Consider the following 57,671-nt stretch of genomic DNA (forward strand, 5'->3'; position numbering starts at 1 on the left):
TGGCGGTCGAGGCGGAGCGACGATCGGCGTACGTCATCCCGTTCGGCGGCACCTCACCCGCGTCGGTCCAGGGTTATGTGGACTGCGCTCGGGAGCTGCGGGCCCAGCTGCCGGATGCCGACGGGGTCGAGGTGGTGGCGGCGCTCGGCTCCGGCGGGACGATGGCCGGCCTGGTGCGGGAACTGGGCGCGGAGCGGGTGATCGGCGTGGATGTCGGTGCCGTGCCGGACCCTCGGGCGACAGTCGCCGGGTTGCTCGTCGGCGAGGTCGAGCCGGACGCGCTGCGGATCGACGGGTCCCAGGTGGGTGCCGGGTACCGCACGCTTACCGACGCCGTCCGGGCGGCGCTGGAGACCACCGCGCGTACGGAGGGGGTCTTCCTGGACCCGACGTACACCGGTCGGGCCATGGCGGCGCTGCTGGCCGGCAGCTTCCCGCGCGGCGACCGGGTCGTCTTCCTGCACAGCGGCGGGCTGCCGGGGCTCTTCGGCCATCCCGAGCTGTAGGGGTTCATTCCGGCCAGGCGGAGCCCTCGATGACCCGGACGAAGTCGATGTGGCGGTAACCGGGCACCCGGTGCTCCAGTACGTCGCCGTTGACGGTCCCGAAGGTGGTGTCCGGCCGGTGCCGGAAACCGGCTGCGAAGGCGTCGACGATGGCCCGCTTGAAGTTCGGCCGCGGGTGTGCCGTGGTGACCGCCGCGATGTCGGCCGGCGACAGCTCGTGGTAGCCGATCCCGAGCACGTCCGTCTCGACACCCGCGGTGACCAGGGCCACCTCGGGTTCCAGGCGGTACGGAATCTCGGGCGTGGTGTGCAGGGCGATCCCTTCCCAGACGAGTCGGGCCTCGTGTTCGCCGATGCCGTTCGAGCGGAGGAAGCGGCGTGCCTCGTCGGCGCCGTCGAGTTCGAAGCGTTGATCGTCGCGGCGGTAGCGTTCGGTCAGTCCCAGGTCGTGGAACATCGCTCCCACGTAGAGCAGCTCGGGGTCGGCCTTCAGGCCGAGCCGCCGACCCTGGAGCGTGCCGAAGAGGAAGACCCGCCGCGAATGGTGGAACAGCAGGTCGTCGGTGGCCTGGCGGACCAGTTCGGTGGCGTCGGTGGCGAGCTGCGAGTCGGGGATCTCGATGCCGGCGATCGTTGTCTGGCTCATCACGGTCCTGTCGGTTCGGGAGCCCGGCCGGGCTCCGATGCGTCAAGCGTCACCCGCTGGACCCGCCGGATGCGCTGTCCTATCTGCCATGCTTCCCTCAGATCAGGACAACAATCGAGGGGGTTGACGCGGTGGGCAGCCGGACGGCAGGGGTACACCGGGTCACCGCCCTCGTCTTCGACGGGATGACGTTGCTGGACCTCGCCGGACCGTTCGAGGTCTTCGCCGAGGCCGCCAAGTTCGGCGCCCGGTACGAGCTGGGGGTGCGCTCCAGCGACGGTGCCGCCGTTCGTGCCTCGAATGGCCTGCGCGTCCAGGTGGATGGCGCGGTCGACGCGGCCATTGACGTCGGGACCGCCCTCGTGGTCGGCGGCGACGTGCTGGCGGTGCGCCCGATCAGTGCCGAGCTCACCGCCGCCGCCGCGGCGCTGTCGCGCGGCGCCGACCGCACCGCAGCGGTCTGCACCGGCGCGTTCGTCCTGGCCGCCGCCGGCCTGCTGGACGGTCGGCGGGCGACCACGCACTGGCAGCACGCGCGGTTGCTTTCGGCCGCTTTTCCGCAGGTCAGTGTGGAGAGCGACGCGATCTTCGTGCGGGATGGGACGGTCTTCACCTCGGCCGGCGTGTCCGCGGGCATCGACCTCGCGTTGGCCCTGGTGGAGCGCGACCATGGTCCGGAGATCGCCCGGTCGGTGGCCCAGTCGCTCGTCGTCTTCCTGCAGCGGCCGGGCGGCCAGTCACAGTTCTCGCCGTCGCTTGCCCTGCCCCGACCTCGCACTCCGGTGCTGCGGCAGGTGATCGACGCGGTGGCTGCCGACCCGGCCGACGACCACTCGGTGACGGCCCTTGCCGCCCGGGCGCATGTCAGCCCCCGTCACCTCTCCCGGATGTTCCGGCAGGAGCTTGGCAGCAGCCCCAGCAAGTACGTGGAGGGCGTGCGGGTCGACGCTGCCATCCGGCTGCTGCACGCGGGGAAGTCGGTCACCGCCTGCGCTCAACAGGTCGGCATTGGCAGCCCGGAGACGTTGCGTCGGATGTTTCTCGCCCGGGTGGGGGTGCCGCCCCGCGCCTATCAGCAGCGATTTCGAACGACGGAGCGGGACTCGACGGTGGTGCCGGACGACGAGGGCCCGCCGGACTGGTGAACCGCGCGGCGTGCCCCCCGGTGCGATCGCGCCGGAGGGCACGCCGCGCCGTGCTGTGCACGGATCAGACGCTGGCAAAGTGCTCACGGTGATCGTGGGCGAACTCGGCGAAGGTCCGCGGCTTCCGGCCAACGACTCGCTCGACATGGTCGTTGGTGAAGTCGCCCCACCCGGAGCCGTAGGCGACCCGGTACTCGGCGAGGACCTCGGCCGACCACTGGTCGAGGCCGGCCTGGAGCAGGCCGTCGTGCGTCTGTTCCGGACTCTGCGGCACGTAGCGCACCGGCTGGCCGAGCGTGCGGGCGATCTCGTCGGCCGCCTGGTCCAGGGTGATGCTCTCCGGGCCGGTGGGCGTGTAGATCCTGCCTTCGTGCCGCTCGGGTGCGGCGAGGATCGCCGCGCCTGCGGCGGCGATGTCCCGGGCGTCGATCAGGCCGACCCGCGCGTCACCGAAGAGCCCGTAGAGGTGCTCACCGGCCTTGGCGACGAGCAGGTTCTGCATGAAGTAGCTCGGCCGCAGGATCGTCCAGGGGATGCCCGACTCCTGCAGTTCCGCGTCGGAGAGCGCGTGCAGTCGGCCGTTGCGGGTCGGCGCGTCGTGCGCGGCGCCGATCGCGGAGAGTCGGACGATGTGCCGCACCCCGGCCTGCCGGGCCGCCCACACCGCGTTCATGCTCTGGCTCGGTGCGAGCGGACCCATCGGCATCAGCAGCCACAGCGTCGTCACGCCCTCGAATGCCGAGGTCAGTGTGGTGGGGCGGTCCAGGTCGCCGACGACGTACTCGACCCCGTCGAGCCCGGGCGTACGCGACGCGTCCCGCACGAGCGCGCGGACCGGCTGCTGGCCGGCCAACTCCCGCAGCACCTCCCGCGACACGGTGCCGTTTGCCCCGGTTATCAGAATGGTCATGGTCATCCTCTCGGTCAGGCGGACCGAGGTCGGATCATCGGTCGCCGCCAGCGACGATATAGTCCAAAACTTGTACAGTCCAATGATTGGACCAAAATATGAAGCGCAGCACACTGAAGGAACAGGATCCTGACCTTGGGATCCTGGCCGTGCAACTCTCCGCCCGCGTCCAGCGGGAGATCTTTCGACGCGCGGCGGAGCAGGGCTTCGACGACGTCCGGCCCCGCCACGGCGCGGTCCTCGCCTACCTGGACGCCGAGGGCACCCGCCCCGGTGAGCTGGCCCGGCTGGCCGGCCGGAACAAGCAGACGATGGGCGCGATCCTCGACGAGTTGGAGCGGCTCGGCTACGTCCGGCGTACGCCCGACCCGGCCGACCGGCGGGCAAAGTTGATCGTGCCGACGGATCGGGGCCGCAACTTCATCGCGGCCACCGACGGCTTCGTGCACCTGATCGAGCAGAAACTCGCCGACACGCTCGGGCCCGACCGGTACCGCGACTTCCGGGACGCACTGGGCCGTGGCGTGGCGAGCCTCCCGGCGACCGGTCAGGACACCGAGGGCTGAGCTGGCATGTGCCGGCGCCAACCGGGTACGCCGCCGTGGCCCCGGGGGTCGGCGGAACGCCCAGGCTGACCGCATTTCACGCAGCCGAGGAGCACCGACATGCCTATCGCGGGGCGGGGCCGACTCACACCGACGGTCTCCCTGGTGCTGCTGGCGTCGATCCTGGTGTCGTTCCTGGCCGCATCGGCGGCCCCGACCCCGCTCTACGGCGTGTACCAGGAACGCTGGCACTTCTCGCCGGTCACCACGACAGTGGTGTTCGCCGTCTATGCGCTCGCGGTGCTGGGGTCGCTGCTCACGTTCGGCAGGTTGTCCGACCACCTCGGTCGGCGGCCGGTGCTGGCCGTCGCGATCACGGTGCAGATGCTCGCGCTGGTCGTCTTCATCTTCGCCAACGGCGTCGCGGCCCTGTTGGTCGCCCGCCTCGTGCAGGGGCTGGCCGCCGGTGCCGCCACCGGCGCCGTGGGCGCCGCCATGCTCGACATCGACCGGGCTCGGGGCACGCTCGCGAACTCGATCGCCCCCGGTATCGGAACCGGGACCGGTGCCCTGCTCTCGGCGCTGCTCATCCAGTTCCTGCCCGCTCCGACGCGACTGGTGTACGTCGTGCTGCTCGTGATCCTGCTGATCCAGGCCGTCGGGGTCGCGCTGATGCCGGAGACGGTCACCCCGATGGCCGGTGCCCGACGCAGCCTGCGCCCGGATGTCACGCTGCCCCGCTCGGTACGCCAGCCCGTCCTGGTCGTCGTCCCGGTGCTCTTCGCGGTCTGGGCGCTGGCCGGCTTCTTCGGCGCGCTCGGCCCGGCGCTTGTGCGCAGTCTCATGAACACGTCGATCGTGGTCGGCGGTCTGGTCCTCTTCGTCTTCGCCGTCTTCGGATCGGTCGCCGTGCTGGTACAGCGCAACACCGCCGCGCGGACCGTGATCCTGACCGGGATCGTCGCACTCATCCTGGGCATGATCGTCACGTTGGTGGCGATCATGGCGGAGTCCATCCCCGGCTTCTTCGTCGGCCTCGCGCTCGGGGGCGTCGGCTTCGGCAGCGGCTTCCAGGGCAGCCTCAAGACGGTCATGCCGCTGGTCGAGGCGCACCAACGCGCCAGCGTGCTGTCAGTGCTCTACGTCGTCTGCTACGTCGGCTTCGGTCTCCCCACGGTGATCGCCGGCTTCCTCGTGGTCTACGCCGGCGGCCTGCCGCGGACCGCCGACGAATACTCCGTCGCCGTCATCCTCCTCGCTTTGGTCGCCCTGTTGGGGGTACGCAGGGCCACCCGGCTGGCGTCGGGCTGATGCCGGGAAGCCGGCGCCGAGCACTGACGCAAGCAGCAGCGCGATGATCAGAAAGGGAGGGGCGATGAGCCCGAAGGTGGCCCAGGGCGAGGCGAGCGCGACGTCGCGGATCGAGAGCCTCGACGTCAAACTCGAGGTGATCGTCATTCCGGTGTCGGATGTCGACCGGGCGAAGGCGTTCTACGAACGACTCGGATGGCGGCTCGACCAGACCCCGCCCGGCATCGTCCAGTTGACGCCGCACGGCTCAGCGTGCTCCGTACAGTTCGGCCCCGGGCTCACGCCGGCGGCACCCGGCTCGGCCATGGCGTACCTGATCGTGTCCGACATCGAGGCGGCCCACGACGCGCTCGTCGCCGCCGGAGTCGAGGTCGGCGACGTCTTCCACGTCAGCCCGGACGGCCCGGTTGACGGGCCGGACCCGCAGCGGCGCAGCTACGTCTCGCGCGCCACCCTGCGCGACCCGGACGGCAACACCTGGCTGATGCAGGAGATCACGACCAGGCTCCCGGGGCGCATCGAGGGCGGCCTGACGTCGTTCAGCTCCACCAGCGACCTGGCGAGCGCGCTGCGGCGCGCGGCCGCCGCGCACGGGGAGCACGAGAAACGTACCGGCGAGCGGGACGACAACTGGCCCGACTGGTACGCGGCGTACATGGTCAGCGAGCAGTCGGGGGCCAAGCCGCCCGAGTGAGTCCCGCCGACCGCGTCGGGCCCGGCCGGGCTCCGGGGCTCCCTGTGGTCGGCGCGGGGCCGGTGAGTCATTGATGACTCACCGGCACCACCGTGAGGGGCCGTGCTCGACAGCGAGAAGTGAACCCGGCGGCCGGGGTTCAGGAAGCTGCTCGCCAGACCCAGTTGCGGCGTTCGTAGAGCGGCACCAGCCCGGCCCGGCGCATGTTGTTCAGCGACGGGTTCTGCTGACCGGGCGCGGGCTTGCCGGTCTCGGCGAACAGCCACCGGCATCCCGCCTCGGCGGCGGCGCGGGCGCGGGCGCCGATCAGCGCCGACTGCGCCCCGAGACCGCGGTGCCCGGAGGCCGTCGCCGCGGCGTTGAGCGACGCGGCCTCGCCGTGCAGGAACAGATTGCCGCCCGCCACCAGCTCGCCGTCGTCCCAGGCCGCGAACGGTCGCCACGCCGGCTGGCCGACCGTCGCGGCCAGCATGTCGGTGAGCCCACCGGTCGGCATGCCGAACCCGGCGAGCAGCACATCGGCCCAGCGCTGCGCCTCGGCGGCCGGCACCGGGGCGACGCGCAGGCGGGTCTGCGCCGTGGCGACGTCGCCGGGTCGGGCGGCGAGCTTGACCCAGGTGCTTCCCGGCTCAAGCCCCCGCGCGGCGGCGACCTCGTCGAATCCGGCGGGCAGCACCGACGGAACGAGTTGGAGGACAGCCTGCTCGACGCCCTGCACCCGGTAGAAGTCGAGGACCTCATCCAGGGTCTGCGTGGTGAACGGCTCGGTGGTGCCGAAGCCGAGGGCTTTGTTCCAGTAACCGGCGGACGGATCGTTGCGCATGGCGAGGGCGACACCGCCGCCGATGCGGGTGGTCGCGATCCCGAGATCGGTGTACGTGGGCCCGGGCGCCTGTGACTCGTAGGAGTACATGAATTCGCACTCCACGGTTTCGGCGAGCGGGGTCAGGTCGGCTGGCGCGGTCATCGGCTGATTATCGTCTGGTCCGTTCCCAGGCCCGTACCAGCTGCATCCGGTTGTGGATGCCCAGCTTGTGATATATGGAGCGGAGTTGGGTGTCCACGGTGTGGAAGGAGACAAAGAGACTCCGTGCCGCCTCCTTCTTCGTGGCGCCAGCGGCGAGCATCTCGGCCACCCGCTCCTCGGCGGGGGTGAGCGCGTCGATGCCCCAGCTTGGCGGCTCGTCGATCGACGGCCGGTGGCGCCCGGTGGCGGTGAGGTCGGCGCAGCGCCGGTCGGCGATCGCCTGGTCGCCAGGGGCGCCGATCCGCGCGTAGAGGGCAGCTGCCTCGTGCGCGGCATCGCGCGCCTCCCCGGACCGCGCCCGGGGGCTGTTCGCGAGGTCGAGCAACGCGTCGGCAAGCGCCGGCCGGGCGGCGGTGGTGCGTAGCTGGTCGACCGCCGACCGGAGCGCGTCCGGGTCACCGTCGCGCAACCCTCGGGTCTGGTCGGCCAGCGCGTGCCACAGTGGCACCGGCGTACGGGTGGACACCAGCTCGACCAGTTCGGTGACCCGGGAGGCGGCCTGGGTGTCGCCGGTGGCCACCGCCGCGCGTACCAGTCGGGGGCCGAAGTGCGGCACCGGCAGGAGTGACCGCGCCGACCGGTGCAGGTCGGCGACGACCCGGGTGAGCAGACCGGCCGGTGTGCTCAGGGCGGGGTCACGAACCGCCACACAGAACGCGAGAGTCCACATCGTACGGTCGGGCCATCGGTCCTCGTCGAGGCAGGCGCGGAGGATGGCGCGCGCGTCGTCGTGTTCGCCACGGCGACAGCGGACCTCACCGATCACCGCGATCAACAGGGCGCGCACCTCCTCACTGAGGTCCGCCGGGCCGGAGCTGAGCGTCGTGACGGCCAGCGCGGCCGCCTCGGGCAGCTCTCCCACGGCCACCATGCGCAGACAGTCCAGCGCGGTCAGCCCGGTGAGTGGAACGTCGGTCGACGCGGGCGCCTGGCGGATCGCGGCCCGCGCGTCCTGGTGCCGGCCCAGGCCGAGCTGCACGAGGATCCGTTCCGCCCGGATGGACGGTGCGTCGGCGCGTGCCGCCCAGGAGTCCGGGTCCAGGGCCGCCAGCACAGCCTGTGCGCCCGGCAGGTCACCGTGCGCGAGCGAGCGGGCGGCCCGGCCGAGGGCGAGGTGGCGGGCGGACGCCTGATCACCCGAAGCGGCGTGCGCGGTGCCCGCCTCGCGGAGCAGGGCATCGGTGTCCGGATGTCCGGTGCGGGCCGCGATCGTGGCGATCAGGGCGAGCACGGTGCCGCGGCTGCGGGCGTCCAGTCGGAGGTTGAGCGCCTCCCGCAGGCCAGCGAGGGCGATGGTCGGCTGCGCCAGTGCCACGAGCTGTGCCAGGCGCCCGAGCAGATGGGCACGGTGGCGCTCGCCGCTGCGGTTCGTGGCGATCTCCACAGCCAGGACGTGGAGCGCCTCCATCCCGCGTCCGGCGAGCCTGAGCTGGCCTGCCGTGGTGAACAGCCGGTGCCGTCGTTGCTCGGCATCGGCGGCGATGACGTCGGCCGGCAGCGCGCCGGCATTGAAGGATGATTCGGACAATGGCGTTCTCCCCGGTTGTTACCAGGCGCGTCGAAATGCCGTCCTGCGACCGAGCCTAGCCAGGGCGGCAGGTGCGGGCGACCAGATCGACGAACCGGCGGGATCGTGCCGAATGACCCCCGCCGTCCCAGATTTGACCTGCGGTAATGGCGCGATCACGTGATGCGACCGGCGCCGTTCCGCGCCGATCATCGAACCATGGCCCAGCTCACCGAGCTTCCCGGTCTGCATCGGCTCCGGGTCGTACTGCTGATGTTCGTCCTCTATGCCGGCACCGGTGCGGGTGGTCACGCTCCGGCGTGGAGCCGCCTGGTGCTGATGGTGACCGCAGCGGCGATTCCGGTGGCGATCGCGGTCCAGTACGGCTGGCCCGGAGTGCGTGCCCTGCTGGCGATCTCGCCCCGGCTGCGGCTGCGGGGCGGATCCGTTCCCGCACCCGGTCCGATCCAACCCGAGTGAGGAGCAGCGACCATGGCGCACAGCGATCCCCAGCCGCGGCGCGGCGATCAGGGCGCCGCGCCCTTCGCGGGCCGCAACGTCGAACTTGAGCGGCAGAACCCGGACCTCCTGGTTCCGCCCACTACCGACAGCCGGCTGGTGCCCAACCTCAAGTTCTCGTTCTCCCAGGCGCACACCCGGGTGGAGAAGGGTGGCTGGACCAGGGAGGTCACCAGCCGCGACCTGCCGATCGCCAGTCAACTGGCCGGCGTCCAGTTCGGTCTCGAGCCGGGCGCGTACCGGGAGATCCACTGGCACCAGCAGTCCGAGTGGGCGTACATGCTAAGCGGCAGCTGCCGGATCAGCGCCGTCGACCACGAGGGACGCAACTTCATCGAGGACGTGAAGGCGGGCGATCTGTGGTTCTTTCCGCAGGGTGTGCCGCACAACATCCAGGCGTTGCGGGACGGCGCGCAGTTCCTGCTGGTCTTCGACGACGGCGCGTTTTCGGAGAACAACACGTTCCTGCTCAGCGACTTCTTCGCACACACCCCTCGGCACGTGCTGGCCAAGAACTTCGGCTGGACGCTGGAACAGATGGAGAACCTGCCCGAGCGGGAGAAGTACATCTTCCAGGGCGACGTCCCGCCGCCCCTGCAACAGGACCGGGTGGTCAGCCCGACCGGTGACATCCCACGAAGCTTCAAGCACCGGATGCTTGCGCAGACCCCGCAACGTTTCCGCGGCGGAACGGTGCGGATCACCGACTCGACCAACTTCGCCGCCTCCGTGACCACCGCAGCGGCCCTGGTCGAGGTCGAGCCGGGAGGGATGCGCGAGTTGCACTGGCATCCCACCACCGACGAGTGGCAGTACTACATCTCCGGCACCGGGCGGATGGGCGTCTTCGCCTCGCAGGCCGCGGCTCGGACGTTCGACTTCCAGGCCGGCGACGTGGGTTACGTCCCGTTCGCGTACGGCCACTACATCGAGAACACCGGCGACGAGCCACTGGTGTTCCTGGAGATGTTCCGCCATCCCCGGTTCGAGGACATCTCGGTGATGCAGTGGATGGCCAACACGCCCCACGAGGTCATCGCCGACACGATCAACGTGCAGAAGTCGATCGTCGACAGCCTGCCGAACACCAAACAGGTGGTGATCTGAGCGAAGGGTTGCCCTCCGACCGGGCCTCGCCGGCCCGGTCACGACGAACGGCCTTCTCAGGCGCCGGTGCGGTCACCGAGGAAGTCGCCCGGCCGCGAATCCGGTCGGATAGCGTCGACGTGACGTCCTGACCACGGAGAGTGTGGAATGTCATGCGTGCTGCGGTGCTGCGGGAGTTCGACGTTCCGCTGACGGTCGAGGAGATCGATCAACCAACTCCCGGGGCGGGGCAGGTGCTGGTGCGGATCGTCGCCAGCGGGGTCAACCCACTCGACACGAAGATCCAGGCAGGTAAGGCCGCGCACGCGCGTGTCCAGCCGCCCGCGGTGCTCGGCCTGGACCTGGCCGGTGTCGTGGCGGCGGTCGGCACGGACGTGACCGGCTTCGCGCCGGGAGACGAGGTGTACGGGCTGTGCGGGGGAGTGGGCGACCTGCAGGGCTCGCTCGCCGAGTACGCCGCCGTGGACGCCCGGTTGCTGGCCCACAAGCCGAGGAGTCTCTCGATGCGGGAGGCAGCCGCGTTGCCACTGGCGGCAGTCACCTCCTGGGAGGGGCTGGTCGACCGGGCCGGCGTCCACGCCGGGCAGAAGGTGCTGGTGCACGGCGGTGCCGGCGGGGTCGGATACGTGGGTGTGCAACTTGCCCAGGCGCGGGGCGCCGAGGCGTACGCCACGGGCGGTCCGGCGAGCATGCGGGTGATCGAGAGCCTGGGCGCCGTGCCGATCGACTACACCGCGACCGACGTCGAGGAGTACGTCGAGAGGTACACCGGCGGCGAGGGGTTCGACATCGTCGTCGACAACGTCGGTGGCGCGACGCTCGACGCGTCGTTCGCGGCGGTACGCACCTATCACGGGCACGTCGTCAGCGCGCTGGGCTGGGGCTCACACTCGCTCGCCCCGCTGTCGTTCCGTGGCGCGACCTACTCCGGCGTGTTCACCCTGCTGCCGATGCTCACCGGGCGGGGCCGCGAACACCACGGCGTCATCCTCCGCGAGATCGCGTCGCTGGCCGACGCCGGCGCGCTGCGCCCCCGACTGGACGGGCGCCGGTTCACGCTCGACACCGTGATGGACGCTCACCACCTGGTCGGCGGCGGCACCGCCGAGGGCAAGGTCGTCGTGGACATCGCCGACTGAGCAGTCGCCACCCAACGTCCGGTTGGTGCGGGACGGCCCTGCTGACCGGCCCTGCTCGCCGACGCTGCTGGTTCGCCCGGTCATCAGCTGGCTGGGAGAGGATCAGCTGGCACCCCTGAACGCTCCAGCCAAGATCGCATCTGTGGTCGATGGGCAGTGAGCACGACGGGTTGATCGATTCGGCCCCCGACCTGCGGGAAGCCGAGTGGATCAACGTCGTACGCTCCGGCCAGCCGACGAGACTCCCGCGGCTTGCGCTCGCTGTGCCGGCGGACGGCGTCGCCGCGGTGCCGTCGATGCTGACCCGGCCCTGACCGGGTTGGCGCAGCAGGGCCAGGACCCGTCCATCGGTGGTGACGGCCACCGGTGACCGGCTAGGGTTCCGGGATGTTCCGCGCCGTCGTGTTGATCGCTGCTGTGGTGCTCGCCGCGGATCAGCTCACCAAGTACTGGGCCGAGTCCGCGCTCTCCGGCGGGCAGACCATCACCGTTCTCGGTGACCTGCTGCAACTGCGGCTCGTGTACAACCCGGGTGCCGCCTTCTCGATCGGCTCCGCATACACCTGGATCTTCGCGGTGTTCGCGGCGGCGGCGGTGGTCGCGGTGGCGGTCGTGGCGCGGCGGGTCACGACGCGCGCCTGGGCGGTGGCGTTGGGCCTGGTGCTCGGCGGCGCGACGACGCACCTGCTGGACCGCCTCTTCCGGGAGCCGGGGTTCGCTCGCGGGCACGTGGTGGACTTCATCGACTACGCCGGGTTCTTCGTCGGCAACGTCGCCGACATCGCGCTGGTGGTCGGTGTGGGCATCGTCATGCTGCTCAACGTGCGCGGCGTTCCGCTGCGCGCCACGGCGGGCGAGACCCGTGAGCAGGTGCCGTCAGGCTCCTGAGCCGCCCGCCGGGCCGACGGGGACGACGTCGTCGTCTGGGCCGATCAGGACGACCTCCAGCCGGCGCGGGCCGTGCACCCCCTCGACGCGGTTGAGCTCGATGTCGCTGGTCGCGGACGGGCCGGAGATCCAGGTCTGTGGCGCGCGCGGGTCCAGCCGGGTCAGCGCCTCCGGCAGCAGACCGACGACCTGGTCGGTGCGGACGACGCAGATGTGCCGGTCGGGCACCAGGGTGAGCGCGCGCCGACCCTGCGCCGGGCCGGCGTCGAGGATGATGGTGCCGGTGTCGGCGACCGCGACGGCGCAGCCGGTCAGGACCGCGTCCAGCTCGTCGAGCGCGGCCGGTGACAGCGGGGGCGCGTCGCGGTGCAGCTCTCCGGCGTAACCGGCCAGCCATTCGGAGGCGACGTCGGTGGGGACGGCGAGCCGGTCGACACCACTGAGCAGCCGGGGCAGGGCGTCGATGCCACGGTGGACGACCGCCCGGTAGTCCTCCAGGCGGTCGACCAGGGCCGCGATCAGGTCGGCGCGGTCGTCGACCCGGCGGTACCGGCGGGGCACCTGCACCGGCGGCGGGCTGTCGGCCAGGGCCGTCCGGAGTCGCGCCAGGATCTCGTCACGTGCGCTCACTGCTTTCCCCACCATTCCCGGAAGGTCTGCGGCGCGGGCAGCGGCAGGTCTCGCGACCGGGTCCACGCCGAGGCGGGCCAGGGCAGTCGCCGCAGCGTGCGGGCGCCGGTGCGCCGCTCACGGTACGCCCCGAGCGGCCCCGCGCCGGTGCGGGCCAGGCGCAGGGCGGCGGCCCACCGCCGAGGGCTGCGCATCACCCAGGCCAGGACGCGCATGGTGGCCCGTTCCGCCGGCGGGTGCGGTGCCTGCTGGCGCAGGTGGACCAGGATCTCCGGAATGTTGATCTTCACGGGGCACACGTCGTAGCAGGCGCCGCAGAGGGTCGACGCGTACGGCAGCGAGGCGTTGTCGGCCACGCCGGTCAGCTGCGGCGACAGGATCGCACCGATCGGCCCCGGATACACCGAGCCGTACGCGTGCCCGCCGGCCCGCTCGTACACTGGGCAGACGTTGAGGCACGCCGAGCAGCGGATACAGGACAGCGCCGGCCGCCCGACCGGATCGGCGAGCACCGCGGACCGGCCATTGTCGACAAGCACGACGTGCACGTCCTGCGGGCCGTCCCCGGCTGTGACACCCGTCCACATCGAGGTGTACGGGTTCATCCGCTCACCGGTCGAGGATCGCGGCAGCAGTTGCAGGAAGACCTCCAGATCGGTGAAGGTCGGCAGCAGCTTCTCGACGCCGACGACGCTGATCAGCATCTCCGGGAGGGTGAGGCACATGCGCCCGTTGCCCTCGGACTCCACCACCACGAGCGTGCCGGTGTCGGCGACGGCGAAGTTCGCCCCGGAGACGGCGACCCGGGCGGAGAGGAAACGTCGTCGCAGGTGGGCGCGGGCCGCCTCGGCCAGCGCGGCCGGTTCGTCGCTCAGGTCGGCCGGCGCGTCGGGCATGCGACGTTGGAAGATCTCCCGGATCTGGGCCCGGTTGTAGTGGATCGCCGGCACCAGGATGTGCGAGGGGGTGTCCTCACCGAGCTGCACGATCAACTCCGCGAGGTCGGTCTCGTACGCGGCGATCCCGGCGGCCTCCAGCGCCTCGTTGAGCTCGATCTCCTGGGTGGCCATCGACTTGACCTTCACGACCTCGTCGGCCCCGGCCGCCCGGGTCAACGCGACAACGATCCGGCACGCCTCGGCCGCGTCGCGGGCCCAGTGCACTGTGGCGCCGGCGGCGGTGACGGACGCCTCGAACTGCTCCAGCAACTCCGGCAACCGACGTTGCACGTCCGCCTTGATCGCCGAGCCGGCGTCGCGCAGCGCCTCCCAGTCGGGTACCTCGTCGACGACCCGGGCTCGCTTGGCACGGATGGTGCGGGTGGCCCGGTGCAGGTTGGCCCGCAGTTGCGTGTCGGCCACGGCCGGCTTGGCGGCGGTGGGAAACGGCAGCGGCGTGCGGATCCGCCCGCCCCCGGTGGCGGGCGCGACCGGATGGCTCATGAGCTGGCTCCCGTCTCGGCGAGAATCTCGGCGTAGTGCACGGCCCGTACGCCCGACCGGTGGCGGTCGAGGCCGCCGCCGATGTGCGCCAGGCAGGAGTTGTCGGCCGCGGCGAGCACCCGTGCGCCGGTGTCGCGGACCCGGGCGCACTTGTCGGTGAGCATCGCTGTGGAGACGTCCGGGTTCTTCACTGCGAACGTGCCGCCGAAACCACAGCACTCCTCGGCATCGCCCAGCTCGACCAACTTGATCCCGCGCACCTGGCGCAGCAGGGTCAGCGGCCGGTCGCCGAGGCGCAGCATCCGCAGGCCGTGGCAGGTGGGGTGGTAGGTGACGGTCTCCGGGAACTCGGCACCGACGTCGGTGACGCCGAGAACGTCGACGAGCAGCTCGGACAGCTCGTACGTGCGGGCGGCCACAGAGGTGGCGGGAGGGTGCAGGCGCGGGTACTGGTCGCGGATCATCGCGGTGCACGACCCGGACGGCACGACGATGGCGTCGTAGGAGTCGAAGACGTCGACGTAGTTGCGCACCATCGGCAGCGCCTCGGCCCGGTAGCCCGTGTTGGCGTGCATCTGCCCGCAACAGGTCTGGTCGGTGGGGAAGTCGACGGTGTGGCCGAGTCGCCGCAGGATGCGGGTGACCGCGATCCCGGTGGCCGGGAACGCGAGGTCGTTGACGCAGGTGATGAAGAGGGCGATCCGCACGACGGCTCCTCGGGAATGTGGGGGTGGGTCACGCCGATTCGCGCGGTGTTCCGGGGGCGGGGAGCTGGTCGAAGGCGGGCAGGTGGCGCTCCCGGGCGGCGCTGAGGTGGGCCCGCATCGCTTCGGTGGCGGCTGCCGCGTCGCTGGCGACGATGGCGGCGGCGATGCGCTGGTGCTCGGTGTTGGTGTCCGACGCGCCGGCGACCGGGAAGTACAGCCGGTGCAGGTGCAGGTGTGAGTGCAGCCGCGTGATGGTGTCCCGCAGCAGTGGACTGCCGGAGACCTCGGCGATCAGGTCGTGGAACTTCGCGTCCAGCGCGGTGAAGGCGGCGTGTCGGCGATATCCGTCGCCGGCCTCCACATCGATGCTCGCCGCCGCCTCGACGCTGATCCGTTGGCGTGCTTCGGCGGAGGCGTGCGTGGCGGCCCGTCCGGCGGTGGCGCCCTCCAGCAGTTGGCGGACGTCGAACAGGTCGTCGAACTCGGCCCGGCTCAGCAGCGGGGTGGTGCTGTAGCCGGAGAGCGGACGTTTCCGGACCAGACCGTCGGCCTCCAGCCGGGCGAGGGCCTCGCGGACCGGGGTGGGGGAGACGTCCAGCTCCCGGGCGAGCGCGTCGATGTTCACCCGCTCGCCGGGGGGAAGGATGTGGTCCATGACCAGCGTCTTTATCGACTCGTAGACGTCCTCGGCGAGGGTGAGTCGACGGGCGGGACGGAGTCGACCCTCGCGAGGCTCCTGCTGGGCCATCTCGTCTCCTCAGCAACCCCTTGACTGCGCCGGTGTGAGCGAGTACACACTAGCAAAGCAACATCCTATAGGAAATAGGCCGAGCTGCACCAAAGCTCACATTGTCGGTGAACTGGACGACGGCCACGACCGAACAGGTCCGCCGGTGATCCGGTTCCCCACCGTCGAAGCCCTCCGGCCTGCTCGCCGAGGCCAGCCCCGCAATTCATACCTATGCACTGGAGGTTGATTCGTGAGATTCATGCGCGTCGGGCCCGTGGGGCGGGAACGCCCCGTGCTGTACGTCGATGGGCGGCACTTCGACCTCTCGTCGCTCACCGCCGACATTGACGGCGAGTTCCTCGCCGGCGACGGCGTCCGGCGGGTCCGCGAGGCCGCCGACCTGCCCGAGATCGACGTCACCGGTCAGCGGGTCGGCGCACCCGTCGCCCGGCCCGGGGTGGTGCTCTGCGTGGGGCAGAACTACGCCGCGCACGCCGCCGAATCGGGTGCCGCGCCACCGGCCGACCCGATCATCTTCTACAAGGCGCCCAACACCGTCGTCGGCCCGTACGACGACGTCCTGATCCCACGCGGATCGACGAAGACCGACTGGGAGGTGGAGCTGGCGGTGGTGATCGGTCGACCGGCCCGCTACCTCGCCTCACCGGCCGACGCCCTCGGGCACATCGCCGGGTACGTGCTGTCCAACGACGTCTCCGAGCGGGACTTCCAACTCGCCGTCTCGGGCGGCCAGTGGTCGAAGGGCAAGTCCTGTGAGACGTTCCAGCCGCTCGGCCCGTGGCTGGTCACCGCCGACGAGATCGGCGACCCGCAGGCGCTACGGCTGCGTTCCTGGGTCAACGGCGAGCCCCGCCAGGACTCCAGCACCAAAGACATGATCTTCGAGGTGGCATACCTGGTCTGGCACCTGTCGCAGTACACAGTGCTGGATCCGGGCGACGTCATCAACACCGGCACCCCGCAGGGGGTGGCGCTCTCCGGTCGGTTCCCGTACCTGGCCGCCGGTGACGTGATGGAGGTCGAAATCGACGGCCTGGGCCGGCAGCGCACCACGCTCCGGGACGCCTGATGGCGGTGCGTCACCTCACTGGACCACTCGGAAAGGGAGAGCAGCATGCGATGTGACGGCCTCGTGGCGGTGGTGACCGGGGGTGGATCGGGGATCGGGCTTGCCTGCGTGCGGGCGTTCGCCGCCGCCGGCGCCCGGGTGGGTGTCCTGGACCTGGAGCTGTCGGGCCTGCCGGAGGCTCCTGACGTGCTCGGCGTCCGAGCGGACGTGGCCGACCGGTCCTCCCTCGGCGCGGCCGTCGCCTCGGTCGCGGAGGCGTTCGGCGGCATCGACATCCTGGTGAACAACGCCGGCATCTCGGCTGTGGGCACCGTGGAGGACGACGACGACGAGCAGTGGAGTCGGGTACTCGACGTCAACGTCTCCGGCGTGGCCCGAACCAGCGCGGTCACCCTGCCGTACCTGCGGCGGTCGTCGTCCGCGGCGATCGTCAACATCTCCTCGATCGCGGCGACCGTCGGCCTGCCCCGACGCGCCCTGTACTCGGCGTCGAAGGGTGCCGTGCACGCCCTCACCCTCGCCATGGCCGCCGACCTGGTGACGGAGGGTGTCCGGGTCAACTGCGTCGCCCCCGGCACCGTCGACACACCCTGGGTGGCCCGCCTGCTCGCCGGCGCGGCCGACCCGACGGCCGAAAAGCGGCAGCTGGCGTCCCGGCAGCCGACCGGCCGCCTGGTGACCGCCGACGAGGTGGCAGCCGCCGTCGTCTACCTCGCGTCGCCCGCGACCGGGTCGGTGACCGGCTCGTCGCTGCCGGTGGACGGCGGCATGTCCGGCCTGCGCCTACCCGCCAGGGTCCCGCCCGCGGCCGGTACCGCCGAACCGGGCGCGTGACATGATTGCGCCATGGGGAAACAGCAGGACGTCGGCGAGGCCGACCGTCACAGCGGGTCCGGCACCACCGCCCACCGTCCGATCGGTGGCAGCGCTGACGCTCGTCTCGCCCTCGCCCAGGACCCCACAACGCCACAAATGACCCTTATCGACCTGGCGTCCGACCCGTCGGTCCTGGTCCGCAAGGCGGTGGCCGCTCGGGCCGACGCCCCCGCGCAGGCCCTGCGACCGCTCACCCGCGACCATGACCGTCAGGTCCGGGAGGCGGTGGCGAGAAACCCCTCCACCTCCGTCGCCAACCTCATGCGCCTGGTCAAGGACGCCGACCGGTGGGTCCGCTGGGCGGTCGCCGGCAACCCGGCCTGTGACGAGTCGATCCGCCAGGTCATGTCGCAGACCTCGGACAAGGAGCTTCGCGGTCTGCTCGCGGAGAGCCGGGAACTGGAGCCGGCGCTGGCCGCCAGGCTGATCGACGACGTCTCACCCGAGGTGCGGGAACGACTCGCCACGCACACCCACGACCCCGACGTGATCACCGCCCTGCTGGCCGATCGCACCGCACGCGTACGCAAGGGGGTTGCCCGTAACCCGCGGACCACCGCCGAGCAGCGCAGCGCGCTCGCCGCGGACCCGGTGGTCGACGTCCGTGCCGCGCTGGTGCGGGCCGTCGAGCTGAGCGAGGCGGATCTGGCCCGGCTGGTCGACGACCGCGCGGTGCAGGTCCGACTGGCGATGGCGACGTCCGAGTTCGTTCCGCCGCACATCCGGCAGGCGCTCACTCGCGACGCCGACGAGATGGTGGCCAGCGCGGCCCGGGACTACCGCCCCGGCGCCGGCAACGCCTCCGCGGTGCGGGCGCCCCGCATCGCGCACCGGCCCTCCGCTGCGGGTGGCGGCCGGTAGTACCAGGGCGCGTCACCGCTCCAACCATGATCAGGTGATGAAAAGTAGGTTCCAGGACCCTTCCTGACCTACTTTTCATCACCTGATCATCGCGCTCCGGTACGGGAAGTACAGCTCAGGTACTCAACCTGGTTTTGAAGCATTCACATGTGTCGTCCCGATCGACCCTACGCTGCGACTGCCCAGCTCTTCGGGCATCTGTCGGCAAGGGAGGATCAGCGGCGCGTATCAGGAGATCCAGGTCCAGGTACGTCGCGATGGCCGCCGAGTCCGGTTTAATCACGCTGGAGGAGACCGACACCGAGTGCTGCTACGCCCTCCAGGACAAGGTCTGGGTGCGCGGCCCCGGCGATGAGCCCTGGGAGGTCTACACCGTCATGGCCGATGCCGACACCCTGCCCAAGGCGAGCGCGCAGGAGTGTCGCTGTGGCGGATCGGCCGCCACGGAGGTGGGGGAGGCCTCGGCCGCCAGCGGGGCTGGGTCGCCCTGCTCAACGTCCGCGTCGGGGAGATAGGACTTCCCCCGACCACGTTCGCTCCGGCGTGAGTGATGAGTTGTCGCGTCCCCGCCCGTCATACCTCCGACAGGACATGACGAGGCGGAAGGATGACGTGATGAGTGCGGACACGCGGCTGGAGGAGCTGGGCGTGAGCGGTCTGGGCGAGGTCGACGAGCCGGCGTTCACGGGGCTGGCGCAGCGGCACCGGCGGGAACTGCACGTGCACTGCTACCGGATGCTCGGGTCGTTCGAGGATGCCGAGGACACCGTGCAGGAGACGTTCCTGCGGGCCTGGCGGCGGCGGGAGACGTTCAAGGGGCGGTCGACGTTCCGGGCCTGGCTGTACCGGATCGCCACCAACGCCTGCCTGGACCTGCTCGCCAAGCGCCGCCCGGCGCCGGCGACCGGCGGCGAGGTGCTGTGGTTGCAGCCCTACCCGGACCGGCTGCTCGACGAGCTGCCCGCCGGCGACGCGGACGAGCCGGAGACCCTCGCCGTCGCGCGGGAGACGATCGAGCTGGCGTACGTGGTCGCGGTCCAGCACCTCGCGCCGCGTCCACGGGCCGTGCTGATCCTGCGGGACGTGCTCGGCTGGCCGGCGAAGGACGTCGCGGAGCTGCTCGGAGACTCGGTCAACTCGGTCAACAGCGCCCTGCAGCGGGCTCGCGCCGGCATGCGGGAGCACCTGCCCGCCGAGCGGCAGGACTGGACCGGCGGCGAGGAGGACGCCGGCACGCGCGAGCTGGTGCGCCGCTTCACCGACGCCAGCGTGGCCACGAACGTCGACGTGCTCGCTGCCATGCTCCGCGACGACGTCCGCTACTCGATGCCGCCCACGCCGGGCCTGTACGTCGGCCGCGACGCGGTGGTGAACAGCTGGGTCGAGGATGGCTTCGATGGCATGACGGGCCTGCGCGCGGTCCCCACCTCGGTGAACCGGCAGCCCGCCGTCGCCTTCTACCACTGGCGGAAGCAGGAGGGCGCGTACCTGCCGTTGACTATCGACGTCCTGCGCATCACCGGCGGCGCCATCACCGAGGTCTTCGTCTTCCACGACGACCAGTTCCCGCGGCTCGGGCTGCCGGAGCGCCTGCCGGCGGACGGCACGGAGTAGTCCCGGTGTGGACGCTCACGCTGCCCGGTGGCGCACGTGCCGCAGTGGTCACGGCGGAGTGGTACGACGCGTTCGGTGTCGTCACCCGTGGGCGGGTGCAGCTGGAGCTGCGCGACGGAGAGCCCGGGCCGGTCCTTGGACGCGCTGCCGGGTTCTGGTTGCGCGGCACCGGCGTCCGCGCGCTGCGCAACCCCGGCCGTCGCACGGCGAGAGTGCGTGTCTTCACGCCCGGGGCCGTCACACGCCAGTCAACACCTCCTGTACGCCAGCCTCACCGTGAGGGAGACGCCATGAACAGCACGAAGGACACCGGGATCGTCGTCGGCCCGGCACCGGGCCGCCCCAGCTACCCCCACCGATTCCGCGGGCTCGCCGGCACCGGCTTGATTGCCACGCTCGCGGCGAGCGTGTCCACCACCCTCGCCGCGGCGCTGGCCCGGGGCGCCGGCGTCGACTTTCAGATCTCCGATGGGGGCGAGACGATTCCGTTGTCCGGGATCGCCGTGGTGACCGGCTTCTTCTCGATCGTGGGCGTCGTCATCGCCGTGGCGCTTCTCCGGTGGAGTGCTCGGCCCGCCGACCGGTTCGTCTGGACCGGAGTGGCGCTGACCGCGCTCTCACTGGTCCCGGCCCCCGTCTCCGGGGCGAACGCGGCCACCGTCACCGCCCTGCTCGGGCTGCACCTCATCGCCGCTGCGGTGATGATCCCCGTCCTGGTACGAAGCCTCCGCACCCGGACCGACTGACGCTGACAGTCTCCCCTGAGCGGGCGGGTGGTCACCCTGGTGACCACCCGCGCTTCAGCTACCGAGGTTTGGTAGTCGGATGGTGAAGGAGGTGCCTCGGCCCGGCGCGCTCTCAGGCTGCCTGGTCGCGCGCGGCGCTGATGCGGAACGGGTGGGTGTGCGCGGCACCGCAGCCGGCGCACCGGGCTCGAAACAGCAGGCTGGTCGGGGTGTCGACGGGACTCGACTTCACCTCGTAGCGGGTGCCTTCGATTAAGTGTAGAGGCGCCGCCAGCGGATCGGGCAGAGGCAGGCCGCCGCGCTCATGCCGTTGCCTGCCGGCGAACCGTACTGGGAGGCGTTCCTGGACGTCCCGGTTGGCGAGCCGGTCAGTGCCCAGTTTCAGTAATTAGTCGAGTCCGCGCCCGTCGTCAGCCAGGATGAGGTGCCATTTGTATTGCGGCATTTCGCTACCATGGCCGGGTGGCCGCTACCTCTCACCGGAAGCTGGTGTGGGCTGGGCGTCTCTTCCCCCTAGCCTACGTCGTGTTGCTGATCATGACGAGTCTCGGCGATGTATGGGCAGACTGGTGGTCCGGCGAGTCCACCATGGAGATGCGACTGTGGTCGTGCCCGATGCTGATCTGGAGTCGCATAGGCAAGGGACTCCAGCTTTTAGCCGGACTCGCTGTGATACTCGACCTGATCGATCTGGATCGCCTGCGGCGATTTGCGGTAAAACTCGACCGCAGAGGTCACGATCTCAGTCTTCTGGCGCCAATAGAGAGGCACCGCTCCAAGGTGTACGGCGTTCGTGAAGAGCTCGTCGAGTGCATCGTGGACACAAAGTACCTAGCGGCTCGAGGAGGCGCGACTCGTGACATCTCGTCTCTACGAGTCGAGCCCAGCCTCACCGTTTCCGAGGAGACGGTGAGCATACTCGGCAAAGTCGATGTCCCCGAGCTTTTGAGCAGAGTGCATGCCGAGGCAGCCAAGGAAGGGTGGCGTGGTGCGGAACTCACGTGGCGCGTCCGCGAACGCATCGATAGCTTCCTTGCTGGGCAGTTCGGTCCTGGTGAGCGGGGATGGTCGAGCAAGGTTGCTTACCAGTTTCAGGCGCGCAGCAGCATTTTCGGGATTCTTGGGATGACGGTAGCGTTAGCTGTCACCGCAGCCGTGGGCATGCTCCTGACCTCCACGGCGCTCAGTGGACGGATATCTGCACCCATCGTGCTCGCCGTCTTTATCGTAAGCGTCCCCATCGGAGTATTGCCGCTTGACGATTGGCGTCTAGGCGGTTCCTTACTGGCGGCCTGGCGCTCCGGCTGCGCCCGGATCTTGCGCCTCTTCGCCGAAATGATCGGCATTGCCCGGCCGGGACACGTGTTCCGTTGGGTGGCACTCTGGCTCTTCCTCGCGGGTATGCACTTCGACCTGTTGGCCTCGTGAGCCTGGATTCGACCTCCTGGGGGTGAGGCAAGACCAGGACTGCATCCGGGTCACCGAACCGGTCGACGATCAGCGTCCGCAGGTCATCGCGGGCGGCCCCGGGGGTGATCCACTCGGATTCACGGAAGTCGGGCATCCCCAGCCGTCCAATACCGCGACTTCCTGGAAGCCGAGTCGATCAGGGGGCGCAGGTCATCGGGTGGTCGGTGGACCGCCGTCCGTGCTTCGGTCGGGTAGGGCAGTCTGCTCCCACAGCGACTTCATCTCGTCGAAGGCCTGTTCCATCAGCTGCACCATCGCCTGCCGGGCGCGATCACCGTCGCGCCGTTGGATCGCCTGGGCGACGTCGGCGTGCATCTGGAGGGCCTGCTCATGCGGGTGGTGTGGCATGAGGTGGTGCTTGTGCCGGCCGGTGAGCACCTCCGCGACCAACTCCTGGAGCCGGACGAACATCTCGTTGCCGGAGGCGAGCAGGACGCGCCGGTGAAACTCGATGTCGAGGTGCAGGAAGCGCTCCTCGTCGCCGGCCTCGCCGGCCGCCCACATCTTCGCCGCCAACCCGACGAGGTCGCTCGCCTCGTCGCGACCGATCCTGCTGGCGGCCAGGAAGGCCGCGTGCGGCTCGACGGCGGTGCGCAGCTCGGTGATCGAGCGGAGCTGGGCCATCCGGCCGGCCGAGGCGAGACGCCAGCGGATCACCTGCGGGTCGAAGACGTTCCACGCGCTCGCCGGCCGGATCATCACTCCGACCCGTCGGCGCGCCTCGATGAATCCGATCGAGGCCAGCACCCGCAGCACCTCGCGGACGACCGAGCGGGACACCGCGTACCGGTCGACCAGCTCGTCGATGTTGAGGACCGATCCGGGTGCCAGCTCGCCGCCGCAGATGGCGGTGCCGAGGTGTTCGAGGACGCGCGCGTGCAGCCCGGACTCGGCGGGGAGGGCCAGAGCTGCTGCAACCTCTGTTGAGGACGGTTCCACGCAAAGATCATATCATTTGCATCTACCTCTTGAGATAGTCAGCTTATTCGGCCTAGCATCCCGATGTTAAGCGGATGTAACACCGAGGTAGCGGCTCTCCCGAGGGCGGCGGCCACGACAGAAGGAGAGACAAGCGTGCGACGTCGATCGATAATCGGCACTTCTCTGGCCGTGGTCACCGCCATGAGCCTGGCCGCCTGCGGCGGCGACGACGGCGGCGAAGACTCGAAGACCGTGCGCGTGACACTTGTCAACCACGTGTGGACAGAGAACCTCAAGAAAATCCTGCCGGAGTTCGAGAAGCAGTCCGGCCTCACTGTCGAAGTCACCCAGCTCGGCGAGGACCAGCTCTCCGACCAGTACAACGTCAAGCTGAACGCCGGGTCCGACGACCTCGACGTGATGATGTACCGGCCCCTGCAGGAGGGAAAGCTGTTCGGCAAGAACAAGTACCTCGCCGACCTGAGCGACAAGGTCAAGTCCGACGGCGCCTTCGAGGTCGGTGACTTCCAGGCCGGCCCGATGCAGGCGACGACCTACGAGGACAAGATCGTCGGGCTGCCGATCATCACCGAGCAGGAGGTCCTCTACTACCGCAAGGACCTGCTGACGAAGTCCGGCTTCACCGCGCCGCCCAAGACCCTCGACGAGCTCAAGACGCAGGCCGCGAAGATCGAGGCCGACAACCCCGGCGTCGCCGGCTTCGTCGCTCGTACCGGCAAGGCCGCCGCCGTCACGCAGTTCTCCAGCTTCCTCTTCAGCTTCGGCGGCGACTTCGTGGACGCCAGCGGAAAGGCCACTGTCAACACCGAGCAGGCCAAGCAGGCGTACGCCTACTACGGCGGGCTGCTCAGGGACCACGGCCCGGAGAACATCAGCACCGACATGAGCTGGTCGGAGGCGATGGCGATCTTCACGCAGGGCAAGGCCGCCTTCTACACCGAGGCCAACTCGCTCTACAAGAACGCCACCGACCCGACCAAGTCCAAGGTCGTCGACTCCGTCGGCTTCGCCGCCTTCCCGGCCGGCCCGGCCGGGTCGAAGCCGTACAACATCCCGTCCTGGGCGCTCGGCATGAACGACAGCTCGGAGAACAAGGACAACGCCTGGAAGTTCATCCAGTGGGCGGCCGGCAAGGAGCAGGCGCTGGCCCAGCAGACTGCCGGCGTCCCCGGTGCCCGCACCTCGGTCTGGGCGAACCCGGCGAGCGTCGCCACCCTGCCGAAGGATCTGGCCGAGGCCAACACGGTCAGCACCGCGAACGGCGTCGGACACGACCGCCCACTGGTGGTCAAGGTGGCCGAGGCGCGGGAGATCGTCGGCCAGCCGATCGTCGACGCGATCACCGGCAAGGACGCCGCCAGCTCGGCGGACGCGGCGAACGCGGCGTTCCAGAAGTTCCTCGACGACGAGGCGAAGTAACCCACGCGCCGGGCGGCGGGGCCGACCGGCTCCGCCGCCTCGCCGGGACCTGGCCCCCGAACCCGGAGATCTGAATGTCAGCCGTCACCGCACCCCGCACCGATTCGCCCAAGGCCCCCATGGCGTCCCCGGAGTCGTCGGCCTGGTCGCAGTGGGCCAACAAACATCGCAAGTGGCTCTTCGCGGCACCCGCCATGGCGTTCGTCGCCGTGCTGATCATCTTTCCGGTGGCCTGGACCGGCTATTTGAGCCTGACCGACGCCGAGGGTTCGGTGCGCGCCGAGTCCGAGTTCATCGGGTTCCAGAACTACCTCGACGTGCTCACCGACACCGACCGGTTCTGGCCGGCGGTCTGGCGTACGGTGCTCTTCACCAGCGTCGTGTTGTTCTTCGAGGTCGTCCTCGGCATGGCGATAGCCCTACTGCTGTGGCGGCCCTTCCGCGGTGAGAAGTGGGTCCGCGTCGCGATCCTCCTGCCACTGGTGGCCACTCCGGTCGCGGTCGGCATGATGTGGCGCCTCATCTTCGACCCCAACATCGGGATGGCGAACCAGCTGCTCGGCTGGATCGGGATCGGCCCCCAGCCCTGGCTGGCCGGGCAGCACTCGGCCCTGCCGACGACGATGTTCATCGACATCTGGCAGTGGACGCCGATGGTCGTGCTGATCCTGCTCGCCGGGCTCACCTCGCTCTCCGACGAGCCCCAGGAGGCCGCCCGGATCGACGGCGCCAGCAGCTGGCAGCGGTTCCGGCACGTCACCCTCCCGCTGTTGATGCCCACGGTGATCGTCGCCATCCTGCTGCGCGGCATCGACGCGCTCAAGACGTTCGACATCCTCTACGCCACGAAGGGTCGCGGCGGCGGGTCGTTCCACGAGGTCGAGACCCTGAACGTGTACGCCTACGGCCTCAGCTTCGACTACAACGACTACGGCGTCTCGTCGACAGTTCTCATCATCTTCTTCCTGATCATCATCGGGGTGATGTGGGCCCTCACCTATCGCAAGAAGGGGCTGGGCCGATGAAGCCGAGCAAGCCGTACCGCGTCTTCCGCACGTCAGCTCTCGTCGTCGTGGTGTTCGGGCTGATGGCGCCGCTGCTCTGGATGATCGCCGCGTCGTTCAAGACCAACGTGGACATCTACGACACCGCCAAGGCGTTCGTCTTCTCGCCCAGCCTGAAGAACTACGAAACGGTGCTCCAGCAGGCCAACTATCTCCAGTTCATAGGCAACAGCCTCTGGGTGGCGTTCGCGGCCACCACGCTCTCGCTCCTGCTCGGGGTGCCCGCCGCCTACTCGATGAGCCGGTTCAACATGAAGAAGTCGGCGCTCGTCGTGCTCATGGCCCGGGTGATCCCCGGCGTCTCGCTGCTGGTGCCCTGGTACTACGTCTTCTCGAACCTGAAGCTGGTCGGCGGGTTCAGCGTGCTGATCCTGAGCCACATGTTCGTGTCGCTGCCGCTGATCGTCTACATCATGATGGGCTACTTCGACGGCCTGCCGACCGAGTTGGAAGAGGCGGCGCTTGTCGACGGGCTGACCCACATCGGCGCGTTCCGGCGGATCACCCTGCCACTGTCGGTGCCCGGCGTCGCGACGGCCGGCATCCTCTCCTTCATCTTCTCCTGGAACAACTTCATGTTCGCCCTGGTGCTGTCCGGCTCCGACACGAAGACGCTGCCCGTGGCGATCTTCGACTTCGTCGGCTACGCCAGCATCGACTGGGGTGGCCTGATGGCCGCCGCGACAGTGGTCACCCTGCCGATCATGCTGATCGCCCTGTTCGTGCAGAAGTACGTCGTCTCCGGCCTCACCGCCGGTGCCACGAAGGGCTGACCGGGTCATGACGACTATCGCAACTGTGGAGACCTTCCTGGTCGCGCCGCGCTGGCTGTTCGTCCGGGTCGAGACGGAGTCCGGCATCGTGGGCTGGGGCGAGGCGACCTGCGAGGGCCGGTCCGAGACCGTACGCACGGCCGTCCATCAGCTCGGCGAGCTGCTCACGGGCCGGGACGCGCTGCGCATCGAGGACCACTGGCAGGTGCTGACCAAGGGCTCCTTCTACCGGGGCGGCCCGATCCTGGCCAGCGCGGTGTCCGGTCTGGACCAGGCGCTCTGGGACATCGCCGGAAAGCACTACGGGGCCTCCGTGCACCAGCTCCTCGGCGGGCCGGTCCGGGACCGGATCCGGGTCTACGGCTGGATCGGCGGTGACGAGCCCGCCGAGATCCGCGACCAGATCAGCGCCCGGATCGAGGCGGGCCTGACGGCGGTGAAGATGAACGCATCCGGGCGGATGGGCGCGCTCGCCTCGGTCGCCGACCTCGACGCGGTGGTGCAGCGGGTGGCCGTCGCCCGCGAGGTCCTCGGCGACGACCGCGACGTCGCTGTCGACTTCCACGGGCGATTCACCCTCGCCAACGTCCGGCGGGTCGCCCCACTCCTGGAGCCGTACCGGCCGTTCTTCCTGGAGGAACCGGTGGTGCCGGAGAACTCGCACCTGATCGGCGAGGTCGTCCGCTGCACCACCACCCCGGTTTCGACAGGGGAGCGGCTATACAGCCGGCAGGAGTTCCTGCCCGTGTTGCAGGCCGGCATCGCCGTGGCCCAGCCGGACCTCGCGCACGCCGGCGGCATCACCGAGGTTCGCAAGATCGCCACGTTGGCCGAGGTGTACGACGTGCAGCTCGCCCCGCACTGCCCGCTCGGGCCGATCGCCCTCGCCGCCTGCCTCCAGGTCGGCTTCGCCACGCCCAACTTCCTGATCCAGGAGCAGAGCATCGGCATCCACTACAACCAGGGCGCCGAGGTGCTCGACTACTGCCTCGACCAGACGCCGCTGACCTTCGTCGACGGGTACGTGCAGCGGTTCACCGCGCCCGGTCTCGGCATCGAGATCGACGAACACGCGGTGCGGACCGCGGACAAGCGCGGGCACGCCTGGCGCAGCCCGACCTGGCGGCACCCCGACGGCTCCTACGCGGAGTGGTGAGACCCCGACCGGCAAGAACGAAAGGCACCCCGTGAAGATCGTCGCAGCAGACGTCATCGTGTCCAGCCCCGACCGGAACTTCGTCACCCTCAAGATCACCACTGATGAGGGCATCACCGGTCTGGGCGACGCCACGCTCAACGGCCGTGAGCTCTCCGTCGCCTCCTACCTGCGCGACCACGTCGCCCCACTGCTGATGGGGCGGGACCCGCACCGGATCGAGGACACCTGGCAGTTCCTGTACCGCTCGGCGTACTGGCGGCGCGGCCCGGTCACCATGGCGGCCATCGCGGCCGTGGACGTCGCACTCTGGGACATCAAGGCCAAGGCCGCCGGCATGCCGCTGTACCAACTGCTGGGCGGCGCGTCCCGCACCGGGATCATGGCGTACGGGCACGCGTCGGGGCGGGACCTCCCCGAGCTGTTCGACTCGATCCGCCGCCACCTCGACGAGGGCTTCCGGTCGATCCGTGTGCAGACCTCGGTGCCGGGGATCAACGCGGTCTACGGCGTGGCCGCGCAGCCCAGCGCCACCGGCCAGCGCTACGACTACGAGCCCGCGCAGCGCACCCCGCTGCCCGCCGAGGAGGACTGGGACACCCGCGCGTACCTGCGCCACCTGCCGTCGGTCTTCGAGGCGGTGCGCAACGAGTTCGGCCCGGAGTTGCCGCTGCTGCACGACGGTCACCACCGGATGACCCCGATCCAGGCCGCAAAGCTCGGCAAGGCCCTGGAACCGTACGACCTGTTCTGGCTGGAGGACTGCACCCCGGCCGAGAACCAGGAGGCGCTGCGGCTGGTCCGCCAGCACACCACCACCCCGCTGGCCATCGGTGAGGTCTTCAACACGGTGTGGGACTACCAGACCCTGATCCGCGAGCAGTTGATCGACTACGTCCGGTCTGCTGTCACCCACACCGGCGGCATCACCGCCATGCGCAAGCTGCTCGACTTCGCCGCCCAGTACCAGATCAAGTCCGGCATTCACGGCCCCACCGACATCTCCCCGGTGGGCATGGCCGCGGCGCTGCACCTGGACCTGGCCATCCACAACTTCGGGATCCAGGAATACATGAAGCACACCCCGCTGGCCAACGAGGTGTTCCGGCAGTCGTTCACGTTCACCGACGGCTACCTGCACCCCGGCGACCAACCGGGACTCGGGGTGGAGCTCGACGAGGAGGCGGCGGCCCGGTTCCCGTACGAGCCGGCGTACCTGCCGTTCAACCGACTTCAGGACGGCACGGTTCATGACTGGTGAGCGGCGCGGCGCCCGGCCGACCCGGCACGTCGTGGTGATGGGCGTCTCCGGGGCCGGCAAGACCACTGTGGCGCGCGGGATCGGCGCGGCGACCGGGCTGACGTTCGCCGAGGCGGACGAGTTCCACTCCCCGCAGAACGTGGCACGGATGCGCTCCGGCGTACCGCTGGACGACACCAGCCGGTGGCCCTGGCTGCGGGACGTCGCCGGGTGGATCGCCGATCGCGGCGCGGAGGGGCGCTCGACGGTGCTTGCCTGCTCGGCGTTGAAGCGGTCGTACCGGGACGTGCTCCGCGCCGGCCCGTTCCGGGTGGACTTCGTGCACCTGGACGGGCCGGCGGAGGTCATCCGAGCCCGGTTGACCCAGCGCGAGGGGCACTACATGCCGGCCAGTCTGCTGGAGTCGCAGCTCGCCACGCTGGAACCGGCCGAGCCGGACGAGGCGGTGCTCGTCCTCGATGTGTCGTTGGCCCCGGGGGCCCTGGTCGCGGCGGCCGTCAAGGGCCTCGACCTGCCCCGTTCGGTGCCGGTGGGGGAGCACCGGGACCGCACATCCAACTCCGCTCCGGGCGCATGTTAGGTTAGCCTGCCCTAATAGCAAGTGGAGTCCGCCGCCGTGCCCGCACCGATCCGAGCATGACAGTCGCCGAGACCACAGGTGGTGTGGTGCTCCGTCGCGCGCTGCGTCGACAGCGCGCCCGGGTGGCCGCCGGCATCGCGCTGCTCTGCACCCACCAGGCCACCGAAGCCCTCGTCCCGGTGGCCATCGGCGTGGTCATCGACCGTGCGGTGGCCACCGGGGACGTCCGCGCCCTGCTGCTCTCGCTGGCCGGCCTGGCCGCCCTGTTCACAGTGCTCGCCTTCGCCTACCGGGCCGGCGCGCGACTGGCATTCGCCGCCGTCGAACACGAGGCGCACGCCACCCGGGTCGAGATCGTCCGTAGCGCCCTCGACCCGCGTGGACGCCGCTCGGGTATGCGCGACGGCGAACTGCTGTCCGTGACGGCCTCCGACGCCGAGCTGTCCGCGCTCGTCGTGCGGGTCGCCGGCCTCACCGCCGCGGCGCTCACCGCCATCGTGGTCGCCGCCGTCGCGCTGCTCGTCGTCGACGTCCCGCTCGGCCTCGGGGTGCTCGTCGGCGTACCCCTGCTGGTCGTCGCCCTCCAGCGGATGGCGCCGCTGCTCACCCGGCGCAGCACGTCGCAGCAGGAGGCGCTCGCCGCCACCACCGCTCTCGCCGTCGACCTCGTGACCGGCCTGCGCGTGCTGCGCGGCATCGGCGCACAGGACCACGCGGCCCGCCGGTACGCCGGAGCCAGCCGCCACGCCCTCGACGTCACCCTGCGCGCCGCCACCACCAAGGGCCTGCACCTCGGGCTCACCACGACCGTCAACGGTCTCTTCCTCGCGACTGTCGCCGGAGCCGCCGGCTGGCTCGCGCTGCAGGGCCGGCTCACCATCGGCGAACTCGTCGCCGTGGTCGGGTTGGCCCAGTTCATCGCCGAGCCGGTGCAGACGCTCGGGTACTGCGTCCAGTTGTTCGCCATGGCCCGAGCCTCCGCCGGGCGGGTCGCCCGGGTCCTCGGCGCCGCGCCGGTCGTCCAGCCAGGCGACGCCGGGCCGCCCGCCCCGAGCCCGTCCCGGCTCGCCCTCGACGGGGTCTCGTACGCGGGCCTTGACGACGTCAGCCTGCGCGTGCGCGCCGGTGAGATCCTGGGCGTGCTCGCCTACGACCCGAGCGAGGCCGAGGCGCTGGTCGCGCTGCTGGCCGGCCGGGTGCCCCGCGCCGACCACCGGGGGTCCCTCCGCGTCGACGGCGTGCCCGCCGACGAGCTGCACATCGACGCCGCGCGCGCCGTCGTCCTGGTTGAGCAGCACGACGTGGCGCTGTTCGAGGGGACGCTGCGCGCCAATCTCAGCGCCGGCGCCTCCGTCGACGACGAGGTGCTGCACGCCGCCGTGCGGGCCGCCGCCGCGGAGGACGTTCTCGCCGCGCACCCGCACGGCTTGGACCGTCTGCTCACCGAACGCGGGGCGAACCTCTCCGGTGGGCAGCGACAGCGGATCGGGCTGGCGAGGGCGCTCGTCGCCGACCCGCCGGTGCTGGTGCTGCACAACCCCACCACAACTGTCGACGCGGTGACCGAGGGGTTGCTGGCCACCCGGCTGGCCGAGGCCCGCGCGGCGGGCACCCGTGGCACGGTGCTGATCACCACCAGCCCGGCGCTGCTGCGGATCACCGACCGGGTGGCGGTGATCGATCGCGGACGGATCGTCGCCGAGGGCCCGCACGAGCGGTTGCTCGGCAGCGACGCCCGCTACCGGGAGGAGACCCTGCGATGACGTCCGAGCCGATCACCCGGCACCTGCTGCCGACGGCCACCGGCCGGCAGACCTGGGCGGCCCTCCGTACCGAGCTGGCGCTCCTGCCGGGGCCCAGCGCCGTCGCCGGCACGTTGCTGGTCGCCGCCGCCGCTACCGGGCTGGTCGCCCCCTGGGTCCTCGGCCGCCTCGTCGACGACGTCATCGCCGGGACCGACACGCCTCGGGTGATCGCCTGGGCCGGCGTGATCGCGGGCGCCGCCGTACTCGCGGGGCTCCTCACCGCTGTCGGAGCGGCGGTCGCCGCGCGCCTCGGCGAGACCGTGCTGGCCCGACTCCGGGAGCGGGTCCTCGACCGCGCCCTGCACCTGCCGTCGGCCACCCTGGAGCGAGCCGGGACCGGGGACCTGGTGGCCCGTGCCGGCGACGACGTGGCAGTGGTGACGAATGTGACTGCCACCAGCGGCCCCGCCTTCCTCGGCGCGCTGCTGTCCGTCGTGCTCACCGCAGCGGGGCTCTTCGCCCTCGACTGGCGGCTCGGCATCGCCGGGTTGGTCGCGGCCCCGGCATACGCGGTGGCGCTGCGCTGGTACCTCAAGCGTTCGGTGCCGTACTACGCCCGCGAGCGGGTGGCGACGGGCGAGCGCGCGCAGGCGACGGCCGAAGCGCTGCGGGGTGCGGCGACAGTGCGCGCCTACCGGATGGAGGACGCCCACGTCGCCCGAATCGCGGAGCGCTCCGGCGTCGCCCGCGACCTGTCGCTGGAGATCTTCGGTCTCTACACCCGCTTCGGGCTGCGGATCAACCGCTCGGAGTTCGTGGGGCTCGCCGCCGTGCTGCTCGCCGGCTTCCTGCTGGTGCGCGGCGACCTGGCCACCGTCGGCGCCGCCACCACTGCCGCCCTCTACTTCCACCGCCTCTTCAACCCGATCGGCCTGCTGCTGTTCGAGTCGGACTCGGTGTTGCAGGCCGGGGCCAGCCTGGCCCGACTCGTCGGGGTCACCACCCTGCCGGACACCGCGGCCGCCGTCGGCACCGAGCCCACCCGCCACGATCGGGCCGTACCGGCGGCACTGGAGGTGACCGTTGCCCAGCACCGCTACGACGACGGGCCGGTGGTGCTGCGGGACATCGCACTGCGTCTCGCACCCGGGGAGCGCGTCGCCCTGGTCGGCGCGAGCGGCGCGGGCAAGAGCACCCTCGCCGGCATCATCGCGGGGATCATCGCGCCCACCCACGGTGCGGTGACCCTGCGCGGCGTGCCGCTGGCACAGCTCGACGAGCACCGCCTCCGTCGCGAGATCGCCCTGATCAGCCAGGAGGTGCACGTCTTCGCCGGGCCGCTCGTCGACGATCTGCGCCTCGCCGACCCGGACGCCACCGACGCCGAGATCGCCACCGCGCTCGACCTCGTCGGCGCCACCGAGTGGGTGCGGACCCTGCCGGACGGGCTCGCCACAGCGGTGGGGGAGGGTGGGCGGCACCTCACCTCGGCCCAGGCCCAGCAGCTCGCGCTGGCCCGCCTCATCCTCGCCGATCCGGCCGTCGCGGTCCTCGACGAGGCCACCGCCGAGGCGGGCAGCGCGGGCGCGCGTGACCTCGACCGGGCCGCCGTGGCGGCCACCGAGGGGCGTACCACGCTGATCGTCGCCCACCGACTCAGCCAGGCGGCCACCGCGGACCGCATCGTCGTCCTCGACCAGGGGCGCGTCGCCGAGCACGGCACGCACGCCGAGCTGCTCAGGGCCGGGGGTGGGTACAGCCGGCTGTGGCGCTCGTGGCGCATGCCCGACCCGGTGGTCCCGAGGGAACGCGAGAGCGCGGACCAGCCCGTCCCGAGCTGAGCGGACCCGGTTCCCGTCACCTCGCACATCCGCGAGATCAGTCGAACGTGGAAACCTCGGGAACTTTTCCGGGCTCGGCGGCGACCACCAGAGTGCGCGGCCGATTGGCCGTGTTCCGACGACGGCATCTCGGCATGAAGGAGCGCCCCGTGGCACACCGGACGGTGGTCTGTGCGAAACGGCGTCGCTGACGACGACCAGGTGACCCGGTGGGCACGGGAGGCGGGGCAGGGTGACCGGCAGGCCGCCACGGCGTTCATCAGGGCAATACAGGACCAGGTCTGGCGGTTCCTGTCGCACCTGGCCGGGCCGGGGGAGGCCGACGACCTGACCCAGGAGACGTTCCTGCGGGCAATTCGCAACCTGCCCGGTTTCGCCGGCCGTTCGTCGGCCCGCACCTGGGTGTTCACTATCGCCCGGCGCGTTGCCGTGGACCACGTCCGGACGGCGGTGGCCCGGCCGAGGATGGCGTCGGTGCCGGACTGGCAGGTGGCAGCCGAGGCCGCCGGTGCGATCACCGCCGGTGCCGACGAGGGTGTGACCCTGCACCAGATGATCGCCGGGCTGACCCGGGAGCGCCGCGAGGCGTTCGTCGCCACCCAGGTGCTCGGCCTGTCCTACGCCGAGGCGGCGGACGTCTGTCAGTGCCCGGTCGGCACCATCCGTTCCCGGGTCGCCCGGGCGCGCGAGGATCTCATCGCCGCCTGGCAGGCCGACACCGACCCGAGCCACGAGCGACGCACCAGCTGTGGGTGGATACTGCCGCAATGAGTGTGCGGCGTTCCCTGTTTCTGCACTCGGATGTGCGCCGTCGGCCGTACGACCTGCTGCGGTCGATGCTGGCCCAGGTCGACCCGGCCACGCCGCCGAACGGACCGGACGGGCCGCTGGCCGTCCTCGAACGGCGGGTGGCAAGCCTGCTCGGCACCGACGAAGCCCTGTTCTTCCCAACCGGGACGATGGCCCAGCAGGTGGCCCTGCGCGTCCACGCCGACCGGCGGTGCAGGCGGGCCTTCGCCGCCCATCCGCAGTGTCACCTGGAGGTCTGGGAGCAGCAGGGGTACGCCGCCGTGCACGGGCTGCGCTTCCAGCCGGTCGGCGACCGCCACCGGTTGATGACAGTGGCCGATCTCGCCGCCGTCGCCGAACCGCTCGCGGTGGCGGTCTGGGAGCTGCCGCAACGGGACATCGGCGGGTTGCTGCCGGAGTGGGACGACCTCGTCGCCCAGACCACGGCGATGCGTGAGCGTGGCGCCGCCATCCACCTCGACGGCGCGCGTCTGTGGGAGGCCCAGACGTACTACCAGCGGCCGTTCGCCGAGATCGCCGCGCTGTTCGACACCGCGTACGTCTCGTTCTACAAGGGACTTCAGAGCGTCGGCGGTGCCGCGCTCGCCGGAGACGCCGCCCTGGTGGCCGAGGCCCGGGTGTGGCGCCGCCGGCTGGGCGGCGACGTCTACGACGCGTGGCCGCTGGCGCTCACCGCACTGCACGGACTGGACACCCTGCTGCCCCGGCTGTCGGCGCACCGGGAGCACGCGGTGGCGATCGCGGCAGCCATCAACGCCGACGGGGTGGCCCGCGCCTTCCCGAACCCGCCGCAGACGCCCCTGTTCCACGTCCACCTCCCGATCGGCCCGGAAGCCGCGACGCGGGCCGCCGACGCCCTGCTCGCCGCCGAGGGGGTGGAGCTGTTCGGCCGGGTCCGGTCGGCGCCGGCGCCGGACCGGTGCTCGTTCGAGGTCAGCGTCGGCGAGAACGCCATGGACCTCACCCCCGACGAGGTCGTCACGTTCCTCCACGAACTGCTGCGGCACGCCACCTGAAACGGGGGCGGGCCCGGTTCCTCGACGTCGAGGAACCGGGCCCGCCCGCTTGGTCCCGGTGGGTCACCCCAGGCGGGCCTCGATGGCCTCGATGATGCGCGGACGCAGCTCGGCGGCGCGGATGACGGCGTCCACCGAGCCGACCTCGACGGCGCGGTGGATGTTGTGCACCCGGTCGAACTCCGCGGCCACCTCGCTGAGTTTCTCCGCGCGCACCGACGAGCGCAGCTCGTCGAGCTCCGCTGTCAGCGCGGCGCGTTCGGTGCCAGCCGAGGCGGCGGTGCGGGCCTCCAGGTCGCGTACCCGCGGGTCGGCCGCCGTACGGGCGTTGACGTCGGCGGAGAACACCACAGCGGCGGCGGGTGCGCCACCGAGCACAGAGGCGAACGAGCCTTCCAGCGCCAGCACCGTCATGTTCGGGTTCAGCGCCTTCGAGAACACCACGAACGCGCCGCCGTGGTAGCGCGAGATCACGCAGAAGACGATGGGGCCCCGGAAGTTCACGATCGCCCGGCCGATCTCGGCGCCGTACTCCAGCTGCAGTTTCCGCATCGACTCCGGTGAGCCGTCGAAACCGGACAGGTTCGCCAGCACGACGAGCGGCCGGTTGCCGCTGGCCGCGTTGATCGCCCGTGCGGCCTTCTTCGACGAGCGGGGGAACAGCGTGCCCGCCGTGTAGGTGTCCGGGCCGTCGGTGGGCGGGAAGCCGTGCCGCGGCACCGACCGGGACTCGATGCCGAGCAGGCAGACCGGGATGCCACCGAGGTGGACGTCCTGCACGACGGCGGTGTCCGCGTCCGCCATGCCGGCCCAGCGCTCCAGCACCGGGTGGTCCTGGTCGGAGAGGGCCCGCATCACCGTCCGGATGTCGAACGGCTTCTTGCGGTCCGGGTTGGACTCGACGGAGAAGATCTCCCCGACGGTGGCGAAGGCGCTGCCCGCCACGTCGTGCGGGAAGGCGGAGATGTCGCGGTCGGCCGGGTCGGTGGTGATCGCCCGTCGGGGCGCGTCCTCGCCGGGCGCGACGTACGTGTGGTCGTAGTGCGCCATCACCACGTCCCGTGCGGCAGTCAGGTTCGGCGCCCAGTACTGCGCCTGCCCGTTCGGCCCCATCACCCGGTCGTAGCCGCCGATGCCGAAGTTGTCCTCGGCCGACACGCCACCGGAGAAGTCGAGCGACTGCTTGCCGGTGAGCACCATCGCCGAGTCGGGCGTCATCACCAGGATGCCCTTGGTGTGCATGAGCATCGTCGCCTCGGCGTTCCAGTACGGCTGCGCGCCGACGTTGATCCCGGCGACGACGATGTTGATCTCACCGCCGGCCTGGGTGAACTCGACGATCCGCTTGAGCGCCGCGGCCACCCAGTCCATGTTCTCCGTACCGGAACTCATCGAGATCCGGGCACCGGCGGAAAGCGCCCACCACTCCAGCGGCACCTGCATCTGCTCGGCCAGGTCCAGTGCGGCGATCACGCGCCGGCACTCCGGCTCGGACAGGGCGCCCAGCGACTTTGTCGGGTCGCCGAGCAGCACCACCCGGGTGACACCCTGGGGGTAGCGCTCGGTCGGCGTGGTGACCACCCCGGCGACGATGGCGGCGCTGTTGCGCCCCTTCGGCCGGTCCACCGGCACCAACGCGTGGTCGGCGTCGAGGTCGTGCTCGACGAAATCGCCGAGCCGGCCGGTCAGCTCGTACGGGTACACGGTGTTGCGGCTGCTGGCCCGCAGCACCTTGAGCCGGTACTCGTCGAGCGGCTCGATCGGCTCGACCGGCGGCTCCCCGACGGCCAGTTCGGCGCCGCCCGCGGCGTCGAACGAGATCCGTACGGCGATCCTGGTCAGCTCGCCGGTCCGGCGGTCGCGCTGGCGCGCGATGAACAGGATCTCCTCCAGGCCGGCGCCCGCTGTCGTCGGGCGGACCCGCCCGGCGATCATCTCCATCTCCTCGCGGGTCAGCTCGCTCGGCGGCCACACGTAGACCACGATCCGGTTGGTGTTGAAGCGCGTCTTCGACGGCCGTCGCGACTGGGCGCGGCGGATCGAGTCGAGGCAGGCGGCGATGGCGTCCTCGGTCGTCGGCAGCGCGACCAGGCGGCCGTCCTGCTCGCGCAGCTCGGTCAGGTCCCGCACCTGCGCGAATGCGACGAGGCGCTCGTCGGCAGGGTTCTCCCGCGCCACACACTGGAAGAGGTAGACCTCCTCGTCCGACGACGGCAGCCGGGTCAGGTCGAACTTGTGCAGCCGCTCCAGCTGCATCCGCTGCGCGATGTACGGGTGCAGCCCGCGGATCAGCCGGTCCTCGGTCAACTCGGAGCCGGCCGGGCGGAAGGTGAAGTGGTGGTGCATCACCGCCCCGCCGCGACCCGCGACGGTGGTGGTGACCCGACGCACCTGGGGCGGCAGCGGGTGGGCGGCGATGACCTCGGCCAGCGCCGCCGCCATCGCGTCGAAGTCCTCCGGCTGGTTCTCCCAGCCGAGGTAGATGTCGGCGTCCACGGCGTCCTCGCCGCTGGCCAACTCGGCCAGCCCGCGCAGGGCGCTGCCCAGGGCGTCGAAGCTCACCGCCGCGGAGACCACACTCGAGTCGGCGCGCTCGGCGACCACGAACGTGCAGTCCGCGACCCCGCGGGTACGCACGCTGATGAGCGACCGGTTGCCGTAGTACCGCCGGGTCAGCACCTCCAACATCACCGCGTTGTCGAGGTGGTCGCGGACGAGCCGCTGACCGAGCAGCCGGACCAGCGGCTCGGTGCTGCGCACCATCTCGGCGATGCGCTCGGCGCGGTCCGGCGCGTCCGGGTGTGCGTCCAGGTGCCGCAGGTGCCCACGGACCTCGGCGTAGACGCGGGCGCGGTTGCGGCGCAGCAGCGGCTGGGCGAACCAGGCGAACACCACGCCGCGGGCGAGGTCCGCGACCACGGGGAAGCGGACCTGCGTCGCGGCGATCAACCGCTCCAGGGCGAGACCGGCCGGCTCGCGCAGCGTCTCGTCCGGCGGGGTCTCCCGCAGCCAGACGCGCAGCAGCGCCGCGACGACCTGCGCGTCCGCGGAGGCGCGCTGCTGGGCGAGGAAGATCCGGAAGACGGCGGCTTCGAGGGCGGGGGTGCGATCCAGGTCGGTGATGCCGTACCGGCCGAGCGCCTTGCCGAGCCTGGTCTGGAAGGCGTCCGGAAGCCCGGCCCGCTCGACGTCGAGGCTCTGCAGGTAGGTGTGGAAGTACTCCCGGGCGCTGTGCACGTGCGCGGCGCCGCCGTCCTCGCCCGTCGGCCGGTTGCGGCTCAGTTCGGCAAGGTCGGCGAACACCTCGATGAGGTCCAGTTCGGCGGCCAGGGGCCGCTGACCGGCCTCGGCGGCCTCCCGCCGTGCGGTGAGGTAGCCGTCGAGCACCCGGCGGTCGTCGTGCGGGTCGACGTCGAAGCCGAGCAGCAGACCCCGCAGATCCTCCTGACCGCGCCTGCTGCGCTCGTCCGCCGGGATGTCCGCGGCCGAGGTGGGCAGATCCAGTTCGACGGTCTCGGTGCCCGGGTCGGCAGCGGTCTCCTCGGCGTCGTCCGCCAGCGGCTCCAGGCGCAGCAGCGGCGCACCCGCCTCCACCTGGCTGCCCACCGAGACGGCGCACTCCTTCAACCGCGCCTTGAACGGCGCCCGCAGCACCGTTTCCATCTTCATCGCTTCCAGCACCAGCACCGGCGCGCCCGCCTCGACCTCCGCGCCGACCTCCAGCGGAGTGGCGACGACCAGCGCGGGCATCGGGGAGCGCAGGACGCCACCCTCGTCCCGGCTGACCCGGTGCGTCACACCGTCCACCTCGACCAGGTGGGTCGGCCCGTACGTGCCGGTGAGCAGGCGGTAGCGGATGCCGTTGACGACGATCTGACCGGTGTGCCGGTCGAAGCGGTCGAGTTCGACGTCGGCGGTGCGCACGACGGGGCCGGTCTCGATGCCGACCCGGAACCGGTGCGCGCCGACGCGTGCCACCCGCGTGCGGTAGCTGACGCCGCGCAGCTTGAGGTCCAACGGTCGGCCGCTGGCGTGCTGCACCTGGGGGCGCCCGCCGGCTGCCGTCGACAGCAGTCGCTGCCGCTCGACGCGCTCCTCCTCCTCGTACGACTCGATGGCGGCGGCGGCCAGGGCGACCGCGGAGTGGCGGTGCGTGACGAGCCGGCCCTCGGCGCGGACGCGGTCGATCCAGCCGGTGTCCGCGCTGGCGTCGATCACCTCGGGCTGGTCGAGCAGGTCGAGCACGAAGCTCTTGTTCGTGGCCCCACCCTCGATGATCACCGTGGTGTTCGCCATCGCCCGGCGCAGCTTGCCGAGCGCCTCGTCGCGGTCGCGACCGTACGCGATGATCTTCGCGATCATCGAGTCGAAGTCGGCCGGGATGGTGTCGCCCTCGCTGACGCCGGTGTCCACCCGGATGCCGGGGCCACTGGGCAGGTCGAGGCGGGCGATGCGGCCGGGCGAGGGCGCGAAGTCGCGGTCGGGGTCCTCGGCGTTGAGCCGCGCCTCGATGGCGTGTCCGCGCTCGGCCGGCGGCGCACCTTCGAGCCGGCCGCCGGAGGCGACGTGCAGCTGCGCCTTGACCAGGTCGAACCCGGTGGTCAGCTCGGTGATCGGGTGCTCGACCTGCAGGCGGGTGTTGACCTCGAGGAAAGCGAACAACCGGTCGCCGGGGTGGTAGAGGAACTCGACTGTCGCCGCGCCTCGGTAGCCGACCGCGATGGCCAGCCGCTCGGCCGACGTCTTCAGTTCGGCGGCCTGCGCCGGGTCGAGCACCGGCGACGCCGACTCCTCGATGACCTTCTGGTTGCGTCGTTGCACGGAGCAGTCGCGGACGCCGAGGGCCCACGCGGTGCCCTGCCCGTCGGCGATCACCTGGACCTCGACGTGCCGAGCCCCGGTGACCAGGCGCTCCAGGAACACGATGCCGCTGCCGAACGCCCGTGCCGCCTCCTGGCTGGTGCGCTCGTAGGCGTCGACCAGCTCGGCCTCGTTCCTGATCACGCGGATGCCGCGCCCGCCGCCGCCCGCTGTCGCCTTCAGCATCAGCGGGTAGCCGACCTTGGCTGCCGAGGCGCGTGCGGCGTCCAGGGTCTCGACGGCACCACGGCTCCACGGTGCGACCGGCACGCCGACCTTCTCGGCGATCAGCTTCGAGCCGATCTTGTCGCCGAGTTGGCGCATGGCGTCCGGGCTCGGTCCGACGAAGGTGACGCCGATCTTCTCGCACAGCTCGGCGAACGCCGGATCCTCGGCGACGAAGCCCCAGCCGACCCAGGCGGCGTCGGCTCCGGTCTCGGTCAGGGCGCGCTCCAGCACCGCCAGGTTGAGGTACGGGCGGGCGGATGCCGGGCCGAGATCGTAGGCGATGTCCGCTTCGCGGACGAACGTGGCGTTGCGGTCGACATCGGTGTAGAGAGCCACGGTTTCGAGTTGGATGCCGGTCTCCGCGGCCAGCTCGCGGACCGCGTGGATGAGCCGCATGGCGGCTTCACCACGGTTGACGATGGCGACACGGTTGAACACCCGAAGAACCCCTTAGCTAGACCTCGACCTGCGTGCCGGGAGACGACGGCTCCCAACAGTGATCACCCTTCCGGGTGACGGCGGCGAGCGCTATGGCGCAACCACCGAACCCACGGTCCCTCAGTTGTAGGAAGTGCACAAAACTTTTTGGCACCCCCGGGGACCGCGCTCACCTCCGTCGACCCTCCCGACCCGCTCCGGCAGTTGATCAAGATGGTGCGGACGGTTCACGTCCGGAGCCTCGCGTGTTCACTCCCGGATGATCGGCTGACCAGGAAGATCATCGCTGGTTCGGTCAACCACCGGCCCGGCTCGACCATCCCGGCCCAGGCCAGGAACGCATCAGGAAAGGAGCGGCAATGAGGTCACCACACCTCGTACGCCCACGGCTGGCGCTGCTGCTCGCGGCGGGGCTGACCGCGCTCGTGACGCCGGCCGGCGTCGCCCACGCCGCGACCGCCACCGTACCCGCGACGGCCACCCCGATCACCGTCACCTCGACCGAGCAGCTCGCCCCGGGCGTCAGGTACGACTCGTTCCAGGTGACCACGCCGCGGGGCGTCACCGTCGGTTACCTCCTCACGGCCGACCTGTCGAAGAACAAGGTCTCTCTGGACCTGCTGCACCCCGAGGCGGTGGCGCAACGCAAGGTCGTCTCGGCGATGACGAACGAGCAGGGTGCCGTCGCCGGCGTCAACGGCGACTTCTTCAACAACAGTGAGACGCACGCGGGCGTCACCCCGACCTACTCGTCGTCCGGTCCGGAGATCGCCGACGGCGAGGAGTTGAAGTTCGCGGTACCGACCGCGCAGCGTTTCGGCCCCAGCCTCGCCCCCGGCACCTCGACCCGGGACGTGTTCGGCGTCGGCGTGAACGGCCAGGCACGCGTCGACACCCTGAGCCTGGACGGCGAGGTGCGCAGCACGAAGGGCACGATCGCGCTGGGCGGCCTCAACCAGTACGCGCTCCCGGTCGACGGCGTCGGCTTGTTCACGGCCGACTGGGGGACCGCCTCGCGTGTCCGGGCCACCTGCGGCACCGACACCAGCCGCAGCGACCCGTGCAGCACCCACACCTACGAGGTGACCGTACGCGACGGCGTGGTGACCGCCGTGGGTCCGACGCCCGGTGCGGGCGCGATCCCGGTCGGCACCCAGGTGCTGGTCGGCCGGGAGGGCGGCGCGGACGCGCTCGACGACCTCGCCGTCGGTGACCAGGTGCAGGTGCGCGAGAAGCTGGTCTCCGCCGGCAAGCCGAAGCTGACCTTCGCGGTCGGTGGCGCGCCGATCCTGCGCGACGGTACGCCGCTGACCGGTCTGGACACGAAGACCGCCGCGGTACGCAGCTCGGCCGGTGTCAGCCCCGACGGGCGGACCGTGTACCTGGTCGCCCTGGCTGGCCGCGCCCCGGCCAGCGCCGGGTTCACGATCGCCGAACTGGCCGACCTGATGCGCTCACTCGGCGCGGACGCCGCCGTGAACCTTGACGGCGGTGGTTCGAGCACCGTCGCCGTCCGCGAGCCGGGCCAGGCCGCGGCCACCGCCCGCAACAGCCCGTCCGACGGTACGGAGCGAATGGTCGCCAACGGCATCGGGATCTTCGTGGGCAAGCACTGATCGAGAGCGACCGGGTGCGGGTCGATCCCGTCTCCCCGGTGACGGACCAGCACGGTCCGACCCCGGGGAGACGAGGGCATCAGTCGACCGTCGGCGGAGCTGTCCTCGCCGCCTCGGCGAGCGCCGCCGCCGCACCGGCGTACGGGTTGTAGCTGTAGGTGCGTGACAGGCCGGTCGGCACGGTGAAGTACGCGGCCGACAGCTTCGCCGGGTCGCTGGCGATCTCGCCACGCGCGGGGGCGTCGTTGCCGTCGTCCCAGCCCCAGGGCGCGTTCGCCGAGTTGGTCGAACAGCTCCAGGTGCCGACGCCGCAGTCGCCGGACGTGTCACCGGCGAACGTGCCCAGGCTGGCGAAGAGGCTCGCGGTGGATCGCTGCGCCCACAGGCCGCCGCCGGCGAAGATGTCGATCAGCTGATACCGCACGTCGCGGTCGTTGCTGCTGCTCGGCGTCTCGGCGACTGTCGACGGGTAGTAGACCAGGCCGTCGCCGTTGATGTCGTACTGCGGGTGTGCCTTGAGGCCGTGGCCCTGTGCCTCCTGCGCCGTCACCGGGTGCTGGAACGTGTCGTGCGGTGACGCCTGGAACCGCAGGGTGCCGTCGATGCTCTCCCCGCCGCTGGTCCAGGTGCTGCCGGTCGGCGTGTAGGAGAAGAAGTCACTGTGCGCGACGGTGACCGCCGAGCGGAGAACACCGTACGTGGAGCCGTCGCGCTCGATCGCGAACAGCGCGCCCTCACCGTCATTCTCGTGTTCGGTCTCGAAGAACGGGTGGTCGGTCCAGTCGCGCGGGTGGAAGAAGAAGTACGTGATGTACCAGTGGGTGCTCGTCTCCACCACTGAGTAGTAGACGTGCGCGGCGAGTGCGGTGCCTGCCTGGCCGGCTCGGTCCCAGTTGTTGCGTCCGTCCAGGTCGCCGTCGAAGTCGACCCGGGCGAGGTAGTCCGACTGGCCGCTCAGGGCGTGGTTGCCGGTGGCGTCGACGTCCTGGTAGTGGATGGGCGCCCAGCGCAGGGCCAGCTCGGCCCGGCCGACGGCGGCGTCGGCGGGGGTTGCCGCGGCCAGTGCGGCGGCCGTCAGCACTGCCGCAGCGCCTGCCGCGATCAGTGCCCGCACTCCCCGGGGCCGACGGGTAGTGCTGTTTGCGTCGAGCATGGTGTGCTCCCGTGTCCGAATGAATAGATCGCAATAGATCATTCGGGGTTCGAACGCCCAGCGGGTGTCAGTGCGGCGACGAGGAAGCGGACGATGTTCGACAGGATCGGGATCAGGTTGTATCGATGTTGTTGTGCTGCCATGCTGTGGTTCGGTCGTGCTCGGGGAGCCAGCGCGCACCAGTTCTCCTCCGGTCCATGGGGCGCGCGAGGTGACCACGTCACCCGTGCCGGGCAGCCCTCGTCGGCGACCGGCACCCGAGCGCGGCACCGGCTACCACCTCGGTCATCGGTGCCCGGCAACCACGGAGGTACCGATGCTCCGCATGTTCCTCGCTGTCACGACCATGGCGGTGGCCGCCTGGGCCGGGACGACCACCGCCGCCGAAGCGACACCCACGCCAACGCCGTCGGCGACACCGACACCGACGCCGACCTGCCCGCCGGCTCTGCCGATCACCGCGAGCGTCGCCGGGGTCACCACCACGAGCGTGACCATCTCGTACTCGATCTTTTTTCGCCCGCCCTGCGGCTACGACCCGCCGATGACGGTCAGCCTCTTCGCCAGCCGCGAGGACGCCCAACAGTGGCGGACGCCAATGGCCGAGGCCGTCTCCGGGCCGGAGCGCAGCGGCACGGTGACCATCGGAGGTCTCACGCCCGACACCGAGTACTGGTACCGGTTCAGCGACCCCGACGGTAAGCGCGATCCATACATGATCGGGTCGGCGCGGACCGCCCCGCTGACCGGCTGTCGGGCGACGGCCACCATCGACGCCCGCTGGGGCAGTGGCTTCGTCGCGACGGTCACCGTCCGCAACACCGGGACGCTGCCGCTGGACCAGTGGCGCGTCTCCTGGCGGTGGTCCGGTGACGAGCGGATCCAGACGGCCTGGGGTGGGGTGGCCGAGACGGCCGGGGCCGACGTCAGCGTCCGCAACACCTCCTACAACGGCACGCTGGCGCTGGACGGGGCGACGACGTTCGGTCTGCTCGTGACGACCAGCGCGGTGCCCGACGACCTGACCCTGACCTGCGCGCGGTGAACGGGGTCCGCCCCGCTTCGCCGCGATGGCGGGAGCGGGGCGGACGTCGTCTCGATCAGGGCTTGCGGGCCACCGCGCCGTAGGCGTCGATCCCGACGGCGTCGGGGCTCTCCGGTCGCCACAGCGGGATCGGCACCAGGCCCGGCTCCACGATCGCCAGACCGTCGAAGCAACTCTCGAGCTCCTCCGGGCTGCGCAGGATGTACGGAACCCCACCGCTCTGCGCCAGCCGCTCGGCACCGGAGACCACGGCCGGGCTGGTGTTGGTGCCGTCCCAGAACACCAGGTGGGAGCCGGACGGCACCGCGTCCATCGTGCGCCCGACGATCGAACGCACCACGTCCAGGTCGGGCTCGTAGCCCATCACGCCCATGTACATCACGGCGATGGGCTGGTCGAAGTCGAGCGTCTGCGCCGCCTCGGCGAGGATCTTCTCCGGGTCGTGGTAGTCGGCCGGGACGTAGGTGGTGACACCCTCGGACGTCGTGCTGGCCAGCAGCGCCCGCGCGTGCACCAGCACCATCGGGTCGTTGTCCACGTAGACGATCCGCGAGTCGGGCGCCACACCCTGGGCGACCGCGTGCGTGTTCTGCATGGTGGGCAGGCCGGTGCCGATGTCCAGGAACTGCCGGATGCCCGCCTCGGCCGCGAGGTAACGCACCGCTCGCACCAGGAACACGCGCGACTGCTGCGCCATGAGGACGATCTCCGGGTAGACCTCGGCGACGGCGTCGCCGGCCGCCCGGTCGGACTGGAAGTTGTCCTTGCCGCCCATCCAGTAGTTCCAGATCCGTGCCGCGTGCGGCACGTGGGGCTGAAGCTTCGCGGCGAGTTCGGGGTCCGGGCCGGCCATGCCTGGCTCCTATCGAGGGGTCGTCAGCTGGAGGTCACCCCAGCGGTACGAGCGGGATCGTACTCCGGCGACGTCCACTCTCGACCGGGGGTTGAACCGCCGCCGCGCACCGGATCGGGGCCGCTGTCACCGGTGGACCACCCCGTGTTGGTACGCCCAGACGACGGTCTGCAGCCGATCCCGTGCGCCAATCTTCGCCATCGCGCGTCCGAGGTGCGACTTGACCGTGCTGGTCTCGATGAAGAGCCGTTCGGCGATCTCGACGTTCGACAGGCCCTGCGCGAGCAGCTCCACGATCTCGGTCTCCCGCGCGGTCAGTTGGTGCGCCGACACCGCGTCGGAGCGGGGAGCGGGCGTACGCCTGGCGAACTCCGAGATCACCCGCCGGGTGACGGCCTGGTCGACCAGCCCGTACCCGCTCGCGAGGCGACGGATCGCCTCGATCAGGTCATCGGGCTCACAGTCCTTGAGGATGAACCCGCTGGCGCCGGACTCCAACGCGCCGAAGACGTACTCGTCGAGGTCGAAGGTCGTCACGACCAGCACCGCCGGTGGCGTCCCGGTCGCCTCGGCGACGATCTGCCGGGTCGCGGTGAGCCCGTCGCCGTGCGGCATCCGGACGTCCATGCAGATGACGTCCGGTTGCAGCCGGCGGGCCAGCTCGACCGCGGCGGACCCGCTCGACGCCTCCGCCACGACCTCGATCTCGCCGGCCTGCTCCAGGATGACGCGGAAGCCGGCGCGGACGACCGCCTGGTCGTCGACGAGCATCACTCTGATCACGCTGCTGCCTCTTCCTTCGGTCGGGAGGTGGCGGGACCGTTCGTCGGGAGGGTCGCGGCGACCGACCAGCCACCGGCCGCCGTCGGGCCGGCCGTGAACGTGGCCCCGATCAACTGGGCCCGTTCGCGCATGCCCACCAACCCGACGCCGCCGGTCCGGGCCGCCGGCACCCGTCGCGGCGCGGCGGGTTCGTTCACCACCTTCAGCGACACCGCGCGAGGCTCGAAGCGGAGCACCACCCGCACCGGAGCGCCCGGGGCGTGCTGGCGGGCGTTGCTGAGCGACTCCTGCGCGATCCGGTAGAGCGCGACGTCGGCGATCGGCGACACCTCGCGCTGCTTACCCTCCCGGACGAACTCCACCGGGCCGGCGAGGTCGCCCGCGGTGCGGACGAGGTCGTCGAGCATGCCCAGCCCCGGCACCGGGGCGGCACCGTCGCCGCCCTCGTGCCCCGGCCTGCCGCGCAGCACACCGACGACCAGCCGCAGGTTGTCCAGGGTCTCCTTGCCCTGGCTCCGGATCCAGGCCACGCCGGCCTTCGCGGCGGCCGGGTCCCGGTCGATCAACCGCTCGACCGCCGCCGCCTGCACGACCATGCCGGAGAGGTGGTGCGCCGCCACGTCGTGCAACTCCCGGGCCATCCGGGAGCGCTCCGCGCCGATCGCCGCCTGGACCTTCGTGCGCTGCTCGCGGATCGCCTCGTCCGCCCGCACCCGGACCAACTCCACGTAGCGCCGGTAGGTGGCCACGTAGCCGCCGACGAAGGTCGCGCCGGCGTAGGTCAGGGCACTCGCCGAGACGTACGCGACGGCCGTCAGGAGATCCGGGGTCACCACGACGGCCGCCCCGATCGATTCCACCACCACGACCGCGCCGACGGCCTGCAACGCACGCCGAACCGGCAGCAACGACCCGACGGTGTACGCGACCACGAACGGGGCGATGCCCCGGACGGTCGCCTCGGGCAGCGAGACGCCGATGATGGGCAGTTGGAGGCCGACGATGAGCGCGAGGCAGAGCAGTGGCCGAACCCGGCGCAGGCACAGCAGCATCGTCTGCGCGCAGCAGATGGCGACGAGCAGCCAGGCCCGCGCTGGCTCGAACGACACTCCGTCCGCCGGTGCCACGAACCAGAGCAGCACCGTCAGCAGCACGAACGTCAGGACGGTGAGCGCAGCGGCCAGCAGGCAGTCCCGGCGGAACACCCCGGTCACCCCGAGCCGGGTGAGACGTCCGTCGAGCCACTTCGTCAGGCGCGGGGTGCCGGGTTCGGTCTCGGTGTGGTCCCTCATGCGGTGCGCATCCTTGCTCCGGATCGTCCCGGGTCGGGCGGGTCAGTAGGAGATGCTAGGCGCGAGCAGGTGGAACTCCATGGCGAACCAGCCCGCGCCGGCGAGAGCGAGCAGGATCAGGCCGCTGCCGGCGATCCGTCGCCAGCCGACGTGCCGTCGGACGTCGTCGACCAGCCGGACCGCGGCGGGCAGCACGCCGAGCAGACCGACCAGTTGCAGCACCTGGATGGTGCGCAGGACGCCACCGGGAACGTCCTGGAGGCTCATGATGCTGCCGATGCTCAGCACCCAACCGGCGAAGGCGAGCAGTGTGCCGGCGACGGCGAGGCGGCTCAGGATCCGCGCGGTTCGCCCGGCCCGCTCCCGGGGCGCGCGGCCGAGCCGACGGCGGACGATCGCACCGACCGGCCAGGACAGCACGGTGAGGAGCAGCACGACTGTCGTCAGAGCCAGCACCGGCACGGCAACTGTGGAGGCGCGGGCGGGCTCGACCGGCAGCAACGCGAACGCGGAGTCGAAACTGATCGCCTCGACCCGGTCGTCGGTGGCCCGCATGGCGATGCTGCGTTGGCCGCCGACCTCGCGCCAGACCCAGGGCGCCACCTCCTCGTACAGGGCGGGGGAGTCCGACAGCGGGCCCGGTTCCAACCGCAACCGGTCGCCGTCGGCGACGCTGACAGTGGTCCGTCCGACCAGGCCGATCGCCGTCAGGAAGTTGCTCCGGATCGCTCGCGAGGACTCGTACGTGCCGGCGGCCAGCGCGGCGTGCTTGGCGGTTGTCGCCGGGTCCACGCCGGCGGTCGGCTGGTCGCCGGGGGCGGGGAAGTAGCGGTCGGCGAAGCCGTTCACGACCGACTCGCGAAGCTCGTGGCTGTCGAGGGCGCCGGAGCCGTTGCTGTTGAGGGAAAGGAAGATGCCGGCCCGGTCGTCGGGGTAGATCTGCAGGTGGGAGTGGAAGTACTTGGTGTCGCCGCCGTGGCCGAGGATCCGATGGCCGTTGCGGTCCTCGGTGAAGAAGCCGAGGGTCATCCGGGGTCCGTCGGCAAGCGTGCCCAACGACGTCGAGTCGAGGGCCGGCCGTTGCATCAGCTCGCGGGTCGGTTGGTCCAGCAGGGGCGCGAAGCCCACCGGCTCGCCGAGCTGGGCGAGCATGAATCGCGCCATGTCCGTCGCCGGGGCGCTCAGCGCACCGGGCGGGGGCGTGCCGACGATCTCGAACGGCGCGGCCGGCCCGGCGGAGGTGTCGTACCCGTTGGACATCCGGTCGCGCAGCGCGGCCGGCAGTGGCTGCTCGAACGTCGACGACGGCATGCCCGCGCGGTCCAGGATGTTGCGCTGGACGTACTCCTCGAAGCGCGTCCCGCTGACACGTTCGACGATGTAGCCCGCGAGCGCGTTGCTGTAGTTGGAGTACGCGGGAACGGTGCCCGGCTGGTAGATCTGCTCCGGTGGGTCGGTCATCAGCGCCTTGCGCAGGTTGAGGTCGCCGCTGTCGGTGCCGATGAGGCCGGCGATCCGCTCCTCGAAGCCGGCGGTGTGCGTCAGCAGGTGCCGCAGGGTGATGGCCCGCTCGTAGTGGCGGGGCAGTTCGAAATCGAGGTACGTCTTGACGTCGGTGTCGAGGTCGAGCTTGCCGCTCTGCACGAGTTGCAGCACAGCGGTGGCGGTGACCAGCTTCGACACCGATCCCATCCGGAACAGATGCCAGTCCGGGTCGACCGGAACCGCCCCGCTGTCCCCGTCACCGGTGTCGGCGTACCCGTACCCCCGGGTTGTGACGATCTTGCCGTTGTTCACGACGGCGACGGTGGCTCCCGCGATGCCGGTGCGGTCGAGCGCGGCCGGTAGCAGACCGTCGAGCCAGGCGTTGACGTCGGTGTCGGCCAGTGCGGAACCCGTCCCGCTCGCGGCGGCGGGTGCCGCCGGGGCGTCGATGTGCGGTGTGGGGTTGTGCTGCGGCGCGCCGCAGCCGGCGACGCTCACGGCGAGGACGACAACGGTCGCGAGCACCGCGCCGAGCCGGACGACGGGCCGCCCCGGTCGGGGTGAACCGGGTGCGATGAGGGGAAGAGAGCGCATCGTCTGCCAGTGCCTTTCCTGGCGAACGGGTGTCCGGAGCAGATCCGTGCGGCGTCACCCGATGCCTTGACACAAGCCTGTTCGAGTGATCGCCCTCAGCCATCTGGCGCGGGACGGCACTGCGCCTACGACCTGAGGAGGAGGGCCGGGTGCGCCGATGGTGGGGCAGCAGCGTCTGGTGGCCGGCCCGGCCTGCGGGTTTGCCCCCCGATCGAGGGACATCGTTTGACTTGGGCGGCAAACGCATCTTTGATGGTCGATGTGCTTGTTCGGCGTGGTCGGACGTTTGGTCGTCTGGGTGGGCCGGTCGATGCCCTGACCCCTGGAGGACGGATGCGAGTCATCGCGCGAGGAAACCCACGCCCACGACGGCGGCTGTTGCCGGCGGCGATGGCGGCGGTGACGCTGCTGAGCCTGGCTGTTGGTGTGCCGGCGTCCGCCGCGGCATCGTCGACAGTCGTCGGCGTGGCCAGCGGCCGTTGCCTGGACGTGGTCGGCAACGTCAGAACCGCCGGTGCCGGCATCAACATCTACGACTGCAACGGCCAGGCCAACCAGGCGTGGACCTTCACCTCAAGTGGTGAGCTGCGGGTCTACGACGACACGATGTGCCTCGACGTGGTCGGCCAGGACACCACCGCCCCGGCCGCGCTGCAGATCAACGGCTGCACCGGCGGCGCCAACCAACGCTGGCGGATCACCACCTCCGGGACCATCGTCGGGGTCCAGTCCGGCCTGTGCCTGGACGTGTCCGGCGCGGGCACCGCCAACAGCACCACTGTCGGTCTCTGGACCTGCAACGGGCAGTCCAACCAGCGCTGGACGACGTCCTTCGGCAGCGCCGACACCCAGCCGCCGACGACGCCGGGCAGCCCACGGGTGAGCGGCCTGACCTGCAACTCGGTGACCTTCGCGTGGAACGCCTCGACGGACAACGTCGCGGTGGCCTTCTACGACATCTACCACGACGGCCAGCTGATGACGTCGGTGAGCGGCACGACGCTCTCCACCAACCTGACGGTGGTGGCCGGGGCGACCTGGGGCCTGTACGTCAACGCCCGCGACGCCGCCGGCAACGTGTCGCAGGCCAGTGCCACCGTCTCGATCACCCCACCGCCCTGCCAGGCCGATACTCAGCCACCGACCGCGCCGCAGCAGCTCACCGGCACCGCCTCGGGCACCACCGTGACGCTGCGCTGGACGGCGTCGACCGACAACATCGGGGTGCGGGCGTACGACATCTACCGGGCTGGCGTGAAGGTGGGCACTGTCACCGGCGCGCCGCCGGCGACCACGTTCACCGACAGCGGCCTGGCGGCGAACACCGCCTACCAGTACTACGTGGTGGCTCGGGACGCGCAGGACAACGCCTCGTCGCGCAGCGGCACCGCGTCGGTGACCACAGGTGCGGCGTGCGCCAACCCGGTGTGCGGGGTGCGGCAGGTCAGCACCGACACCGACATCCCGTGGGGTCTGGTGACGTTGCCCGACGGCAGCGTGCTCTACAACCGCCGCGACGCGCACGACATCATCCAGCTCAACCCGACCACCGGGGCCAAGACCAACCTGGGCACTGTGCCGAACGTGCAGAGCACCGACGGTGAGGGCGGCCTGCTGGGGCTCGCCATCTCGGCCAGCTACTCCAGCGACCGCTGGCTGTACATCATGCACACCTCGCCGAGCGACAACCGCATCGTCCGGATCAGGCTGGAGAACGGGCGACTCAACACCGCCAGCGAGCAGGTGCTCCTCACCGGCATCCGGCGTAACAAGTACCACGACGGCGGCCGGCTGCGGTTCGGCCCGGACGGCAAGCTGTACGCCAGCACCGGCGACGCGCAGAACGGCAACTACGCCCAGGACCGGTCCAGCCTCGAAGGCAAGATCCTGCGACTCAATCCGGACGGCACCGTCCCCTCGGACAACCCGTTCGGCAACTACGTGTGGAGTTACGGCCACCGCAACCCGCAGGGGCTGGCGTTCGACTCGCAGGGTCGGCTGTGGGAGCAGGAGTTCGGCAACTCGATCATGGACGAGACCAACCTGATCACCAAGGGCGGAAACTACGGCTGGCCGGCGTGCGAGGGCACCAGTGGCTCCTGCGGTACGGCCGGGTTCATCGCGCCGGCGCGTACCTACCCGACCGCCGAGGGGTCCTGCTCCGGCATCACGATCGTCCGCGACGCGCTCTACGTGGCCTGCGCCCGGGGCGCTCGGATGTACCGCGCGGTGATCAGCGGCAGCAGCCTGACGAACGTGCAGACGTACTTCAGCGGCACCTACGGTCGGTTGCGGACGGTGGAGCCGGCTCCCGACGGCGGCCTGTGGCTGACCACCACCAACCAGGGGGACAAGGACAGCACCCCGAACAACAGCAACGAGAAAATTCTCCACGTCACGTTGGGCAACTAGTTCCGCATCCCACCAGGGCCGTCTCCGGGCGGCCCTGGTGGGATGAGCGGTGGGACGGCCCGGTCAGGTGCCGAGTTCCGGCCAGTGCGGGTCGTCCCAGCGGGCCGGGCCGGCGAGGCCGAGCAGTCTGATCCGGTGCAGCCGCTTCGGGTCGGCGCCGATCATCCGCAGCCGGGCCGGGGCGTGCTGGAGCAGCCAGGCGGTGAGCTCCGCGCGGAGGCTCTCCTTCTCGTCGTCCGTGAGCTCCCAGGTGCTCCACGGCAGATCGTCGCAGAGCAGGTCGTACTCCCACTCTCGGAAAGCTTCGGCGAGCCGCTGGTTCGCCAGGGGACTGGTTGCCGTCGCCCAGGCGTCGAGCCAACGGTCGAGCACGCCAGAGGCTTCCACGAGCATGGCCAGCACCGCGTGCGGCGGCACCTCGGCGTCTTGGTCGGTGAGCGTGACGACCCACCAGGCGTCCAGGAACTCGCGGATCGCCGTCGACTGCTCGGCGGGCCACTGCTGCCAGCGGCCGAGCGCGAATGCTCGCCCCGCATGGTCCATGCTGGCCTGACGCTCCACCTCGCCGCTGACCAGGGCCGCGGCGAGTTGGGGCAGGATCCGGCGCAGCATGGCGGCGGGGAAGTCCCAGTCGCCGGCCCAGTAGGTGCGAAGCAGCAGGTCCGGGTCCAGCTCGACGTCCGGGGTCTTGAGCAGGGCAAGTTCTTCCGCGCTGCCCCAGTGGCACTCGCAGTTGCCGTCGTCGGGATGGGCGGTCATCCCACGGAAGGTGATGGCGAGATGGGCCAGTGCGGCGTCGAGTCGACGCCGTGGGGGCGTGGGTTGCGTCATGGGAATCGCCTTCGCGGACTCCGGCGGCGCGGCGGCCGAAGAGCGCGACGTTACACCCTCAGCTGCTGGTCAGCAGCACGAGTTGCTGGGTCGCCCTGGTCATCGCGACGTAGCGGTCGACCGCCCCCTCGATGCCGGTGCCGAACGTCTCCGGGTCGACGAGGACGACCAGGTCGAATTCGAGACCCTTGGCCTGCTCCGGGCTCAGTGACCGGACCCGGGACGTCGGCGGGAACGTCGGGTCGCCGATCACGCACGCGATCCCTTCGGCGTGCGCGGCGAGCCAGGTGTCGAGGATCGACAGCAGGTCGGCGAACGATCCGTGGACGACGGGCAGCCCGCTGCCGCGGACGGAGGTCGGCACGTTGGCGTCGGGGAGCACGGCCCGGATGACCGGCTCGGCCTCCGCCATGACCTCCGCCGGCGTCCGGTAGTTGATGTTCAACGAGGCCACTGTGACCCGGTCGAGCCCGACCCGCTTGAGGCGTTCCGGCCACGACTCGGTGAACCCGTGCCGGGCCTGGGCGCGGTCTCCCACGATGGTGAAGCTGCGCGACGGGCAACGTGCCAGCAGCATCTGCCACTGGGCGTCGGTCAGCTCCTGCGCCTCGTCGACGACGATGTGCGCGAACGGGCCGGCCAACAGGTCCGGGTCGGCGTCCGGCAGCGCGGATCCGTCGGCCAGGACGTCGCGCAGGTCGGGTTGGCGCAGCATCGCCAGCAGGCCCTCGCCGTCGTCGTAGGTGTCGGCCGCGAGTAGTTCGTCGACGACCCGGGCCATGTGTTCGCGTTCGACGGCGGCAGCCGGGTCGCGCCGACGGGTGCGCCCCGACCGCTCCGCGTCACCGAGCCGCTGCCGTGCCGCGTCCAGCAGCGGCAGGTCGGACACGGTCCAGGCCCGGGGATTGTCACGTTGCAGCTTGCGGACCTCCGCCGGGCTGAGCCACGGCGCGCATCTGCGCAGGTACGCGGGCACCGACCACAGGTCCGCCACGAGATCGGCCGCGTCGAGCAACGGCCAGGCGCGGTTGACCGAAGCCCGCAGTTCCCGGTTCCGCAGCAGCCAGTCGCGGAGCACGTCCTCCGGCTCGTCGCCGTCGTACCTGTCGAGGAGGATGGTGAGCAACTCCTCCCAGATCTCCTCGCGCGCCTCGTTGTGCGGGGTGCCCGGGCCCGGCGCCTGGAACGCGTCGGCCCAGTCGTCGGCGCTCAGCCGGACGTCGGAGTCGCCGACCGTGATCGTCATCGGGGCGACCGGCGGGTCCTCGTAGAACCGGACGGCCGCGTCGATCGCCCGGACCAGCTTGGCCGAGGCCTTCAGCCGGGCCACGCCCGGGTCGGTGTCGACGGTTGCCGTGGCCCCCTCGGGAACGAGGTCGCGCAGGGTGCAGGTCTGTACGTCCTCTTCTCCGAGGCTGGGCAGGACATCGGCGACGTAGGCCAGGTAGGGCTGGTGCGGCCCGACGAAGAGCACCCCACCCCGGCGTCGACCGAGGCGCGGGTCGGAGTAGAGCAGGTACGCGGTGCGGTGCAGGGCGACGACTGTCTTACCGGTGCCCGGACCGCCGTCGACCACGAGGGCGCCGGCCGAGCCCGCCCGGATGATGGCGTCCTGGTCGGCCTGGATCGTGCTGAGCACGTCGCGCATCCGCGCCGACCGGGCGCTGCCCAGGCTGGCGATGAAGGCGGACTGGTCGTCGAGGGCGACGGCGTGCCCCACGAACCCGTCCGCTGTGAACACCTCGTCCCAGTAGTCGCTGATCCGTCCACGGGTCCAGCGGTACCTGCGGCGGTTCTCCAGGCCCATCGGGTTGGCGTGCGTCGCGCCGAAGAACGGCTCGGCGGCGGGTGAGCGCCAGTCGAGCAGCAGCCGCCGACCCGTGCTGTCGGTGAGCCCTCGACGTCCGACGTACACGGGCTCGGGGTGGTCCGTCTCGACCACGTGCCCGAGGCAGAGGTCCAGCCCGTAGCGGCTCAGCGAGCGCAGGCGTGCGGTCAACCGGCGGACCTCCTCGTCCCGGTCGACGGCCTGCCGGCCCTTGCCGCCGGGCGCCCGGCGCGCGGTGTCCAGGCGGTCGGACAGCTCGGCGTTCAGTTGCGCGAGGCTCTGCGCCATGGCAGTGAAATGCCGCTCGTCCTGGGCGATGAGCGCCGGGTCGGCCTTGGCGGAGAGGTGATCGGGAAGGTCGAACACGGAGGTAGGCAAGGAATCCAATTCATGACTTCCATTTCGGCAGAATTTGGCCTCGGCCGACGATTCTGCGTCATAAACGGGGTCTTGCCGCAAGCCCCCCAGTGCGGTATAAGTTAGAAGTGGCGGGAGACCAGGTGTCTCCCGTTTTCCGTGTTCAGGGCACGTCGACGACCTCGCGGCCGAGGGGCCAGAGGGCGGCCGGTACGAGCTTGAAGTTGGCGATGCCGAACGGGATCCCGATGATCGTGACGCAGAGGGCGATGCCGGCGAGGATGTGGGAGAGCGCGAGCCACCAGCCGGCCAGCACGACCCAGAGGATGTTCGCCAGGCCGGAGCCGACGCCCGCGCCCGCCTTGGGCACCACTGTGCGGCCGAAGGGCCACAGTGAGTAGACCGCGAGGCGCAGCGACGCGACGCCGAACGGGATGGTGATGACCAGGACGAAGCAGATCAACGCGGCGATGCCGTAGCCGACCGCCAGCACGAGGCCACCGCCGAAGACGAGCCACAGCACATTCAGTACGAAACGAATCACCACTCCAGCATGAAACATGCTCGCCACCCGGTCGGTCGCCCCGTGCCCCTCAGCGGGGAACGACCACCGCGTGGCCCGGTCGTGCCGTCGAGGTGCGTCGTCAGATGCTCGTCTGGGACGACGGTCATGCTGCTGGTCCTTCCTCGCTCACGATCGAGAGCACCTGATCCAGACGGGTGATGTGCAGGATGCGCCGGACCCGGGGGTTCGGATCGCGGACGGTGAGGGTCGCGTCGGCGCGAGCCAGCCGTCGGTGCACGTCGAGCAGCAGGCCGATGGCGGCAGCGTCGAGGTGCCGACAGTCGGACAGGTCGAGCACTACCTGTGCGGGGCGCAGCGCCAGCAGCCGGTCGAACACCGCGCCGGCCGACCTCCGGCAGACAGCCCAGGTCGAGTTCGTTGACCCGGACCTCGACCAGCGGCAACGTGTACCTCGCGGGCAGCACCGGCGTCGCCATTGCGGTACCCCTCTCCGTCGACCCTCGCTCCCTAACCACCGTGCTGGGCCGGGTCGGCGGTCACTGCAAGGCTCTATGACAGTTGTGTGACAAAACCGTCCGCTGGCGGGCACGGTTGGTCGCCCGGCGGTCGGCCGAGGATGATTCCGGAATGACGGCCGTACTGGTGATCGAGGACGACGACCGCATCCGGCTCGCGCTGCTGCTCGCACTGGAGGACGAGGGCTACGACGCACTCGGCGCGGCCACGGCCGAGGAGGGCCTGCGCGCCCAACGCCACCACCCGGCCGACTACGTGCTCGTCGACCTGATGCTGCCCGGCCTCGACGGTTTCGAGTGCATCCGGCAGCTGCGCCGCGACGACGACGTCCCGATCGTCGTGGTCAGCGCCCGCGACGGCACCGACGACATCGTCGCCGCTCTCGAGGCCGGCGCCGACGACTACGTGGTCAAACCCGTGGCGATCCGGGAGCTGACCGCCCGCCTGCGGGCGCTGCGCCGCCGCGCCCGACCGGCGGTCGCGACCTCAGCGCCGGAGCCCGTGCCGGCGGTCGCCTTCGGGGAGTTGGAGATCAGTCCGGAGGCGGGGGAGGTGCGCCGCGCCGGCCAACAGGTCACCGTCACCCGCACCGAGTTCCGCCTGCTCTGTGAGCTGGCTGAGCACGCCGGCCGGGTGCTGTCCCGTCAGCAGTTGCTGCAACGGGTCTGGGGCTACGACAGCGGCGACGAACGGCTCGTCGACGTGCACGTGGGCCGCCTGCGGCAGAAGATCGAGCCGGACCCGGCGAACCCCCGGCACCTGGTCACCCTGCGGGGCCTGGGCTACAAGCTGCAACGATGAGACGCGTCGGACTGCGGGCCAGGGTGACCGCCGCGTTCGCGGTCGGCGCGCTAGTGCTCTCGGCGTCGATGGCCCTGATCTCCTACGAATTGACCCGCCGGTCCCTGCTCGACGACCGGGAACGCATCGCCCTGCGGGCCGCCTACTTCGACGCCGCCGTGGTGCATGCCGGCCTCGACACCGACACCCCGGACGTGGTGGAGGTGCTCCGGTCGTTGGACACCGGCGGAAGCCGTCGACCGGTGCTGCATCTCAACGGCGAGTGGTACGCCCGCGCCGCCGATCCCGGCACCACTGCCGCCATTCCGACCGAGCTGCTGCGGGTCGTCTCCGCCGGGGAGCCGGCCGTGCAACGCGTCCGTGTCGACGGGCAACCGGCCCTGGTGGTCGGGGTGCCGCTGTCCGCGTCCGCGACGTACTTCGAGGTCAACTCGCTGCGCGAGTTGGAGCAGACCTTCCGGGTCCTGGCCCTCGCGCTGACCAGCGTCGCGGTGCTGGTCGCCGGGTCCGGCGCCACCCTCGCCTGGTACGCCACCCGGCACGGGCTACGGCCGCTGACGGCGGTCGCCGACGCGGCCGAGAAGATCGCCGCCGGTGACTTCACCGCCCGGCTCGACCCGGCCACCGACCCTGACCTCACCCGCCTCTCCTCCTCGTTCAACCAGATGGTCGACCGCCTCGCCCGGCGCATCGAGCGGGACCGCCGGTTCGCCGCCGACGTCAGCCACGAGCTGCGTTCCCCGTTGCAGACCCTTGCCGCGGCGGCCAGCGTCCTGGCCCGTCGTCGGGAACACCAGGACGAGCGGACGGCCACCGCCGCCGGGCTCGTCGCCGACGAGATCGACCGATTTCAGCGTCTGGTCAACGACCTGATCGACCTGGCCCGCAGTGACCAGCCCGCCCACCGTGCCCCGGTGGACGTGGTGGAGTTGGCCGGAGAGACCTGCGACGGGTACGACCTGCCGGGCGCCCTCGTCCGCCTGGCACCGGACGTGCCCCCGACGTGGCACGTCGAGCGGCGCCGGATCGCCCAGATCCTGGCGAACCTGCTCGACAACGCCGTCACCCATGGCGGTGGCCCGGTGGCTGTTCGCCTGGGACGGGACGGGGACAGCGGCGTCATCGAGGTCGACGATGACGGTCCGGGGGTTCCCGTCGAGGACCGCGAGGCCATCTTCGACAGGTTCGTCCGGGGACGAGTCGCCCACACCCGTGGCACCGGTGACGGCACAGGTCTCGGGCTGGCGTTGGTCGCTCAGCACGCCACCGCGCACGGGGGGCACGTAATGGTCACCGACCGCCCGGGCGGGGGCGCCTGTTTCCGGGTCACCCTGCC

At 70.9% G+C, this 57,671-nt stretch carries 50 protein-coding genes and 1 pseudogene (2 of these 51 cut by a window edge); 32 read left to right on the plus strand and 19 right to left on the minus strand.

Annotation, left to right across the window (positions count from 1 at the left end; all coding sequences use genetic code 11):
• Positions 1-506, plus strand: partial view of a pyridoxal-phosphate dependent enzyme gene (locus ABZU74_RS18755; protein WP_355425153.1) — the 3' portion only. Its footprint begins 379 nt before the window's first position; only the last 506 of its 885 coding nucleotides appear in the window; the start codon falls outside the window, past its left edge; the stop codon is at positions 504-506.
• A gap of 4 nt (positions 507-510) precedes the next feature.
• Here the strand turns inward: ABZU74_RS18755 and ABZU74_RS18760 are convergent, their stop codons facing one another.
• A complete protein-coding gene (locus tag ABZU74_RS18760) occupies positions 511-1,152 on the minus strand; it encodes an HD domain-containing protein (protein ID WP_355425156.1) in 642 nt (213 codons plus the stop codon).
• A gap of 131 nt (positions 1,153-1,283) precedes the next feature.
• Here ABZU74_RS18760 and ABZU74_RS18765 point away from each other — a divergent pair, with 131 nt between their 5' ends.
• Complete coding sequence (locus ABZU74_RS18765) at positions 1,284-2,297, plus strand: DJ-1/PfpI family protein (RefSeq protein WP_355425159.1); 1,014 nt, start codon at positions 1,284-1,286, stop codon at positions 2,295-2,297.
• A 64-nt stretch (positions 2,298-2,361) separates the two neighbouring features.
• Here ABZU74_RS18765 and ABZU74_RS18770 read toward each other — a convergent pair whose 3' ends face one another.
• The gene (locus tag ABZU74_RS18770; protein ID WP_355425162.1) at positions 2,362-3,207 is read right to left on the minus strand and encodes an NAD(P)H-binding protein; all 846 of its coding nucleotides are present in this window, start codon (positions 3,205-3,207) and stop codon (positions 2,362-2,364) included.
• Positions 3,208-3,305: 98 nt separating this feature from the next.
• Here ABZU74_RS18770 and ABZU74_RS18775 point away from each other — a divergent pair, with 98 nt between their 5' ends.
• From ABZU74_RS18775 to ABZU74_RS18785, 3 genes are all read left to right on the plus strand, one after another.
• On the plus strand, positions 3,306-3,773 hold the full coding sequence (locus ABZU74_RS18775) for a MarR family transcriptional regulator (RefSeq protein WP_355425165.1): 468 nt from the start codon (positions 3,306-3,308) through the stop codon (positions 3,771-3,773).
• Between the two features lie 99 nt (positions 3,774-3,872).
• Positions 3,873-5,063, plus strand: coding sequence for an MFS transporter (locus tag ABZU74_RS18780; protein ID WP_355425168.1), 1,191 nt, complete (start codon positions 3,873-3,875; stop codon positions 5,061-5,063).
• Between the two features lie 64 nt (positions 5,064-5,127).
• The gene (locus ABZU74_RS18785; RefSeq protein WP_355425170.1) at positions 5,128-5,757 is read left to right on the plus strand and encodes a VOC family protein; all 630 of its coding nucleotides are present in this window, start codon (positions 5,128-5,130) and stop codon (positions 5,755-5,757) included.
• Positions 5,758-5,896: 139 nt separating this feature from the next.
• On the opposite strand, the gene ABZU74_RS18790 is transcribed toward ABZU74_RS18785, so the two are convergent.
• Together ABZU74_RS18790 and ABZU74_RS18795 are read right to left on the minus strand one after the other, a co-directional pair.
• A complete protein-coding gene (locus ABZU74_RS18790; RefSeq protein ID WP_355425173.1) occupies positions 5,897-6,724 on the minus strand; it encodes a GNAT family N-acetyltransferase in 828 nt (275 codons plus the stop codon).
• Between the two features lie 7 nt (positions 6,725-6,731).
• Positions 6,732-8,312: a helix-turn-helix transcriptional regulator gene (locus ABZU74_RS18795; protein WP_355425175.1), complete on the minus strand. Its 1,581-nt coding sequence runs from the start codon at positions 8,310-8,312 to the stop codon at positions 6,732-6,734.
• A gap of 198 nt (positions 8,313-8,510) precedes the next feature.
• Here ABZU74_RS18795 and ABZU74_RS18800 point away from each other — a divergent pair, with 198 nt between their 5' ends.
• From ABZU74_RS18800 to ABZU74_RS18820, 5 genes are all read left to right on the plus strand, one after another.
• On the plus strand, positions 8,511-8,771 hold the full coding sequence (locus tag ABZU74_RS18800) for a hypothetical protein (RefSeq protein WP_355425178.1): 261 nt from the start codon (positions 8,511-8,513) through the stop codon (positions 8,769-8,771).
• A 12-nt stretch (positions 8,772-8,783) separates the two neighbouring features.
• Positions 8,784-9,917, plus strand: coding sequence for a cupin domain-containing protein (locus ABZU74_RS18805; protein ID WP_355425181.1), 1,134 nt, complete (start codon positions 8,784-8,786; stop codon positions 9,915-9,917).
• A 152-nt stretch (positions 9,918-10,069) separates the two neighbouring features.
• Positions 10,070-11,056, plus strand: coding sequence for a zinc-dependent alcohol dehydrogenase family protein (locus ABZU74_RS18810; protein ID WP_355425184.1), 987 nt, complete (start codon positions 10,070-10,072; stop codon positions 11,054-11,056).
• Between the two features lie 149 nt (positions 11,057-11,205).
• Positions 11,206-11,370, plus strand: a complete 165-nt coding sequence (locus tag ABZU74_RS18815; protein ID WP_355425187.1) for a hypothetical protein — start codon at positions 11,206-11,208, stop codon at positions 11,368-11,370.
• Positions 11,371-11,443: 73 nt separating this feature from the next.
• A complete protein-coding gene (locus tag ABZU74_RS18820) occupies positions 11,444-11,944 on the plus strand; it encodes a signal peptidase II (RefSeq protein ID WP_355425190.1) in 501 nt (166 codons plus the stop codon).
• Here ABZU74_RS18820 and ABZU74_RS18825 read toward each other — a convergent pair.
• The 4 genes from ABZU74_RS18825 to ABZU74_RS18840 are packed head-to-tail and all read right to left on the minus strand — an operon-like array spanning position 11,933 to position 15,471.
• Positions 11,933-12,574, minus strand: a complete 642-nt coding sequence (locus tag ABZU74_RS18825) for an LUD domain-containing protein (RefSeq protein ID WP_355425193.1) — start codon at positions 12,572-12,574, stop codon at positions 11,933-11,935. The genes ABZU74_RS18820 and ABZU74_RS18825 overlap by 12 nt on opposite strands.
• Positions 12,571-14,016: a LutB/LldF family L-lactate oxidation iron-sulfur protein gene (locus tag ABZU74_RS18830; protein ID WP_355425196.1), complete on the minus strand. Its 1,446-nt coding sequence runs from the start codon at positions 14,014-14,016 to the stop codon at positions 12,571-12,573. Before ABZU74_RS18830 ends, ABZU74_RS18825 begins: the two co-directional genes overlap by 4 nt.
• Positions 14,013-14,723 (minus strand): (Fe-S)-binding protein, encoded by a 711-nt coding sequence (locus tag ABZU74_RS18835; protein WP_355425199.1) that lies wholly within the window; start codon positions 14,721-14,723, stop codon positions 14,013-14,015. Before ABZU74_RS18835 ends, ABZU74_RS18830 begins: the two co-directional genes overlap by 4 nt.
• Before the next feature lie 28 nt (positions 14,724-14,751).
• Entirely contained in the window at positions 14,752-15,471 is a 720-nt protein-coding gene (locus ABZU74_RS18840) for a GntR family transcriptional regulator (protein WP_355425202.1), read from the minus strand.
• Positions 15,472-15,703: 232 nt separating this feature from the next.
• On the opposite strand from ABZU74_RS18840, the gene ABZU74_RS18845 reads away from it, so the two are divergent.
• From ABZU74_RS18845 to ABZU74_RS18875, 7 genes and pseudogenes are all read left to right on the plus strand, one after another.
• Positions 15,704-16,543, plus strand: a complete 840-nt coding sequence (locus ABZU74_RS18845) for a fumarylacetoacetate hydrolase family protein (RefSeq protein ID WP_355425204.1) — start codon at positions 15,704-15,706, stop codon at positions 16,541-16,543.
• A gap of 45 nt (positions 16,544-16,588) precedes the next feature.
• Positions 16,589-17,377: an SDR family oxidoreductase gene (locus ABZU74_RS18850; RefSeq protein ID WP_355425206.1), complete on the plus strand. Its 789-nt coding sequence runs from the start codon at positions 16,589-16,591 to the stop codon at positions 17,375-17,377.
• Between the two features lie 12 nt (positions 17,378-17,389).
• A complete protein-coding gene (locus ABZU74_RS18855) occupies positions 17,390-18,280 on the plus strand; it encodes a hypothetical protein (protein WP_355425209.1) in 891 nt (296 codons plus the stop codon).
• A 269-nt stretch (positions 18,281-18,549) separates the two neighbouring features.
• A pseudogene (locus ABZU74_RS18860) lies at positions 18,550-18,795 on the plus strand (glyoxalase/bleomycin resistance/dioxygenase family protein); the annotation flags it as partial.
• 100 nt (positions 18,796-18,895) lie between these two features.
• Complete coding sequence (locus ABZU74_RS18865) at positions 18,896-19,894, plus strand: RNA polymerase subunit sigma-70 (protein WP_355425212.1); 999 nt, start codon at positions 18,896-18,898, stop codon at positions 19,892-19,894.
• A gap of 290 nt (positions 19,895-20,184) precedes the next feature.
• The gene (locus tag ABZU74_RS18870; RefSeq protein ID WP_355425215.1) at positions 20,185-20,640 is read left to right on the plus strand and encodes a DUF6069 family protein; all 456 of its coding nucleotides are present in this window, start codon (positions 20,185-20,187) and stop codon (positions 20,638-20,640) included.
• Positions 20,641-21,102: 462 nt separating this feature from the next.
• Entirely contained in the window at positions 21,103-22,068 is a 966-nt protein-coding gene (locus ABZU74_RS18875; protein ID WP_355425218.1) for a hypothetical protein, read from the plus strand.
• Between the two features lie 192 nt (positions 22,069-22,260).
• On the opposite strand, the gene ABZU74_RS18880 is transcribed toward ABZU74_RS18875, so the two are convergent.
• Positions 22,261-23,049, minus strand: a complete 789-nt coding sequence (locus tag ABZU74_RS18880) for an FCD domain-containing protein (RefSeq protein WP_355425221.1) — start codon at positions 23,047-23,049, stop codon at positions 22,261-22,263.
• Between the two features lie 135 nt (positions 23,050-23,184).
• On the opposite strand from ABZU74_RS18880, the gene ABZU74_RS18885 reads away from it, so the two are divergent.
• The 10 genes from ABZU74_RS18885 to ABZU74_RS18930 all read left to right on the plus strand — a co-directional run bounded on the left by ABZU74_RS18885 (position 23,185) and on the right by ABZU74_RS18930 (position 34,717).
• On the plus strand, positions 23,185-24,471 hold the full coding sequence (locus ABZU74_RS18885) for a sugar ABC transporter substrate-binding protein (protein WP_355425224.1): 1,287 nt from the start codon (positions 23,185-23,187) through the stop codon (positions 24,469-24,471).
• 74 nt (positions 24,472-24,545) lie between these two features.
• A complete protein-coding gene (locus ABZU74_RS18890; RefSeq protein ID WP_355425227.1) occupies positions 24,546-25,496 on the plus strand; it encodes a sugar ABC transporter permease in 951 nt (316 codons plus the stop codon).
• A complete protein-coding gene (locus tag ABZU74_RS18895) occupies positions 25,493-26,308 on the plus strand; it encodes a carbohydrate ABC transporter permease (protein WP_355425234.1) in 816 nt (271 codons plus the stop codon). The genes ABZU74_RS18890 and ABZU74_RS18895 overlap by 4 nt, the downstream gene beginning before the upstream one ends.
• A gap of 7 nt (positions 26,309-26,315) precedes the next feature.
• Complete coding sequence (gene dgoD / locus ABZU74_RS18900) at positions 26,316-27,464, plus strand: galactonate dehydratase (protein WP_355425237.1); 1,149 nt, start codon at positions 26,316-26,318, stop codon at positions 27,462-27,464.
• A 31-nt stretch (positions 27,465-27,495) separates the two neighbouring features.
• Entirely contained in the window at positions 27,496-28,725 is a 1,230-nt protein-coding gene (manD, locus tag ABZU74_RS18905; RefSeq protein ID WP_196923737.1) for a D-mannonate dehydratase ManD, read from the plus strand.
• Positions 28,715-29,305, plus strand: coding sequence for a gluconokinase (locus ABZU74_RS18910; RefSeq protein ID WP_355425240.1), 591 nt, complete (start codon positions 28,715-28,717; stop codon positions 29,303-29,305). Before manD ends, ABZU74_RS18910 begins: the two co-directional genes overlap by 11 nt.
• Before the next feature lie 56 nt (positions 29,306-29,361).
• Complete coding sequence (locus ABZU74_RS18915) at positions 29,362-31,068, plus strand: ABC transporter ATP-binding protein (protein WP_355425243.1); 1,707 nt, start codon at positions 29,362-29,364, stop codon at positions 31,066-31,068.
• A complete protein-coding gene (locus tag ABZU74_RS18920) occupies positions 31,065-32,891 on the plus strand; it encodes an ABC transporter ATP-binding protein (RefSeq protein ID WP_355425246.1) in 1,827 nt (608 codons plus the stop codon). The genes ABZU74_RS18915 and ABZU74_RS18920 overlap by 4 nt, the downstream gene beginning before the upstream one ends.
• Before the next feature lie 171 nt (positions 32,892-33,062).
• Entirely contained in the window at positions 33,063-33,662 is a 600-nt protein-coding gene (locus ABZU74_RS18925) for a sigma-70 family RNA polymerase sigma factor (RefSeq protein ID WP_355425249.1), read from the plus strand.
• Positions 33,659-34,717: a beta-eliminating lyase-related protein gene (locus ABZU74_RS18930; RefSeq protein ID WP_355425251.1), complete on the plus strand. Its 1,059-nt coding sequence runs from the start codon at positions 33,659-33,661 to the stop codon at positions 34,715-34,717. The genes ABZU74_RS18925 and ABZU74_RS18930 overlap by 4 nt, the downstream gene beginning before the upstream one ends.
• 63 nt (positions 34,718-34,780) lie before the next feature.
• Here the strand turns inward: ABZU74_RS18930 and ABZU74_RS18935 are convergent, their stop codons facing one another.
• Positions 34,781-40,243, minus strand: coding sequence for a carboxyl transferase domain-containing protein (locus tag ABZU74_RS18935; RefSeq protein WP_355425253.1), 5,463 nt, complete (start codon positions 40,241-40,243; stop codon positions 34,781-34,783).
• 359 nt (positions 40,244-40,602) lie between these two features.
• Here ABZU74_RS18935 and ABZU74_RS18940 point away from each other — a divergent pair, with 359 nt between their 5' ends.
• Positions 40,603-41,859: a phosphodiester glycosidase family protein gene (locus ABZU74_RS18940; protein WP_355425256.1), complete on the plus strand. Its 1,257-nt coding sequence runs from the start codon at positions 40,603-40,605 to the stop codon at positions 41,857-41,859.
• 79 nt (positions 41,860-41,938) lie between these two features.
• Here ABZU74_RS18940 and ABZU74_RS18945 read toward each other — a convergent pair whose 3' ends face one another.
• On the minus strand, positions 41,939-43,012 hold the full coding sequence (locus tag ABZU74_RS18945) for a hypothetical protein (RefSeq protein WP_355425259.1): 1,074 nt from the start codon (positions 43,010-43,012) through the stop codon (positions 41,939-41,941).
• Between the two features lie 316 nt (positions 43,013-43,328).
• On the opposite strand from ABZU74_RS18945, the gene ABZU74_RS18950 reads away from it, so the two are divergent.
• Positions 43,329-44,057, plus strand: a complete 729-nt coding sequence (locus ABZU74_RS18950; RefSeq protein ID WP_355425262.1) for a cellulose binding domain-containing protein — start codon at positions 43,329-43,331, stop codon at positions 44,055-44,057.
• Between the two features lie 55 nt (positions 44,058-44,112).
• Here the strand turns inward: ABZU74_RS18950 and ABZU74_RS18955 are convergent, their stop codons facing one another.
• The 4 genes from ABZU74_RS18955 to ABZU74_RS18970 form a co-directional block, all read right to left on the minus strand.
• Positions 44,113-44,910, minus strand: a complete 798-nt coding sequence (locus ABZU74_RS18955) for an SAM-dependent methyltransferase (RefSeq protein WP_355425265.1) — start codon at positions 44,908-44,910, stop codon at positions 44,113-44,115.
• Positions 44,911-45,036: 126 nt separating this feature from the next.
• Entirely contained in the window at positions 45,037-45,681 is a 645-nt protein-coding gene (locus ABZU74_RS18960; RefSeq protein WP_355425359.1) for a response regulator transcription factor, read from the minus strand.
• Positions 45,682-45,689: 8 nt separating this feature from the next.
• Positions 45,690-46,985, minus strand: coding sequence for a histidine kinase (locus ABZU74_RS18965; protein ID WP_355425268.1), 1,296 nt, complete (start codon positions 46,983-46,985; stop codon positions 45,690-45,692).
• A gap of 42 nt (positions 46,986-47,027) precedes the next feature.
• The gene (locus ABZU74_RS18970) at positions 47,028-49,064 is read right to left on the minus strand and encodes a serine hydrolase domain-containing protein (protein WP_355425271.1); all 2,037 of its coding nucleotides are present in this window, start codon (positions 49,062-49,064) and stop codon (positions 47,028-47,030) included.
• A gap of 333 nt (positions 49,065-49,397) precedes the next feature.
• On the opposite strand from ABZU74_RS18970, the gene ABZU74_RS18975 reads away from it, so the two are divergent.
• Positions 49,398-51,476, plus strand: a complete 2,079-nt coding sequence (locus ABZU74_RS18975; protein ID WP_355425274.1) for a PQQ-dependent sugar dehydrogenase — start codon at positions 49,398-49,400, stop codon at positions 51,474-51,476.
• A 63-nt stretch (positions 51,477-51,539) separates the two neighbouring features.
• Here ABZU74_RS18975 and ABZU74_RS18980 read toward each other — a convergent pair whose 3' ends face one another.
• The 4 genes from ABZU74_RS18980 to ABZU74_RS18995 all read right to left on the minus strand — a co-directional run bounded on the left by ABZU74_RS18980 (position 51,540) and on the right by ABZU74_RS18995 (position 55,394).
• Positions 51,540-52,307, minus strand: coding sequence for a hypothetical protein (locus ABZU74_RS18980; protein ID WP_355425277.1), 768 nt, complete (start codon positions 52,305-52,307; stop codon positions 51,540-51,542).
• A 58-nt stretch (positions 52,308-52,365) separates the two neighbouring features.
• Entirely contained in the window at positions 52,366-54,501 is a 2,136-nt protein-coding gene (gene helR, locus ABZU74_RS18985) for an RNA polymerase recycling motor ATPase HelR (RefSeq protein WP_355425279.1), read from the minus strand.
• Positions 54,502-54,655: 154 nt separating this feature from the next.
• On the minus strand, positions 54,656-55,036 hold the full coding sequence (locus ABZU74_RS18990) for a YccF domain-containing protein (RefSeq protein ID WP_355425282.1): 381 nt from the start codon (positions 55,034-55,036) through the stop codon (positions 54,656-54,658).
• Positions 55,037-55,160: 124 nt separating this feature from the next.
• Positions 55,161-55,394, minus strand: coding sequence for an STAS domain-containing protein (locus ABZU74_RS18995; protein ID WP_355425285.1), 234 nt, complete (start codon positions 55,392-55,394; stop codon positions 55,161-55,163).
• Positions 55,395-55,645: 251 nt separating this feature from the next.
• Between ABZU74_RS18995 and ABZU74_RS19000 the strand changes: the two genes are divergently transcribed.
• Both ABZU74_RS19000 and ABZU74_RS19005 read left to right on the plus strand, forming a co-directional pair.
• Positions 55,646-56,335 (plus strand): response regulator transcription factor, encoded by a 690-nt coding sequence (locus ABZU74_RS19000; RefSeq protein ID WP_355425287.1) that lies wholly within the window; start codon positions 55,646-55,648, stop codon positions 56,333-56,335.
• Positions 56,332-57,671: the 5' portion of a HAMP domain-containing sensor histidine kinase gene (locus tag ABZU74_RS19005; RefSeq protein WP_355425289.1), read on the plus strand. It continues 13 nt past the right edge of the window; 1,340 of the gene's 1,353 nt are visible here — the first part of the coding sequence; the start codon lies at positions 56,332-56,334; its stop codon lies beyond the right edge, outside the window. The genes ABZU74_RS19000 and ABZU74_RS19005 overlap by 4 nt, the downstream gene beginning before the upstream one ends.

Origin of the sequence: Micromonospora sp. NPDC005171 (assembly GCF_040608575.1) — a bacterium.
In the GTDB taxonomy this organism is placed as follows: Bacteria; Actinomycetota; Actinomycetes; order Mycobacteriales; family Micromonosporaceae; genus Micromonospora.

Bases quoted from the DNA above. Each gene is read 5' to 3' on its own strand.
- ABZU74_RS18760 (WP_355425156.1), bottom strand. From the start codon at position 1,152: ATGAGCCAGACAACGATCGCCGGCATCGAGATCCCCGACTCGCAGCTC.
- ABZU74_RS18770 (WP_355425162.1), bottom strand. From the start codon at position 3,207: ATGACCATTCTGATAACCGGGGCAAACGGCACCGTGTCGCGGGAGGTG.
- ABZU74_RS18775 (WP_355425165.1), top strand. From the start codon at position 3,306: ATGAAGCGCAGCACACTGAAGGAACAGGATCCTGACCTTGGGATCCTG.
- ABZU74_RS18780 (WP_355425168.1), top strand. From the start codon at position 3,873: ATGCCTATCGCGGGGCGGGGCCGACTCACACCGACGGTCTCCCTGGTG.
- ABZU74_RS18785 (WP_355425170.1), top strand. From the start codon at position 5,128: ATGAGCCCGAAGGTGGCCCAGGGCGAGGCGAGCGCGACGTCGCGGATC.
- ABZU74_RS18790 (WP_355425173.1), bottom strand. From the start codon at position 6,724: ATGACCGCGCCAGCCGACCTGACCCCGCTCGCCGAAACCGTGGAGTGC.
- ABZU74_RS18800 (WP_355425178.1), top strand. From the start codon at position 8,511: ATGGCCCAGCTCACCGAGCTTCCCGGTCTGCATCGGCTCCGGGTCGTA.
- ABZU74_RS18805 (WP_355425181.1), top strand. From the start codon at position 8,784: ATGGCGCACAGCGATCCCCAGCCGCGGCGCGGCGATCAGGGCGCCGCG.
- ABZU74_RS18810 (WP_355425184.1), top strand. From the start codon at position 10,070: ATGCGTGCTGCGGTGCTGCGGGAGTTCGACGTTCCGCTGACGGTCGAG.
- ABZU74_RS18815 (WP_355425187.1), top strand. From the start codon at position 11,206: ATGGGCAGTGAGCACGACGGGTTGATCGATTCGGCCCCCGACCTGCGG.
- ABZU74_RS18820 (WP_355425190.1), top strand. From the start codon at position 11,444: ATGTTCCGCGCCGTCGTGTTGATCGCTGCTGTGGTGCTCGCCGCGGAT.
- ABZU74_RS18830 (WP_355425196.1), bottom strand. From the start codon at position 14,016: ATGAGCCATCCGGTCGCGCCCGCCACCGGGGGCGGGCGGATCCGCACG.
- ABZU74_RS18840 (WP_355425202.1), bottom strand. From the start codon at position 15,471: ATGGCCCAGCAGGAGCCTCGCGAGGGTCGACTCCGTCCCGCCCGTCGA.
- ABZU74_RS18850 (WP_355425206.1), top strand. From the start codon at position 16,589: ATGCGATGTGACGGCCTCGTGGCGGTGGTGACCGGGGGTGGATCGGGG.
- ABZU74_RS18855 (WP_355425209.1), top strand. From the start codon at position 17,390: ATGGGGAAACAGCAGGACGTCGGCGAGGCCGACCGTCACAGCGGGTCC.
- ABZU74_RS18865 (WP_355425212.1), top strand. From the start codon at position 18,896: ATGAGTGCGGACACGCGGCTGGAGGAGCTGGGCGTGAGCGGTCTGGGC.
- ABZU74_RS18870 (WP_355425215.1), top strand. From the start codon at position 20,185: ATGAACAGCACGAAGGACACCGGGATCGTCGTCGGCCCGGCACCGGGC.
- ABZU74_RS18890 (WP_355425227.1), top strand. From the start codon at position 24,546: ATGTCAGCCGTCACCGCACCCCGCACCGATTCGCCCAAGGCCCCCATG.
- ABZU74_RS18895 (WP_355425234.1), top strand. From the start codon at position 25,493: ATGAAGCCGAGCAAGCCGTACCGCGTCTTCCGCACGTCAGCTCTCGTC.
- dgoD (WP_355425237.1), top strand. From the start codon at position 26,316: ATGACGACTATCGCAACTGTGGAGACCTTCCTGGTCGCGCCGCGCTGG.
- ABZU74_RS18910 (WP_355425240.1), top strand. From the start codon at position 28,715: ATGACTGGTGAGCGGCGCGGCGCCCGGCCGACCCGGCACGTCGTGGTG.
- ABZU74_RS18915 (WP_355425243.1), top strand. From the start codon at position 29,362: ATGACAGTCGCCGAGACCACAGGTGGTGTGGTGCTCCGTCGCGCGCTG.
- ABZU74_RS18920 (WP_355425246.1), top strand. From the start codon at position 31,065: ATGACGTCCGAGCCGATCACCCGGCACCTGCTGCCGACGGCCACCGGC.
- ABZU74_RS18930 (WP_355425251.1), top strand. From the start codon at position 33,659: ATGAGTGTGCGGCGTTCCCTGTTTCTGCACTCGGATGTGCGCCGTCGG.
- ABZU74_RS18940 (WP_355425256.1), top strand. From the start codon at position 40,603: ATGAGGTCACCACACCTCGTACGCCCACGGCTGGCGCTGCTGCTCGCG.
- ABZU74_RS18945 (WP_355425259.1), bottom strand. From the start codon at position 43,012: ATGCTCGACGCAAACAGCACTACCCGTCGGCCCCGGGGAGTGCGGGCA.
- ABZU74_RS18950 (WP_355425262.1), top strand. From the start codon at position 43,329: ATGCTCCGCATGTTCCTCGCTGTCACGACCATGGCGGTGGCCGCCTGG.
- ABZU74_RS18955 (WP_355425265.1), bottom strand. From the start codon at position 44,910: ATGGCCGGCCCGGACCCCGAACTCGCCGCGAAGCTTCAGCCCCACGTG.
- ABZU74_RS18960 (WP_355425359.1), bottom strand. From the start codon at position 45,681: ATGCTCGTCGACGACCAGGCGGTCGTCCGCGCCGGCTTCCGCGTCATC.
- ABZU74_RS18965 (WP_355425268.1), bottom strand. From the start codon at position 46,985: ATGAGGGACCACACCGAGACCGAACCCGGCACCCCGCGCCTGACGAAG.
- ABZU74_RS18970 (WP_355425271.1), bottom strand. From the start codon at position 49,064: ATGCGCTCTCTTCCCCTCATCGCACCCGGTTCACCCCGACCGGGGCGG.
- ABZU74_RS18975 (WP_355425274.1), top strand. From the start codon at position 49,398: ATGCGAGTCATCGCGCGAGGAAACCCACGCCCACGACGGCGGCTGTTG.
- ABZU74_RS18980 (WP_355425277.1), bottom strand. From the start codon at position 52,307: ATGACGCAACCCACGCCCCCACGGCGTCGACTCGACGCCGCACTGGCC.
- ABZU74_RS19000 (WP_355425287.1), top strand. From the start codon at position 55,646: ATGACGGCCGTACTGGTGATCGAGGACGACGACCGCATCCGGCTCGCG.